This is a genomic window from Salinibacterium sp. ZJ450 (genome assembly GCF_011751885.2).
Taxonomy (GTDB): Bacteria; Actinomycetota; Actinomycetes; order Actinomycetales; family Microbacteriaceae; genus Ruicaihuangia.
Genome location: NZ_CP061771.1, coordinates 3,753,058 through 3,807,755, shown reverse-complemented (window position 1 = coordinate 3,807,755; position 54,698 = coordinate 3,753,058). Strand labels below are relative to the sequence as shown.

Genomic DNA, 54,698 nt, shown 5'->3' with positions numbered 1-54,698 from the left:
GGCCTTGACGTCGTGGCGGGTGGTGGCTTCGAGGGTTGCCAGCTGGTCGATTTCTGGCTGGCCGAAGTCGGTGACGACGGCGCGCAGCGCTGTCGCCTGCTCGGCCGACAGGCGCTCGGCGCCGAACAGCTCGTGGTCGGTCAGGTAGAGCAGCCATTCCACCTCGACCTGCACTCGTGCGCGGTTGAGGCCTGCCTCGGACAGGTGGTCGCCGAGTTCGGTGACCGCGGCGCGGTACCGGCCGTCGAGCGGGCTGATGGGCTGGGCTGGCATTGGGCTCATGGTGCTCCCTGTCGGATTCCTGGTTCGATCTGGCGAAAGAGCGCGAGACTGGCGCGCTCGATCATGCCGAGCACGGTGTCAAACAGCGCCGCGTCGGAGTAATAGGGGTCTGGCACGTCGACGGTGGCGGCCTGTTCTTTGTCGAAGCTGAGCAGCAGGTGCACCTTCGACAGGTCGGCCTCGGTGCGCGCCCAGCCCTTCAGGATTCGCTCCTGGCTGCGGTCGAACGCGACGACGAGGTCAAGACTATTGAACCAGTTGGGATCGAACTGCTTCGCCCGGTGCAGCGATCCGTCGTAGCCGCGGTCGGCCAGTGCGGTGACCGTGCGCTCGTCGGATCGCTCGCCGACATGCCAGTCGCCGGTCGCCGCGGACATTACCGCGATGGCGCCCTCGTACCCGCGTTTGCGTGCCAGGTCACGGAACACGGTCTCTGCCATGGGTGAGCGGCAAATGTTCCCGGTGCAGACGAAGCAGATTCGGAAGAGCGCAGACTCGTCGAAAGCGCGCCCAAAGCTCATGGATTCATTGTGTCGCACATCCGTCTGGCTCCGCACCGCCAAACCGGGGACTTCTCGTCAACACATCTCGTCAACACAGCCGCGCGGCGGGGCTCCTGCACCGTTTGGCCAATCCGGCCGGATGTCATGGCCGCTTGCGCGAAGAATTCCAGCTGTGATGCCCATAGCGATCGCGAGCCCAGACACGCTGGCCAGGCTGGAGAGCCAGCTCACCGCGCTGCGCCGAGCCATCGCGGAGCTGGACCGCTGCATGCTGGCGCATCTGCCCGGCGAGCCGGCGACCGGGTGGCGCGGTCCCGCCCGAGATGCGTACGCCATCGTGCTCGACCGGCTGCGCCGCAACCTGATCGAGGTGCGCGCCTGCCTGGTGCAGGCGCAGGCGCTCACCGCCGCAGCGCTGGCCGCCGGGGAAGAGTCGTGACCGAGACAACCCATCCCGACGAGCTAACCGTCCAGGTCGGTTACCGGGTGTCGACCGAGCAACAGGCGGTGCAGGCGGCCCTGCTGCGCGAGCTGGAGGCAGAGATCGCCGCGTTCGTCGGCCGGCTGAGCCTGGTGGACCGGGGAGCTACATTCCTCACGCCGTTTCAGGCGGGCCCTGCGCTGCTCACCCTGCGAGCCGACGGCGCGATCGAGGAGGCCAGGGCCCGGCTGCTGCTCGCCCTCGCCGGCGCCCGCTCCGCCGGGTCCGCGCTGAGTGCCGCGGCGCTGGCGTACGACGAGGCGGAACGCCGCACGCATGAGCTGGCGCGCGGGCTCGGTTCCCTGCTCGGCTATGGCCTCGGACTGTTCGGTCCGCTCGCGCTGTTCTGGGTGCTGTCTCCGCTGATCGCGGCGGTCACCGGAATCGGCGTCGCCGCCGCGTTGCATCCCCATGGCGCCGAACTCCTGCAGGCCGGGGCGGCCGCCTGGTGGGCGGAGCACCGCGACATCCTGAGCGATCCGCTCACCGTAGAGCTGCTGCGCGCGGCGATCATGGGCTCTGACGACGTGCTCGGCGGGGCGCTGCACCTGCCGCCGGCGCTGGTGCTGCTACTCGGCGACCAGGGGCTCGGGGTCACCGGGGTGAGCACGACGGCGGCGCTGGTGGTCGCCCTCGCCAATGGAGCCGGGACGCTGAAGGAGGCACCGGTGACCGTCACCCGTACGGCCACCTCCGCGGTAACCGCGCCGACCGGGTTGCGGGATCGCCTGGCTCGCGTGCCGCACGGCGTGCCGCATCAGGTGCGGGTCGAGCGCTACCCGATGCCGGGCAAGGCCGACAGGGTGGAGGTGTTCATCGGGGGCACAGTCAACGGCTCCCTGTTCACCGGCGACCAGCCGTGGGACATGACCAGCAACGCCCACGGCGTGGCCGCGCTGCACCCGGCCTCACTGCGGGCGGTGCGTGAGGCCCTGGCCGATGCTGGCGTCGCCCCCGGCGACCGGATCGGGATCACCGGATACTCCCAAGGTGCACTGGTCGGCGCCCTGATTGCGGCATCCGGTGACTACGACGTGGACTTCCTCCTCGAGGCAGGCGGCCCGAGCGGGCAGGTTGCGGTGCCGGAGTCGGTGACCCACGTGCGCCTGGACCACACGGCAGACCTGGTCACCGCGCTCGGCGGCGACGTGCGCGGCGAACATACCGTGCAGGTGCGCCGCGACGGGGTGCCAGCGGACACCGGGCTTGCGCTGCCCGCGCACCAGTATGCGTTCTACCTGCAGACCGCCGAATTCGCCGACCGGTCGGCGCACCCGCAGATCCGGAGTGTGATCGAGGCGGCCGACGCTCCATTGCACGGCGCTGGCCGCGGTGTCGCCGGCGACTGGCTGGCGGTGCGGCAGGTCAGCGACGCTCGCGAGTGACGGGCCGCACGACCAGGCCGATCAGCCAGCTGATCAGCGCGAGCACCAGAGCGCCCAGCACGCCCCACCAGAAGCTATCCACCGCGAGCCCGAAGCCCATCCAGTCGGAGATCCACGCCACGATCACCAACAGCAGCCCGTTCACGAGCAGCGAGATCAGGCCGAGCGTCAGGATGTACAGCGGGAAGGCGACGATCCGGATCGCGGTTCCCACGATTCCGTTCACGACTCCGAAGATCAGCCCGATTAGCAGATACGTCACCACGGTCTCGGTGGTGCCCCCCGGCGCAAACGGCACGACGTGCACGCCGGCGACGATCAGGGTGGTCAGCCAGAGGGCCAGAGCATTGATCAGTACCCGCACAATGAAACGCATGTCATCACTATGCCGCTCGCGGAATGTAGTCGCAATTAGGGTTGTCGGGTGACCAGAGTTCGCTTGCGCCCGGAGATCGAGACGCTTCCCCCCTACCGGCAGGGGAAACCGGCTGCGGCCGACAGCTTCAAGCTGTCGTCGAACGAGAACCCGTTCGACCCGCTGCCCTCGGTCGTGGCGGCGATCAGCCAGTCCGGATTCAACCGGTACCCGGATGCCTTGGCGACCCGCCTGCGGGAACGCCTGGCCGCCCGACACGGCGTCACCGTCGATCAGCTGCACGTCGGCGCCGGGTCGGTGTCGATCATCGCCCAGCTCATTGCCGCGGCCGCGACCGTCGGCGACGAGGTTCTGTATTCCTGGCGCAGCTTTGAGGCATACCCGCTGCTCACCACCGTCGCCGGCGCCACCAGCGTGCAGATTCCGAACACGCCAGAGCACGGCCACGACCTGCCGGCGATGGCCGCCGCAATCACCGAGCGCACCCGCCTGGTGCTGGTCTGCAACCCGAACAACCCCACCAGCACCGCGATCACTCTGCCGGAATTCCGGGCCTTCATGGCCGAGGTGCCGGAGACCGTTCTGGTAGTGCTCGACGAGGCGTACATCGAATTTGCCGCACCGAGCGTTGAAAGCGGAATCCCGCTGCTCGGCGAGTACCCCAACCTGGTGGTGCTCCGCACCTTCTCCAAGGCGTACGGCCTGGCCGGTCTCCGCGTCGGCTACGGCATCGGACCGGAGTACGTGATGGACGCGGTGCGCAGCACCGCCATCCCGCTCTCCGTCACCTCACAGTCGGTCGACGCCGCGCTCGCGTCACTGGACCACGAAGCGGAACTGCTGGAACGGGTGCACCGGATCACCGTGCTGCGCGACAGCGTCTGGCAGGCGCTCATCGACCAGGGCTGGAACGTGCCCCGCCCGTTCGCGAACTTCATCTGGCTACCCACCGGCGAGGACACCGCCCGGGTCGCCGAACTGCTGGGCGAGCACCACATCATCGCGCGGGCGTTCGCGCCGGACGGCATCCGCATCACAATCGGCGAACCCGCCTCCATCGACAAGCTCCTCACCGCCACAGCGCTAGCCCGGTAGCACCCCCATCCGGGCGCACAGCGTGCCCGCATTAGATTGGACGCCATGTCTTACACCGCAGCGACGGTCCAGTTGCTCTCCCAGGAGGGTGAACTCGTCCACAGTGATGCGACCGCAGAGTACCTGCCGTATCTGGATGCGCTGACCGACGAGCAGCTGAAGGACTTCCACCGTCAGATGGTGGTGATCCGCCGGTTCGACACCGAAGCGGCCAACCTGCAGCGACAGGGTCAGATGGCCATGTGGATCCCCAGCCACGGTCAGGAAGCAGCCCAGGTCGGCTCGGCGTTCGCCGCGAGGCCGCAGGACCACATCTTCCCGTCCTACCGCGAGCACGTGGTCGGACGCATCCGCGGCCTCGACGTGGTGAAGATCATCGAACTGGTGCGCGGCCTGAACAACGGCGGCTGGGTGCCGGAGCAGAACGGCAACTTCCACCTGTACACGCTCGTGATCGGCTCGCAGGCGCTGCACGCCACTGGGTACGCGATGGGCATCGCCCTCGACGGCGCCTCCGCCACCGGCGACCTGGAGACGGATGCCGCGGTGCTGGTGTACTTCGGAGATGGCGCCACCTCGCAGGGCGACGTGAGCGAGGCCTTCGTGTTCTCGGCCAGCTACCAGACCCCGCAGGTGTTCTTCGTGCAGAACAACCACTGGGCGATCTCGGTGCCGGTGACCACCCAGTCGCGCACACCGATCTATTTGCGGCCGGCAGGATTCGGCATCCCGAGCGTGCAGATCGACGGCAACGACGTTCTCGCCAGCTACGCGGTGACCGCGAAGAACCTGGACGACGCGCGCTCCGGCCGAGGGCCCCGCTTCATCGAGGCGCTCACCTACCGCATCGGCGCCCACACCACGTCGGATGACCCGACCAAGTACCGCACCGCCGAAGAGCTGCAGCTCTGGGTGGACCGCGACCCGATCATCCGCTTCGAGGCGTACCTGCGCTCCCGCGGCGAGGGCGACGCGTTCTTCGACACGGTGGCGACCGAGGCCGAGGACTTCGCCGCCGACGTGCGCCGCCGCACCCTCGAGCTCGGAGTGCCGGAGCGGGCCATCATCTTCCAGAACGTGTACAGCGACCCGCATCCTGCGCTCGACGCGCAGCGGGCTTGGCTCGACCAGTACGAACAGCAGTTCACGAGCGGAGCCAACGCGTGAGCCTTCAAAAACTCTCCCTCTCCAAGGCCATCAACCTGGGGCTTCGTCAGGCCCTCGCCGATGACGACAAGGTCATCCTGATGGGCGAGGACATCGGTCCGCTCGGCGGGGTCTTCCGGGTCACCGAAGGGCTGCAGGCCGAGTTCGGGCCGAAACGCGTGATGGACACCCCGTTGGCGGAGTCCGGCATCGTCGGCACCGCGATCGGCCTCGCCATGCGCGGCTACCGCCCGGTCTGCGAGATCCAGTTCGACGGCTTCATCTTCCCCGGATTCGACCAGATCACCTCGCAGCTGGCGAAGCTCACCGCCCGGCACGGCGGAACCCAGAGCTTCCCCGTCGTGATCCGGGTGCCTTACGGCGGCCACATCGGCGCGGTGGAACACCACCAGGAGAGCCCGGAAGCGTACTTCGCGCACACCCCCGGCCTGCGCGTGGTGAGCCCGTCGACGCCGAACGAGGCGTACTGGATGATCCAGGACGCGATCACCTCGAACGACCCCGTGCTGTTCTTCGAACCCAAGAGCCGGTACTGGCCCAAGGGCGACGTGGACATGGAGAACCGGCCGGCGCCGATGCACACCAGCCAGGTCATCCGCACCGGCACCGAGGTCACCCTCGTCGGGCACGGCGCCATGGTCTCCATGCTGCTGCAGGCGGCCGACATCGCCGCGGAGGAGGGCACCAGCCTCGAGGTGATCGACCTTCGATCGCTCTCCCCCATCGACTACGAGCCGATCCTCACGTCGGTGCGCAAGACCGGCCGCCTGATTGTGGCGCAAGAGGCGCCCGGCAACGTGAGCGTCGGATCCGAGATCGCGGCCACTGTCGCCGAGAAGGCCTTCTACTCGCTTGAGGCGCCCGTGCTGCGGGTGTCGGCGTTCGACACCCCCTTCCCGCCTGCCAAGCTCGAATCGTTCTACCTGCCCGACGCCGACCGCATCCTTGAGGCCGTCGACCGTTCGCTCGCTTACTAAGGGGAGAAACCCATGACCACGTCGAACTTTCCCTTGCCGGATGTCGGAGAGGGCCTGACCGAAGCGGAAATCGTGTCGTGGAGGGTCGCGCCCGGCGATGTGATCACCGTGAACCAGGTGATCGTCGAGATCGAGACCGCGAAATCCCTGGTGGAGCTGCCCTCGCCGTTCGCCGGGACCGTCTCCGCCCTGCTGGTCGAAGAGGGCCAGACCGTCGAGGTCGGCGCCCCGATCATCACGGTTGAAACGGGCGCTGCGGCACCGAGCGCCGCGCCCGGCCCGGCTGCCCCCGGCTCCGCCGCAGCTACCTCGGCCGCTTCCAGCGTCGCGCCGTCCACGCCAGAGGTCGACGACCCATCCGTGGCCGACACCGCGTCGACCATCAGCCCCGCCGAACCCGCGAACCTGGTGGGCTACGGGGCACAGGGCCACGCCGCATCCCGGCGCCGCCGCTCCGACGGGCCACCGGCGACCGCTGGCGCGGCAACCCCCGCCCCGGCCGTTGCTCGGCCCCGCCCCACGTCGGTGCCGGCCGCATCCGCCGCCAACATCATTGCCAAGCCGCCGATCCGCAAGCTGGCCAAAGACCTCGAGGTCGACCTCGCCTCGGTCAACGCCACCGGGCTGGCCGGTGAGATCACTCGCGATGACGTGATCCGCCAGGCGAAGCAGGCGAGTGTCTTCCGCAACATCCAAACGCCGGAATGGCCGGGCGACCGCGAGGAACGCATCCCGGTGAAGGGCGTGCGCAAGGCCATCGCCACCGCCATGGTGCAGAGCGCCTTCACCGCGCCGCACGTGGGCCTCTTCGTCGATGTCGACGCCACCCGCACCATGGAGTTCGTGAAGCGCCTGAAGGCCTCACCCGACTTCGCCGGCATCAAGGTGTCGCCGCTGCTGATCATGGCGAAGGCGATGATCTGGGCGGTTCGCCGCAACCCCACGGTGAACTCCACCTGGACCGACGAAGAGATCATCGTGCACCACTACGTGAACTTCGGCTTCGCGGCGGCCACGCCGCGCGGGCTCGTGGTGCCGAACATCAAGGAAGCACAAGACCTGTCGCTGCGCGAACTGGCGCAGGCGATCGAGCAGATGACGCTCACCGCGCGCGACGGCAAGCTGCAGCCCGCCGACATGGCGAACGGAACCATCACCGTCACCAACATCGGGGTGTTTGGCATGGACACCGGCACGCCGATCCTCAACCCCGGCGAGGTCGCGATCGTGGCGATGGGCACCATCAAGCAGAAGCCCTGGGTGGTGGACGGCGAGGTACGACCGCGCTTTGTCACCACCATCGGTGCCTCCTTCGACCACCGCGTGGTCGACGGAGACGTGGCCAGCCGCTTCATCGCGGATGTCGCCTCCATCATCGAGGAGCCGGCGCTGCTGCTGGAGTAGCGCGGCGGGGACATGAGCGCAGCGCTCGCTGACAGGTGGGGCGCGCTTTTGACAATGATTATCAATAGCGTTTAGGCTGAGCGGGTGAATTCCCGTGCTCTCCCACTCGTCGGCCTTGTCGCCGCGGCCGTAACCGTCTTGGCCGGGTGTGCCGGGTCCGACGGCTCCGCGGGTGACGCGAGCACGACCGGCATCTCCATCGTGGCGACCACCACCCAGATGGCCGACTTCACCCGTCAGGTGGCGGGGGATGCCGCGACGGTGACCCAGCTGCTGCAGCCGAACACCAGCGCGCACAGCTTCGATCCCGCCCCGGTGAACCTGCTGGAGCTCGCCGAGGCCGACGCGCTCGTGATGAACGGTGCCGCCCTGGAGGGCTGGCTCGGTGGCGCCGTGCTGGCCTCCGGCTTCGACGGGGTCACCATCGACGCCAGCCGCGGCATCGAGCTGCTCGGCGGCACCCACGACGACGCGGAGCATGCCGACGACACCGCCGACGAGCACGCCGAGCATGCCGACGAGGCTGCCGAGGAGCACACCGCAGACGACGGCCACGACCACGCCGAGGAACCCACCGGGGACCCGCATATCTGGACCAGCATCCGCAACGCGATCGTGATCGTCGACGACATCGCGCACCAGTTGGCAGAACTCGACCCGGCCAACGCCGACAGCTACACCGCCAACGCCGCCGCGTACACCGAACGCCTCGCGGCGCTCGACACCTGGGCCACCGCGCAGATCGACCGGGTGCCCGCCGCACAACGCCTGCTGGTGACCAACCACGAGTCGGTCAGCTACCTCGTCGCGGACTACGACATCACCTACGTCGGCGCGGTGCTGCCGAGCTTCGACGACAACGCCGAGCTGTCGGCATCCGATATCGCCGACCTCGCCGCCAAGATCAAGGCCACCGGGGCCACCGCCGTGTACTCCGAAGCCTCGCTCTCGCCGAAAAGCGCCGAGGCGATCGCGCGGGAGGCCGGCGTGCGGGTGTTCACCGGAGAAGAAGCGCTCTACGTCGACTCGCTCGGTCCCGCGGGCTCGCCGGCGAGCACCTACCTCGGCGCGCAGTTGCACAACATCAGCCAGATCCTGCTCGGCTGGGGCGTCACCCCCGACCCGGCTCCGACGAGCGTCACGGAGTAACAGATGTCGCAACCCGCGCTGCTCCTCGATGACCTGAGCCTCTCCTACGCCAAGGGCGTGGCGGCAGTCTCCGGCGTGACCGTCACGGTTCAACCGGGCGAGGCGGTCGCCCTGATCGGGCCGAACGGCGCAGGCAAGTCAACGATCCTGCGCGGCATCCTCGGGCTGGTTCCGGTGACGCACGGCACCATGCGGGTGCTGGGGACGGATGCCGCCGCGGCCAGAGCGCACACCGGTTACGTGCCGCAGAGCGACAGCATCGACGCCGATTTTCCGGTGTCGGTGCGCCAGGTGGTCACCATGGGGCTGTACCGCGCGATCGGCCCGCTGCGCTGGCCGGGGCGCCGCCACCGGCAGGCGGTAGACCGGGCGCTCGACCTGGTTGGTCTCAGCGACCAGGCGGGCAAGCGCTTCGGTGAGCTGAGCGGCGGGCAGCGCCAGCGTGCCCTGTTCGCCCGGGCGGTGGTTGCCCGGCCCAGGCTGATGCTGCTCGACGAACCGTTCAACGGCCTCGACGCCGACAGCCGCGCCGGCCTGATCGCCACCGTGAACCGGTTGAAGGCGGACGGCGTCGCCTTCGTGATGTCCACCCACGACATCACCCTCGCCCAGCAGGCCGCCGAGATGGTGCTGATGATCAATCACCAGCAGATCGCCTGCGGCCGAACCGACGAGACGCTCACCCTGGAGGCCATCGCGCGCACCCATCCGCTGGCCAACGTCGAGGCCGACAAGCACTCGGTGACCATCCCCGGTCACGAAGGCCACTGATCATCGTGATCGATCTCGGCGACCTGCTGATCGCACCGTTCCAGCTGCCGTTCATGGCCGGCGCGCTTACCCTGATGCTCATCCTGGCCGTCGTGGCCGGGGTGCTCGGGGTGTTCGTCACCCTGCGCGGCCTGGAGTTTCTCAGCGACGGTCTGGTGCACGCGGTCTTCCCCGGTGTGGTGATCGGCTTCGCGATCGCCGGACAGGACGGACTGTTCATCGGCGGGCTGGTGGCCGCGGTCGTGGCGGCCGTGGTGCTCACGCTGGTATCGCAGCGCAGGGTACCGAGCGACTCCGCGGTGGCGGTGGTACTCACCAGCATGTTCAGCATCGGCGTGATCATCGTGTCGCTCGAGTCCGACTACGTCGGACAGCTCTCCCAGCTGCTGTTCGGGCACATTCTCACCGTCACCGCGGCGGAGATCGTGGCCACCGCCATCGTCGCCGTGATCGCGCTGGCGATCGTCGCGGTGACCGCGAAGGAGCAGCTGTTGCGGGCGTTCGATCCGCAGGCGGCGGAGGCGATGGGCTACAACCGGCTCGGCTACGACCTGGCCCTGAACGTGGCCATCGCGCTGATCGTCGTCGCCGCGTCGCAGGCGCTCGGCGTGCTGCTGGTGCTCGCGCTGCTCATCGTTCCGGCCGGCATCGCCCGCCTGCTGACGCAGCGGCTGTGGCTGCTCGCGCCGATCTCGGTGCTGGCGATCGCCCTCGCCGGCTGGCTCGGGCTGTCGATCAGTTTCGCCGCGTCGGTGTACGGCGGGGTGTCGCTGCCGGGCGGCGCAACGGTGGTGCTCACGCTGCTCATGCTGTTCCTGCTGGCGCTGGCGTTCTGGGGCATCCGCTCCCTCGCCAACCAGCGCGGCTCAGCCGGCGCATGCGGCACACGGCCCTCGCCCGCACGAGTCGGACGGGCGGTGCGCTGATGGGATTCCTCAGCCTGGCCCTGATCGAGGCGGTGCTGGTCGGCGCGCTGTCCGGGCTGGTCGGCGTGCTCGTCGTGGTGCGGCGGCGTGCCTTCTTCGCCACCGCGCTCACCCACTCCACCTTCCCCGGCGCCGTCGCGGCGGTCGTGCTGGGCGTCGCCCCCGCGCTCGGCGCCGCCGTGTTCAGCCTCGCGCTGGTCGGGGTGATGACCGCGCTCGCGTCCATTCGCCGGCTCGGCGGACAGGTGGCGTCCGGGCTGGTGCTGACCTCCGGGTTCGCGCTCGGCGCGCTGCTGCAGGCGCTGAACCCCAACCTGCCGATCCAGATTGAGTCGTTCCTGGTCGGGTCGATCCTCACCGTCAACCCGGCCGACATCTGGCTCACCGCCGCGATGCTGGCGATCGCCGTGATCGTGATCGCCGCCTTCGGCAAGGAGCTGCTGTTCTCCAGCTTCGACGGCGCCGCCTACCGCGCGGCGGGCTACCGGATGTGGCTGCCCGAGCTGCTCAGCCTGGTGCTCATCGCGGGCACGGTGGTGGTCGCGATGCCGGCCGTCGGCAGCATCCTCGCCATTGCGCTGATCGTCGGCCCCGCGGCATCCGCTCGGCTGTGGGCGCCGTCGATCGCCAGCATGACCGTCGCCGCCCCGCTGATCGGTGCCGCCACGGCCGTCGCCGGAGTGCTGGCGTCCACGGCGCTCGGCATCAGCGCCGGCGGTACCATCAGCTTGATCGCGGCCATCGTCTTCGTCATCACCCTCGGCGCGCGGGAACTGGGCGCGCGCACCCGCCTCGGCACCGCTCGACGCACCCAACCGGCAAGGAGCGCAGCATGAAACGCAACACCTGGCAGCGCGAGGCCGTGCGCGAGGCGCTGGAAACCTCGGAGGGTTTCGTCAGCGCGCAGGCCCTGCACTCGCGGATGCGTGAATCCGACTCCCCGATCGGGCTGGCCACCGTGTACCGGGCGCTGGCCTCGCTCGCCAGCGAGGGTGAGGCCGACTCGCTGCAGCAGGACGGCGAGAGCCTGTACCGCGCCTGCACCACCGGCCACCACCATCACCTGATTTGCCGCAACTGCGGCCTGACCATCGAAATCGAAGCGGATGCCGTGGAAGCCTGGGCCCGCACGGTCGCCGCCGAGCACGGCTTCACCCAGCCGAGTCACGTGGTCGACGTGTTCGGCCTGTGCGAGGCGTGCTCACGCGCGCAGGACTGACCGCCGCCGTCCAGGCGTTTGAGCCACTTTGTCGCTGGTGAGCCTCCGCGCCGTGGGCAGATTCATATGGTCGTTGCAACGCTGCGGAAGGGTGTTGCGATGAAGCCGAAGTTCGGGCCGGCGGAGCGAGAACGGTTCTTCGAGTTGATGGCCGCAGGGTCGTCGATGAATGCCGCGAGTGCTGCGGTGGGCGCGTCGCGGGGCGCCGTGAGACGGTGGTGGGCGCAATCTGGGCCGATGACACCTTTGCGGATGGGCCCGCACGGTGGGATGGCCGAACCGGTGCCGCCGCCGCGGGAGAAGTCCGGGCGCTCTCTGAGCTCGGAGGATCGCGCCGTGATCCAGGCGGGGCTGGGTCAGCGGTTGCCCCTGTCGCAGATCGGGGCGCTGATCGACCGGGACAAGTCCGTGGTCTCCCGTGAGATCAGCCGCAACCGCGGCCCGGACGGGGTCTATCGGGCGCGGATCGCCGACCGGCTCGCGGGATCTCGGCGAGCTCGTCCGAAACCGTTCAAGCTCGCGGTGAACGAGCTGCTGTGTCGCCGGATTGCGGCCTGGATGGACCAGGGCTGGAGCCCGCGACTGATCGCGGACATGCTCCGCCGCACGGCCGGGAGGGATCAGACTAGCCGGGTGAGTCACGAGACGATCTACCAGGCGCTATATGTGCAGACGCGTGGGAATCTGCGGGCGGATCTGAACCAGCAGCTCAGCCTGAAACGGCGATCCCGGGTCTCCCGGTCGAGCCGGGCTAACCCGAAGAACCCGTATCGGGAGGCGTTCACCATCAGTCAGCGGCCGGCCGAGGCCGCCGACCGCGCCGTCCCGGGGCACTGGGAGGGCGACCTGATCATAGGTGGAGGGAACCGGTCGGCGATCGGCACCCTGGTGGAACGCGCCAGCCGGTTCGTGATCCTGCTGCACCTGCCCGGTCGACACACCGCCCCGGAGGTCGCCGACGCGATGATCGAACAGATGCGGCACCTGCCCGAGCATCTGCGCCGGTCGGTCACCTGGGACCGGGGAACCGAGCTGGCCGACTACGAACGCATCCAACTCGAGCTGAACACCCGGTTGTACTTCTGCGACCCGCACTCGCCCTGGCAGCGGGGCAGCAACGAGAACACCAACCGGCTGCTCCGGTTCTGGTTCGAGAAGGGCAGCGACCTCTCGACTCACACGGCGGCCGACCTGCGCAAGGTTCAGGACACCCTGAACAAGCGGCCCCGGCCGACCCTGGACTACCGCACCCCCGCGCAGGCCCTCGCCCAGTTCCTCCAGGCAGCCTGATCGACACAGTTGCAACCACCACTTGACATTGCCGTGGCTCAACCACGACAAAGTGGCTCAAACACGTCAGACGCACACCGAGCTAGCCGAGCAGCTCCGCGATCAGCCGCAGCGCTGCGGCATCGCCCTGCACCAGCATGGTGGTGACCACCGACTCCTCCCACGCGGCGAGGTCGTCGCGGATCTTCTCGGGCGGCCCGATCAGCGCGATCTCCTCAATCAGCCGCGTCGGCACCGCGGCCACCGCCTCGGCCTTCTTGCCGGCCAGGAACAGCTCCTGGATGCGGTCGCACTGCTCGGAGTAGCCCAGCCGATCGAGCACGTTGCGGTGGAAGTTCGCCCCCTTGGCCCCCATCCCGCCCACGTACAGCGCGATCATCGGCCGCACCGCATCCGCCGCCGTCTCCACATCGGCATGCGGCACGACCGGGATCTGCACCGCCACTTCGAATTCGGATGTCGCGGACAGTGCCGGTGATCGCCGCTCGAAGCCCTCGGCGAGGTACCCGGCGTACTCGGCGTTGGCACGCGGCGAGATGAGGAACGGCAGCCAGCCGTCGGCGATCTCCGCCGCCAGGGCCACGTTCTTCGGGCCCTCCGCCGCCAGGTAGATCGGCAGGTTCGCGCGCAGCGGGTGCACGGTGGACTGCAGCGGTTTACCTAGGCCCGCGGCATCCGTCCCCTGATATGGCAGCGGGTAGTGCGGTCCGGCGGCGGTCACCGCACCATTGCGGGCGAGGATGTCGCGGACGATGGCGAAGTACTCGCGGGTGCGGGCCAGCGGCTTGGGGTACGGCTGGCCGTACCAGCCCTCGACCACCTGCGGCCCGGATGCCCCGAGTCCGAGCACCATCCGACCACCGGACAGGTGGTCAAGCGTCAGTGCGGCCATCGCGGTGGCGGCCGGAGTGCGCGCCGACAGTTGCGCGATGGCGGTGCCGAGCTTCACCCGTGAGGTGCGCGACCCCCACCAGGCGAGCGGGCTGAACGCGTCGGAGCCGTACGCCTCCGCGGTCCAGACCGACTCGAAGCCGAGCCGCTCCGCCTCGAGAATGGCCTCCAGCGCGCCGGCCGGGGGTCCCTGCTGCCAGTAGCCGACGCTGTATCCGAGCCGCACGTCAGGCGCGCTTCGCGGTCATCGACTTCTCCGGCACCGGAGTGGTTCCGGCTGCCGCCTGCCGGGCGATATAGGCCCTGGCCTCGTCCTGACGCTCCGCCTCGGCGCCAGACGCGATCGCCGCCCGCAGGTGCGCCGGCTCGTAGCCGAAGGCGTCGACCAGGTCTTGCGCGTGCGGACGCAGCCGGGTCACCAGCCGGTCGATGTAGGCGGAGACGGCCTGCGCGCGCTGCGGCGACAACCGGCCGTGAATCAGGTACCAGGACAGGTGCTTCTCGATCAGGCCAAGCCCGAACAGGTCGTGCAGCCACGACACCACCTGCCTGGTGCCAGGGTCGGTGATCCGGTCGACGGCGCGGGTGAACGACTCCCACTGCAGCAGCTCGCCGTGCGCCCTGGCCGCCTCGATCATCTCGTTCTGCTGCGAGTTGAACAACGCGGCCGCCTCCACCTTGCTCAGCTTGCGCGCGTTGCGGAGCGCGTTGGCGATGCCGCTGACCATGGTCTCCACCCGGTCGGTGAGCAACTGCCGCTGAATGTTGGTCTCGCGCAGCTGGCCGACCGAGCGGGCGGTTGACCCGAAGTCGGCGATGGTCTGCGACAGCCTGCGCAGCCCGGTGCCGTGGTAGGCACGGTCTGCGGCCTGCTCCACCACGTAGCGGGCCAGAGCGCCGGCATCCGCCTTCGCGAACCGGCTGCTGTAGTCGGTGAGCAGGCGTTTCGCGACCAGTTGGAGCAGCACGTTGTTGTCGCCCTCGAAGGTGACGAAGACGTCCAGGTCCTGGCGGAGGCCGGTGATGCGGTTCTCGGCGAGGTAGCCGGCGCCGCCGCAGGCCTCGCGGGCCTCCTGCAGGGTGTCCAGGGCGTGCCAGGTCGACAGCGGCTTGAGCGCGGCGGCCAGGGTTTCCAGGTCCTGCCGGTCCTCGTCGGTGTCGGTCTTGCCACTGAACACCGCGTCGAACTTCACCAGGAAGTCATCGTGCGCGAAGGTCTGCGCGTAGGTGGTGGCAAGCCGGGGGATCAGGCGGCGCTGATGCCGCTGGTAGTCGAGCAGCACCTCTTCGTCGGTGTCGCTCGACGCGGTGAACTGGCGACGCTGGTTGCCGTAGGTGATCGCGATCGTCAGACCCATGGCGGATGCCGCGGTGGCCGACCCATCGAGCGAGACCCGGCCCTGCACCAGAGTGCCGAGCATGGTGAAGAACCGCCGGCCGGGGCTGGAGATCGGCGACGTGTAGGTGCCGTCCTCATCGACGTCGCCGTAGCGGTTCAGCAGCATCTGGCGCGGCACGCGCACGTCGGTGAAGTGCAGCCGGCCGTTGTCGATGCCGTTCAGGCCCCCCTTCAGGCCGTCATCCTCTCCCCCGACACCCGGCAGGAACTCGCCGTCGGCCGATCGGATCGGCACGTAGAACGCGTGCACGCCGTGGTTCACGCCCTGAGTGATCAGTTGCGCGAACACCACGGCGGCGGTGCCGTGTACCGCCGCGTTACCGAGGTAGTCCTTCCAGGCGCCGCGGAATGGCGTGTTCAGCACGAACTCCCCCGCCGCCTGGTCCCAGGTGGCGGTCGTGGCGATGGACGCGACATCCGACCCGTGCCCGGTCTCGGTCATCGCGAACGCGCCGGGTACGGCCAGGCTCATGATGTCTGGCAGCAAGGTGGTGTGGTGGTGCTCGGTGCCGAGGTGCAGCACCGCTGCGCCGAAGAGGCCCCACTGCACGCCCGCCTTGATCTGCAGGGAGGGGTCGGCGATGATCAGCTCCTCGAAGCCGGCGATGTTACCACCGTGGTCGTCGGCGCCGCCGATCGCTGACGGGAAGGCCCGGTTCACCTGGCCGTTCGCGGCGAGGGTGCGCATCTGCTGGAACGTGCGTTCCCGATGCTCGGCCATCGACAGGCCTTCGATCCGGTGCATGGCCGGGTCGGCGGCCAGCTTGCGGGCCCTCAGCCGCGCGTCGGCCCAGGTTCCGAGCAGGGCGCGCCCCAGGCTGGCCACGTCGATGTGGGCGGTCGGCAGCGGGATCGGGCCGGTGGTCGCCGCCGGCTCGGCGATATGGGGCCGGGGAGCGGTGTCAACCATTGAACTGTCCTTTGTTCAGAGTGAAGTTGCTTCCACGTTAGGAGTCAGAACCGCTGCGCCACACATTCCCGTTTGTGAGCTACAAACAACAAACCGGTGGTCTCGGTGTGGATTGTGGCAAAGCGCACAACAGTGGGGCGCACGCTGTTAGCCTCGTCCGGTTTGGTTTGCGGATGCCGCGCGCGTCGCGTAATGTTTAACGCTGGCTGAGTGGTATCTCCACTCAGATGTACACCAATCCACCTCTCTCATATCAGAGCGTGGATGAACTGTGCCGACAAGTGACCTTGGGCAGGGTGAATTTCACCCTGCGGTAGCAATGGAGGAAGAGCATGGCAGCAGTCTGCCAAGTGACCGGAGCCGTTCCCGGCTTTGGGCACAACATTTCACACTCGCACCGCCGGACGAAGCGCCGCTTCGACCCGAACGTGCAGAAGAAGACGTACTACGTGCCGTCGCTTCGTCGTAAGGTGACCCTGACGCTCAGCGTCAAGGGCATCAAGATGATCGACGCTCGTGGCATCGAGTCGGTCGTCAAGGACCTTCTCGCCCGTGGGGAGAAGATCTAATGGCCAAGCAGCAGGACGTTCGTCCGATCATCAAGCTCCGCTCCACCGCCGGTACTGGGTACACGTACGTGACCAAGAAGAACCGTCGCAACAACCCAGACCGCCTCGTGCTGAAGAAGTACGACCCCGTGGTTCGTAAGCACGTCGAATTCCGCGAGGAGCGCTAAGACATGGCTAAGAAAAGCAAGATTGCCCGTAACAAGCAGCGCGAGGTCATCGTCGAGCGGTACGCCGCGAAGCGTCTCGAGCTGAAGAAGGCTCTCGTCGACCCGAACGGAACCGACGAGTCCCGTGAGGCCGCACGCATCGGCCTGCAGAAGCTTCCCCGCAACGCCTCGCCGGTGCGCCTGCGCAACCGCGACTCGATCGACGGCCGCCCGCGCGGTGTGCTCTCGAAGTACGGTGTGTCCCGTGTTCGCTTCCGCGATATGGCGCACCGCGGCGAATTGCCCGGAATTACTAAGTCAAGCTGGTAAGTTCAAGGCGGTTCTGCTGGGCCTCGGGCGCGCAGGACAACTTCTAATTGCAAAAACGTCCGAGGAGGACACCACATGGCTGACAAGTCACTGAACCGTACCGAGCTCGTTGCAGCAGTTGCCGCTGAGTCTGGCCAGAGCCAGGCCGCCGTCAACGGCGTCTTCGACGCACTCTTCGCCACGCTGGCGAAGGCTGTCGGCGAGGGCACCAAGGTCACCATTCCGGGCTGGGTCTCGGTCGAGCGCACCCACCGTGCCGCCCGCACCGGCCGCAACCCGCAGACCGGTGAGGCTCTGCAGATTGCAGCCAGCAATGGTGTCAAGCTGAGCGCAGGCTCGAAGCTCAAGGCAGCTGCCAAGTAGCCACCAGCATCATCACAAGGGGATGCCGCCACTCACGTGGCGGTGTCCCCTTTGTGCATTCCTGAGGCGGTGACCAGGCCGCTCCCGGTCGCTTAGGCTGAATAGGTGCCTCGTTATGCCCGGATCGTCGCGCCCGCGGCGCTCCTGTTCGCGGCGGTCCTCTCGCTCTTGGCCGGCCTCGCCTTCGGTGGCGGCGCCGCGCCGCTGCCCATCGCCGATCCCGGCGCCGTGGTGCGCTGGGGACTGCCGATCAGCGCCCTGATCGTCAATCTGTCCGCCGCCCTGGCGATCGGGCCGATCGTGCTCGCCTGCTTCGCGCTCACGGCCGGTACCCCGGAGTACAACCGGGCGCTCGACATCGCGGCCGGCTCCGCCGCGGTCTGGACCGTGGCGTCCGCGACATCCGGTTTCATGATCTTCCTGACCATCTATCTGGAGCCGGTCACCCTCGACGACCGGTTCGGGCAGCTGCTCGCGCGCTTCCTCACCGACACGGAACTCGGCAAGTCGTGGTTGACCGTGATGCTGATCGCGGCGGCCGTCACGGTGCTGTGCTTCGCCGTGCGCAACCAGACCGTGCTGCTGTTCGTCGCCGCGTTGACCATCGCCGGCTTCGTGCAGCTGGCGTCGCAGGGGCACACCGGAGGCACCGCCGACCACGACGACGCGGTCTCGGCGCTCTGGCTGCACGTGACCGCCGCTGCGGTGTGGCTGGGTGGCCTGACCGCGCTGGCTCTGGTGCAATCCACGCTCACCGGCTCGAAACTGCGCGACGTGGTGTCGCGCTACTCGTCGCTGGCCCTCATCTGCTTCGTCGTCGTCGCCGCATCCGGCTACATCAGCGCCGAGATTCGCGTCGGCACGCTCGAGAACCTCGCCAGCCCGTACGGCGTGCTGCTGCTGGTGAAGGTCGCGGCTCTGGTCGTGCTCGGCGCGTTCGGCGCGCTGCAGCGCCGCTTCCTGATCTCGCGGATGTCGCGCAACGACACCGGCGCGCGCCGGTACTTCTGGTGGCTGGCCGCCGCGGAGCTCGCCTTCATGGGGGTGGCCTCCGGTGTCGCCGCAGCGCTCGCCCGCACCGCCACGCCGCGGCCCGAGGTGGCGATCGCCGACCAGGTGAACCCGAGCCCGGCCGAGATCCTCACCGGCAGCCCGCTGCCGCCGGTGCCGACCGTCTCCACCTGGCTCAGCAGCTGGAACCCCGACCTGCTGTGGACCCTGGTCAGCGCATTCCTGGCGTTCTTCTATCTCGCCGGGGTGTGGCGACTGCGCCGACGCGGCGACCGGTGGCCGCTGCACCGCACCGTGCTGTGGCTGGCCGGTGTCGCCCTGCTGTTCTACGTGACAAACGGCCCGATGAACGTGTACCAGGACTACCTGTTCAGCATCCACATGCTCGCGCACATGCTGCTGGCGATGGTGATCCCGGTGCTGCTGGTGCCGGGAGCGCCGATCACGCTCATCATGCGGGCGGTACGCAAGCGAACCGACGGCAGCCGCGGCGTGCGGGAGTGGACGATGCTCACCGTGCATTCGCGCTACATGCGGGTGCTCACGAACCCCATCGTTGCCGCGGCGATCTTCGCCGGATCGCTCTGGGCGTTCTACTACACGCCGCTGTTCAGCTGGGCGGTGAGCGACCACGTCGGGCACTACTGGATGATCGTGCACTTCCTCGCCAGCGGCTACCTGTTCGTGATGGTGCTGATCGGCGTCGACCCGTTGCCATACCGCGCGCCATACCCGATGCGGCTGCTGATCCTGCTGGCAACCATGGCGTTCCACGCCTTCTTCGGCCTGGGCATCATGAGCAGCACCGGGCTGCTGCTCGCGGACTGGTACGGCGCGATGGGCTGGGGCACCAGCGCCCTCGCCGACCAGCAGGTGGCCGGCGGCATCACCTGGAGCATCGGCGAGATCCCGACCGTGACGATGGCCATCATCGTGGCGATCATGTGGAGTCACAGCGACGCCAAGGAGAGCAGGCGCACCGACCGGCAGGCCGACCGCGACGGGGACGCCGAGCTGACCGCGTACAACGACATGCTGGCCGCGCAGGCCGAGCGCGACGGCAAGTAACGCACGACCCGGCTACTGCGCGGTGCCTTCTACTGCGCGGTGATCAGCAGCGAGCCATCCGGCTGGAACGTGATCAGGTACTGCACGGTGAAGGGCACGTCTTCATCGAAGGTGGAGCGGGTGCCGTCGAAGATCGACCGCACGTCGACGGTGAGGTGGGCGACTCCCCCGGTCGGCGGCATCTGCCAGGTGCCGCGCTCGGCGCCCGGCATGATGGTCACCTGCGGATGCGCGGTCAGTGACCATACCGGTTCGCTCTCGATGCGGTTGTCGATCTGCTGGCCGAACGGGCATCCGCTCGGCATCAACACGCGCTGGGTGGCGCAGTCCTCGAGGTAGCTGGTGAGCTCCTCCTGCACCTGCTCCACGAATGTGGTGTCCGCCTGCACGTCGATGGTGGTGGCCAGGTGCTCGCCCGGGGTGGTCGCGGCGACGGCGGTTGCCTCGGCCGCGAGGAACGCCGATTCGTGGTCGAACACGTACCAGCCGGGGGTGAACACGGCGACCGGCAGCGCAGAATCGGTGCGCAACGGCACACCATTCGCGCTGAAGCGGTTCTCGTGCAGCACGGTCGGCTCGATCGTGGCGAGGGGGGATTCGGTGAACCGCCACCCGGAGAACAGCCCGAACACCGAGCCGGCGTCCTGCACCAGGAACGTGCTTCGGCCGGTGCTCGGCCCCACGGCGTACTCCACGGTGACTTGGTGGGTGCCGTCCCCCAGGTCGACATCGTCAATCTGGCGGATGTCGCTGAGTTCAGCGAGGGCGTCAGGGTCGAGCAGCTCGTCGCTCACGCCCTCCGGAACCTCCACGCCCGGCAGTGCGAGGGCCCCCTGGACATCACCGCGGGCCACGGAATCAAGGTAGACGCGCACGAACCCGCCGGCGCTGAAGAGCGTGGCGTTGAAGGCGATCACCGTGCCGATGAATGCCGCGACGAACACACCGAAGATGACCGACCAGATAATGAGTGATCGGCGCATTCCCACATCCTAAGGCGCTCACCGCTGACGCCCCGGTAGCGCGGGTAAGGTGGGTTGCCGTGACAGCGCTCGCCCTCTCGCCCGAACAGGCCGCCGTCTTCGAGGCCATCGAGAAGACGCGTGAGCACATCTTCGTGACGGGTCGAGCCGGCACCGGCAAGTCCACGTTGCTGAACCATCTGGCCTGGCACACGTCGAAGCAGGTGGTGATCGCCGCCCCCACCGGGGTTGCCGCGCTGAACGTCGGCGGGCAGACCATCCACTCGCTGTTCCGGCTGCCGATCGGCGTCATCGCGAGCCAGGACATCGAGCAGTCCGCCGTGCTGCGCAAGCTGCTGAACACCATCGACACGCTCGTGATCGACGAGGTGTCGATGGTCAACGCCGACCTGCTCGACGCGATCGACCGCAGCCTGCGGCAGGCCAGGCAGCGCAAGAACGAGGCATTCGGCGGCGTGCAGGTGGTGCTGTTCGGTGACCCGTACCAGCTGGCCCCGGTGCCCGGCGACAACGATGAGCGCGCATACTTCCTCGACCAGTACGCGTCGATGTGGTTCTTCGACGCCAAGGTGTGGAACGAAGCCGAGCTGCGCATCTACGAACTCACCACCATCCACCGGCAGCACGAGGCCGAGTTCAAGTTCATGCTGAACGCGGTGCGGCACGGCCAGGTGACCGCGGAGATCGCGCATCGGCTGAACGAGACCGGTGCCCGCACACCGCCGACGGATGGCGCGATCACCCTCGCCACCACCAACGCCACGGTCAATCGCATCAACGGGCAGGCGCTGGCGCGCCTCACCGGGCAGGTGAAGACCGCCCGCGCGGAGGTGAACGGCGAGTTCGGCGGCCGGGCGTTCCCGGCCGACGACAAGCTCGAGCTGAAGGTGGGGGCGCAGGTGATGTTCCTGCGCAACGACCCGGACCAGCGGTGGGTCAACGGCAGCATCGGCACGGTGACCCGGATCGGCAGCACCGTGTTCGTCGAGGTCGACGGTGACGTGCACGAGGTGCAGCCGGCGGTTTGGGAGAAGTACAAGTACACGTACAACGCCGGCACCCGGCAGCTGTCCAAGGATGTCGTGGGCGAGTTCACCCAGTTCCCGTTGCGGCTCGCCTGGGCGGTGACCATCCACAAGTCCCAGGGCAAGACCTACGAGCGCGCCATCGTCGACCTCGGAGCGCGCTCCTTCGCGCCCGGACAGACCTACGTGGCGCTCAGCCGCATCACCGCGCTAGATGGCCTGTTCCTCACCAGGGCGCTGCGCCCGAGCGACATCATTGTCGACGCCAACGTGCGTCGCTTCATGACGCAGGCGACCGCGGTGCCCGCACTGGAGGCGGCCCGCCCGTGACCGACGACCGACTGCAGGCCGGGAGCCCGACCCATCCGGCGGTCGAACGAGTGGCGGCCGCCCTGGCCGCGCACACCGAGGAACCGCGCATCCGATGGTTTGACGAGCACGCCACGACCGCGGTCGAGGCGGCGCGACTGCTCGGCATCGACGTGGGTGCGATCGCCAACTCCCTCGTCTTCGAGTTGGACGGCGAACCCTTGCTGGTGATGACCTCGGGGGCTCACCGGGTCGACACCGTCTGGCTCGGCGAACAGTTGGGCGGCGTCATCCGGCGGGCAAAGCCCGAGGTGGTGGCCGCGGCCACCGGTCAGGTCATCGGAGGGGTGGCGCCGGTCGGGCATCCCGCACCGCTTCGCACGGTCGTCGACGCCGACCTCGCCGCCTACCCCGAGATCTGGGCGGCCGCCGGGCACGCGCGCACGGTGTTTCCGCTGACCTTCGACCAACTGGTCGCGATCACGCACGGCCAGGTGCTGCCGGTTCAGCCGCCGGCCTAACGCTGCTTCTGCTGCTCGACGCCCAGTCCCACCGCCAACAGCAGCACGGCCGCAGCGAAGTGCAGCAGGTTGCCGAGGGGACTGACCGCCACGAAGTTCGCCGGCGATCCGACCAGGAACAGTCCTGTCAGCCCAAGCAGCAGGCTGAGCGCACCGCCGACCGCGTTCGTCGTGCGCGCCGCGGCGATGCTCGTCGCGGCCGCCGTGATGAGCGCGGCGCCGCCGAGTAGGTGCAGCAGGTTCTGCGCGGGGTTCACTTCCAGCTGCCCGAACAGCAGGGCTCCCGGCGTGCCGAAGATCGGAACATCCCAGGTGACGGCGAAACCGAGGATCCCGATCAGCAGGAGCAGCGCGCCGACGATGGCTCCCATCATCCGGTTCGGCGATGGGCGCCGCCCGTCCGCGGCGAAATCTGGCATGAAATCTACGGTACCGGTCGGCGGGATGGGCGACGATGTGGAGCATGCCGATTACGCCTGACGCGAAGAACTGGACCTGGGTGCTGGACCGTGCGTGCCCCGAATGCGGATTCGACGCGCAAACGATCCAGGGCCCGGATGTCGCCGACCTGCTGCGCCGCGAGGCGGCCGTCTGGCCGGTCGTGCTCGACCGGGAATCCGTGGCCGAGCGCCCCGATGAGAACACCTGGTCGGCGTTGGAGTACGCGGCGCACGTGCGCGACGTGGTGCGGCTCGGCGACTACCGCACGGGCCTGATGCTGACCGAAGACGACCCGGAGTTCGCGAACTGGGATCAGGACGCGACCGCCGTCGCTGAGCGGTACAACGAGCAGGATCCCCGGGTGGTTGCCGCAGAGCTCGTGGCAGCCGCGGAGTCGCTCGCCGCCAGGCTCGACAGTGTGCACGGGCATCAGTGGCAGCGCCCCGGCCGCCGCGGCGACGGCGCCTCGTTCACGGTAGACAGCTTCGCGCGATACACCCTGCACGATGTGGTGCATCACGGCTGGGATGTGCGCGCCGGCTGATCAGCGGCTCGCCGTGCGCCGGTACTGCCAGCTGGCGAGCGGGATGAAGATCACGAGAATGGCCACCGTCCAGATCAGGGTGTACAACTCCGGGTTCTGCAGCGCCCAGGAGGTCGCTTCGGTCGCCTGCGGGTTCGGATCGGGATTGCCGAACCGGTCGCGGGCCGCCTGGGTGACCGCCGACACCGGATTCCACTCCGCGAAGGTCTGCAGCGGCCCCGGCAGGGTCTCGATCGGCACGAACGTGTTCGCGATGAAGGTCAGCGGAAAGATCACGATGAACGCCGCGTTGTTGACCACTTCCGGGCTCGGCACCAGCATGCCGATCCAGGCCATGATCCATGACACGCCATAGGCGAAGACGAGCAGCAGCAGAAAGCCGATCATGGCGTCGAAGAACGAGGTGCGGATGCGCCAGCCGACGAGCAGCCCGGTGAGCGCCATCACGATCAGCACCAGCACGTTGTTCACGACATCCGAGAAGGTGCGTCCAATCAGTACGGCGGACGGCGCCATCGGCAGCGACCGGAACCGGTCGATGATGCCCTTCCGCACGTCCTCGGCAAGCCCGGCGCCGGTGATGGTGGCCCCGAACACCACGGTTTGGGCGAAGATCCCGGCGATCAGGAACTCGCGGTAGGCCTGGCCGTCGCCGCTCTGGTCGATCGCCCCGCCGAAGACATAGGCGAACAGCAGCACGAACATGATCGGCTGCAGCGTGGTGAACACCAGCAGGTCGGGCACGCGCTTGATCTTGATCAGGTTGCGCTTCGCGACGATCGCGCTGTCTGCGATCACGGTGGCAACGCTCATCGGGCACGCTCCGACGTGGCATCCGCTGTTTCTTCTGCGGCGTGGCCGGTGATGGTGAGGAAGACGTCATCAAGGGTCGGGCGGCGTAACCCCACATCGTCGATGTGGATGCCGGCGTCATCGAGGTCGCGCAACGCCGCGGTGAGCACAGCCGCTCCGCCCTGAACGGGGAGTACCACGGATCGGCGCTGCTCCTCGAGCATCGGCTCCCCCACCCCGCGCGGCGTGAGCAGGGCCACCGCGTCGTGGAACCGGGCAGGGTCGGACACCGTCAGCTCGAGCCGCTCACCGCCGACCTGCGACTTCAGCTGGTCGGCGGTGCCCTGCGCGATCACCTTGCCGTGGTCGATCACCACGATCGTGTCCGCCAGCAGGTCGGCCTCCTCGAGGTACTGGGTCGTGAGCAGCAGCGTGGTGCCCGCCGAGACCAGGGTCTGGATCGTGTGCCACATGTCGGTGCGGCTGCGCGGGTCGAGTCCGGTGGTCGGCTCGTCGAGAAACAGCACCGGAGGGTCCGCGACCAGCGCGCCGGCGAGGTCGAGTCGTCGCTTCATGCCGCCGGAGTAGGTTCTGGCCGGGCGGTCCGCCGCGTCGATGAGGTCGAACTGCGCGAGCAGCTCGCGGGCACGGTCCCGTGATGCGCGACGACCCAGGTGGTAGAGCCGGCCGATCATGTCCAGGTTCTCGAAGCCGGTGAGGTATTCATCGACGGCGGAGTACTGGCCAGACAGTCCGATGCGCATGCGGACCTCGTGCGGACGGGTGCATACGTCGATGCCGGCCACGGTGGCCGTGCCGGAATCCGGCTGCAGCAGGGTGCTGAGGATGCGCACCACGGTGGTCTTGCCGGCGCCGTTCGGCCCAAGGAGGCCAAGCACGGAACCCGCGGGTACCATCAGATCGACACTGTCCAGCGCGATCACGTCGTTGTAGCGCTTAACAAGCCCCGTCGCGTGGATCGCGTTCGCCATGGCGATCAGCCGTTGTGGTGTCCGTTACCGACGACGTCTTCGTCGAGTTCGCTCAGGACAACGAGGCCATGCGCACTGTTCGCGCTCATCGCGAGCTTCTCGATCCATTCCCGGTTAATGGTGGGGGGTCGGCTACCGAAGAACTTGAAGTACAGCGGGATCGCGGGGTCGAGCCAGATGGCGCTGCGACCGTCTCCGACTTCTGCTGAGTCGCGCCACGACATGAAGAAACACTCTCGTCGGCGTAGCTTCTGCCCGATGACCACTTGCAGATGCGCGAGCACCCGATCCTCGAATTGAATCTCGATGCCGTCGTAAATCAGAACACCCATAAACCTCTCGCCTTCGATGAAGGTGGTGCAGTGCACAGACGGCTGAAGCACTGAACCCGATTGTCCTCTTTGAATGTCGTTGTGGGAAGAAGCTGCGCGGAATTGTCAATCCCTATTCGAGCCGGACATGGGGTGCTTAGCATCACATGCGAGGCATCGCACGAACCCGGGAGGCTGCCGTGACGAGCTTGGACATTGGACGATTGCGCGCGGTGCTGCGCGACATGGACTTTCCCGCAACGCGCGACGACCTGCTGCGCGAGGCGCGGCGTTCAGCCGGTGATGACGCCACGGTGCGCACGCTGCACGACCTCCCAGACCGGTCCTTCAACGGGTCCAGCGCGGTGATCGCCGCTTTGTCGGGCAACCGACAGAGCTTTCCCGTGGTTTAGACATATCGGCCTACCCACATCACTTTCAGTGCGCGCGGCGCGCATGTTTCCCCGACAGGTACCCAATGAAGAAAATCGTGTACGGCGCGGCGGGAGTCGTGACCAGTGACGCCATCGCCGATGCGGTGATGCAGTACGCCAGGGCACTGGCCTTAGGGGTGAAAGCGGATCTGGTGGAGATTCCGGTGCGGCTGGAATCCGGCGCGCAGGATCACGCCCAGATCCTGCTCGGGCCGGCGAGTCAGATCGTGTCGATTCCGACCGAGACAGGCGACGGCGAACTGGATGACGACGCCGTGCTGGCGGACTTGACCGCCAAGACCCGGCGGTTGGGAGGGTCGCGGCCCGTAGCGTATTCGCCAAACGACTTCGACGACACTGACTATTTGCAGCACTGACTACTCGAAACATTGACTACTCGACACACTGAATGGATGCTCGAACCAAGGCCTTGGTTACAAAGTCACGAGGGGCGTTATGGGAATTCTTCGGTACGGGAGCCCTCCGCTTGAGGTCACACTGGACGATCGAGTGCTCGCCCATTTGCAGTTCGTCATCACAACGAAGCTTCGCCGCAAGGAGTCGTTCGTCTTCTCCTGGAGAGACGATCCCGACGTCAGCGAGGGTCGCAGCAGCATCTGGATCGAGCCATCCATTCCGCTGCACTTCAAGTACACCGACCCTGAGGTTCCGGTGATGAACAGGGCCTGGATCGACGTGCTGATGCGCTCCGCCTACAGCGCCGACGGCCTGAAGGTCGTCGAGGAACCTCGCGCAGAGAAGGGCTGACCGGCGCCGGACTGAGTCGTGCCTAGGACTGTCGGCGCTCTGATTCCTGCGCGCCGACGGTGGCTTCGGCGTAGCCGTCCAGCAGCGCTTCCGTGAACTCGCGAGGTCGCACGATGCTCACCAGGTGGGAGGCGCCGGCCACGGTCACCAACCGTCCCCGCGGTGTCGCCGCCAGGTAACTGGCCGCCTGCAGTCGAAAGTGGTCGAGCCTGCCGTTCACGAACAGCACCGGCACGTCAACCTCAGGCAGGCTGCGCATCGGGTGCACGTGACGCAGCTCCCGCAGCACGTCATCCATCACCTCGAGGGCGACACCGCCGGCGAGCACGTCATCCACCGGGACGGAGCGCACCATCAGCCGCAGCATGAAGTCGTTGAGCGCGCGCCCCCGGTCGGGCAGCGCATGGATGCCTCGGGCCAGCACGCGCCATCCGTCGAGGATCGCCCGATGCGGCGTGGTTCCGCAGCTGGCAGCCAGCACACCGCAGACCCGGTCGGGGTTCTGCGCTACCCAGTCGATCGCGAGATAGCCGCCGAGTGACAGCCCGGCCAGGTACGGACGATGACCGGATGTCGCAGCCTCGGCGACCGCATCCGCAATAGTGACGCGCGCCGCATCCAGACTGAACCGCTCGCTCATCCGGTGGCCGTGCCCGGGCAGGTCGATCGCCACGGCGGGAATCCCCGCCGCCTCAAGCTCGGCGACCTGTCGCCGCCACATGGTGGACGACGTCCGCAGGCCGTGCAGCAAAACGACGCTGGCTGGCATAACCCGATGCTAGACGGCTCCTCCGCCGCTGACCACATGCCCACTGACCGCGTGCCCACTCACTACAGTGGCGTCCAGCCGCGTCGAGCGGCTCACTGTCGGCAATAGTCCGGCCCGCGAGAACAGTTCCGCGGTCGACGACGCCTGCTGCCGGCTGGTCTCGACGAGAAGCTGACCCCCTGGCGCCAGCCAGTCGGTCGCCTCGGCGACCACCCGCCGCTGGATGTCGAGACCGTCGCCGCCGCCATCCAGGGCCGTGCGCGGTTCGTGAAGGCGTGCCTCCGGCGGCATCAGCCCGAGCGACCCGGTCGGCACATAGGGCGCGTTCGCCACCACGACATCGACACGACCGCGCAGATCGGCGGGCAATGCGTCGTACAGGTCGCCCTGGTGCACCACGCCACCGAAGGGTTCCAGATTGAGCCGGGCGCACTGCACCGAGCGCGGGTCGATATCGACCGCGTGCACGGCCCGCGGACGCGATGCCGATGCCAGGGCCGCGCCGACCGCCCCGGAGCCGCAGCACAGGTCGACAAGCACGGCGCCGGGAGCGGTGACCGCAGCAGCCTGCATCACCAGCCACTCTGTGCGGCGGCGCGGAACGAACACGCCGGGTCGCACGGCGATCCGGAGGCCGGAGAACTCTGCCCAGCCGAGGACGTGCTCGAGCGGCTGGCCGAGGAGGCGTCGCTCGACGAGCTGGTCGAGTTCTGCCGGGGATGACGCTCCCGCGAGCAGCAGCGCGGCCTCGGCCTCCGCGAACACGCAGCCGGCCGCCCGGAGCCGTGCGGCAAGGGCGGTGAGAGTTCCTGCGGATTCGAGACCAGACGTGGGGCCATGCTAGCTGCCCGACATCCGTCCGTTAGTCTTGCGCCGTGAACGGGAATGAGGCAATCGGGCTGCTGCTCGAACTGTTCACGTGGATCGGGCTGTCGCTTGCCGCGCTGACGCTGTTCCTCATCATGATCGTTCGCGCCGTCGACGGCTCCTGGGTGCCGACCGATGCCGTGCTGCTGACCGACGGCGACGCCGTGGAAGCGCGTTGGATGACCAGCGAGAGCAGCCAATCGCGGCGGCTTGACGCGCACGAGATCGCCGAAACCGGCAGCGCTGACAGCGCAACCGTGTATTACTCGCTGCGGGCACCGGAACGGATGCGGCTGCACCGTCTGTCCACGGGCGAGCGGATTCTGCGGCTGCTGTTCATCATCATGGCGAGCATCGGCGTCGCGGCATCCGTTGTTTCATTGGTGATGCTGGCTATCCACAGCTGACCCGCCCCTGTCCGTGAGGGCCTCCGCGGCGTAGGTTAAGAGCGGCTGATCCACTCCGTAGCCACCTATCGACCGATCGGTGATGCCATGTCTGAGCCCGTCCTGCCCCAGCCGCCCACATCGCAGCCCGCCGCGCCCCCGCCCCCACCCGGCAGCGGAAGCGGCATGGCCTGGTACATCGTTGCCCTCGTCGTCGGGGTGCTGCTGACCATGCTCGGCGGATCGGTGCTGGCCGGCGGCATCGCCGCGGCCGCCGTCGCCGCCCGCCAAAACGCCGGGGACGGCTACTTCAGCACGCGGACGGCGGAGCTATCCTCCTCGTCATACGCGCTGACGTCGCCCCGCATCGGCGGCTTCACCGCAAACGACGCGCCCAGCGTGCCATTTGATGTGGCGCGAGTGCGCATCGCGGCGGAGTCGACCACCGGCGATGACGTGTTCATCGGGCTCGCTCCGCGCCAGGCGGTGGACGACTACCTGCGGGGCGTCGCGCACACCGAGGTGACCCGAATCGACACCGAGCCGTTCCGGGTGCTCTACCGCGAGCTGGGGGGAACCGCGACTCCCGAAGAACCGGGTGATCAGACCTTCTGGACCCAATCGGTATCGGGCGCCGGGGAGCAGGAGCTCAGTTGGTCGGTGCAGCCGGGCGACTGGAGCATCGTCATCATGAACGCGGACGCCTCCCAGGGTGTCTCGGTCGACGTGCAGGCTGGCATCCGCAGCAACCTGCTGGCCCCCATCGCGGCGAGCCTGGTGATCACCGGCCTGGTGATGCTGCTCATCGGCATCCCGCTGATCGTGCTGGGCGCGATGGGCATCGGCCGACGCATCGGCGGCACGCCCCCGCGGCAGGGGATGTCCGCGGCATCCGCTGGTCAACCGCCGGTCGGCGGTATGGCGGCTGCCGGCGTCATGCCAGCCGCACCCGACGAGGACCGGCCGTATCCGGCGCAGCTGACCGGGTACCTCGGCCCGCTGTCGCGCTGGCTGTGGCTGGTGAAGTGGCTGCTCGCCATCCCGCACTACATCCTGCTGTTCGGCCTGTGGATTGCGTTCGTGGTGACCACCGTGATCGCGGGGTTCGCGATCCTGTTCAGCGGCCGGTACCCGCGCGCCCTGTTCAATTTCAACGTCGGGGTGCTGCGCTGGAACTGGCGAGTGGGGTTCTACGCGTACTCGGCGCTCGCGACCGACCGGTATCCGCCGTTCACCCTCCGGCAGACTGACTACCCGGCCGACTTCGTCGTCGAGTACCCCGAGCGGTTGTCGAACGGGCTGGTGCTGGTGAAGTGGTGGCTGTTGGCCATCCCGCATTACCTGGTGCTGTCGGCGGTCCTCGGCGCGAACGGCTGGTGGTGGGGCTGGGGCTGGCGGGGCTCCGGGCAATGGGACGATGGGGGCGCCAGAGTGGTCGGCGCCGGGATCTCGTTGCTCACCGCCCTGGTGCTGATCGCGGCGGTGATCCTGCTCTTCAGCGGGCGTTACCGGGTGCGGCTGTTCGAGTTCATCATGGGCCTGAACCGCTGGATATACCGGGTGGCGGCGTACGCGGCGTTGATGCGCGACGAGTACCCACCGTTCCGCCTGGACCAGGGCGGAATGGAGCCGCAGCGGGTGGGCACGCTGCCCGCCGAGGCAACGGGACCTTCGGCCCGCGCGACCGGGCAGGGCATGTGAAACTCGGATCATGAGCGACAACGCGGACGACCGCCCCCCGACGCGCGAGCTGTCGGCCGAGGAATGCTGGCAACGAATCGCCGAGGCACCCTACGGCCGGATCGCCGCAACCGCGGCTGGCGAGATCGACATCTTCCCCGTAAACCACGCCGTCGACGGTCAGTCGATCGTCTTCCGAACCTCACCCGGCACGAAACTGCTCGAACTAACCATTCGACATAACGTGGCGTTCGAGGTCGACGGCTACACCGACGTGGACGCGTTCAGCGTGGTGGTGAAGGGCAACGCGGAACAGATCGAGCGCGGCGCCGACATCGAGGCCGCCGAACGGCTCGGCATCACGCCGTGGGCCCCCGAGGAGAAGGATCGCTGGGTCAGGATCACGCCGACCGCGGTGCACGGACGGACGTTCCTACGGCCGCGCCCGGAGTCGATCGCGTAGCCACGCTGCGATCTGCTCGCGCAGTGGATTATCGAGCAGCGCGAGGGCATGGTCGGTGCCGGTGACCGGCACGTAGGTCACGTCGACGGATGCCGCGTCGAGCGCGTCGACGAACGCTTCAGCCTGCTCGATCGGGATGAGTTCATCCGAGGAATGCGCGATGAAGAACGGCGGATCACTGGAGTCGATCTGGTACAGCGGTGACGCGGACTCGGCATTCGGGCACTCGTCGTAGGACGCGCACCCCAGATAGTCCAGCTGGATTCGCTGGAATCCGGGTTCCAGGCCGCCCAGCTCAATCCCCGCCGCGGTCAGGTCGATTGGGGCGCTCAGCGCGACGACGGCGGACACCCGCGAGTCGATTGTGGTGTCGCCGTCACCCTGGGTGGCGAGCAGGGCGGCCAGATTGCCGCCAGCGGAGTCGCCGAACGCACCGAGGCGTGCGGGATCCAGGCCGAATCGGGCCAGCTGCGGCGCGGCGCGGATCCACCTGGCTGCAGCCTGAACGTCGTCGAGCGCGGCGGGGTACGGGTGCTCCGGGGCAAGCCGGTAGTTCGTCTGGAACACGACGAACCCCTCCGAGGCGAGCCATCCGCACACGTCCCGCCAGAGTGCCGCCTGCTTGTCACCGCGCCGCCACCCGCCGCCGTGCACGGAGAGAATCGCCGGCAGGGCCTGGGCCCCGGGGTTCTCGGGCCGGGCGGCCTGGGCCGCCCGGTGCTCCTCGGGCAGGCAGACGTCGAGGCGGGTGCCGTCGGGCGCCCCGAAGTCGAGGTCGTCGAGGAAGGCTACGCCGGCGTACGAGGTGGCCGGGCCCGCCGCTTGCGGGGCCGCCGGTGCCGGATCCGCCCCGAGCACCCCGCACCCGGTCATCAGCGCGACGGTGACCCCGGCAGCGAGGGCGACCTTGCCGAGCCGGCCTAAGCGAACCGTCATCCGTTGGTCTCCCCCTCGACGGCGCGCTCACTGCCCGACCAATCCACGAAACTCAGTCTCGCCAGCTCCGCTTGCACGGCAGGCCCCAGCGTCTTGCTCCAGGTTGCGGTGAGATGGTGCTCGTCCGAATACACGAGCGTTGAGCCGATCACCGCCGGGCAGAGTGAGTCGTCACAGAACCAGTCGCTGAAGTCGAGGAAGGATGCCCCGGACTCGTCGGCCACGATGCGCTGCGCGGCCGCCACCGGGTCGTTGAACGCCTGCGCGCGGGCGACGGCGCACTCGAGAGCGCTGTCGAGGTTGGCTGACAGGCAGAGAACGGGGGAACTGGCGAATTCCGGCGTGTCGGCGAGCATCACGATGTGCGATTCGGCGGGAAGCCGATCGATCGTGCTCTGAACCGCTTGCTCCCAGTCCTGCTGTTCCTCCACCGGATTGCGGTCTGCCCGCGGGCCGATGTGGTTGGTGACGATGATCACGTCGGGTGGCGCGGCATTGAGCGCGGCGACCGCGTCGGCCCGCCACTGGGTGCAGGAGTTATTGGTGGAGGCGTCCCACGCGGCATCTGTCTCCTGGGATCGGCAGCCGGACTTTGTGTAGGTGTCGAGGCGGAAGCCCAGCCCGTCAGCGGCCTCCCGGACGGCGGGGAACCAGCGACCGGCGTGGCTGTCTCCGAACAACGCCACGACGGTCGGCGACGAGAGGTCGCCGAAGGAGCAGGTCAGCACTTCCGAGGCGCTGAGTCCTTGCTGGCATCCGTTCGCGTAGATCTCACCGGTGTCGGCCCGGGACTCGGCGAGTGTCGGCGACAGCCCTGCGGGCACGAAGGCGGTGCCGACCGGCAGCTGTTGCGGTGCGACGGCTGCCGCGGTGCGGCCGGAGTCCAGCGGCATTAGCGCCGACGCGGCCTCGGCGCCGACGAGCGCGCCCGACAGCACCAGGGATCCGGCGATGCTGGCGGCGATCGTCTTGCGGTGGCTGAGCAGCGAGCGCGCGCTGCCGCGCCGAAACGGGGTCTCGACCAGCCGGTACATCGCCCAGGCGACCGGCACGGAGAGCACAGCCAGAGCGAGCGTGACAGCCAGCGGCAGTGGGGCGCCCGGGCCCAGCCGTTCCTGCGCGAGCACGAGCATCGGCCAGTGCACCAGGTACAGCGAATAGGAGATGGCGCCCAGGAACTGGAACGGCCTCGACCGGAGCGCGAGGACTGCGCCGCGCTCGTCGCGACCGCCGAAGCCGATGACCAGGGCTGCGCCGAGAACGGGGATCACCGTGGCGATCCCCGGGTAAGCGGTGGCTTCGGTGAGCAGGACCGAGCTGCACAGGATGACGCCGAGGCCGAGCCAGGTCAGAATCCGCGCGACCCCGGGGACGACCCGCGCCAACTGGGGGGCGCCGGCGGCCAGGAGCGCTCCCGCCGCCAACTCCCATGCCCTGGTGGGCAGTGAGAAGAACGCCCATGGTTGGGACACGTCCGCCACGATCAAGCAGGCCGCGAACGATGCCACGGCAACGATCGCGATACCGACAGCGAGCCGGCGCGGTGACCGCCGTCCGATGAAGAACAGCGCGATCAGGATCACCGGCCAGAACAGGTAGAACTGCTCCTCAACGCCGAGCGACCAGAAATGCTGGAAGGGGGAGGGCGCGCTGCCGGCCAGGTAGTCGGTGCCTTGAACCGCGAAACTGATGTTCGGTACGTAGAGCGCGGATACCACGGCGTCGCGCAGGATGTCGGCGATTCGCAGCGGCGAGACGAGAACGAATGCGGCGGCCGAGGTCAGCGCGATGACGGCGAGTGAGGCGGGCAGGATGCGCCGGGCTCGTGCGGCGTAGAACGCATGCAGGTTCACCCGCCCGTGCTCGCGCAACGAGGTGATCAGGTGACCGGTGATGAGGAAGCCCGAGATCACGAAGAAGACGTCGACGCCAACGTAGCCGCCACCGAGCACGGTCACGCCCGCGTGGTTGAGCACCACCAGCACCACGGCGATCGCACGGAGGCCCTGAATGTCATAGCGGAACACGCGCGGCGCCGCCCGATCGGCGCGCGGCGCGACCTGCACCGGCGACGAGGTCAGAGCGCCCATGTCGTGTCCCCCAGACTGGCGCGCGAGCTATCCGGCACCGCGCCGTTCGGCGAACACTAACAGCCCAATGAGAACGCCTCGCTATGGCCTCACGGTCCGGTGCGACAACCTAGTCGGCGGGCCGTCGCTCCGTGGTGCCGAGCGGCTGGCGCTGCCCGGCTGAAGCACGTGAAGAGCGCATGATCCACCAACCGAGCGCCGCCATGGCCAACCCGATCGGGATCCCGTACGGGGGCAGGCCCGCGTTGTAACCAAGCAGGCCCGCGATCACGAACACCACAGCGGCCCAGCCCGGGAGCATCCGCGCTCGCCAGCCGGCGATCCCGAAGACTATCCAGCCCAGCGCGAACAGCACATAGCTGGAAAACCCACCGATCGCCAGCACGCCCGACCCTCCCGCGAGGATGGCCTCCGGTGCGGTTGCGGCGATCCAAGGTGCGGCGAACCCGTCAAACCACATGTTGCCTGCCATGTCCATGGTGCCGATGAGGGCGGCGCAGAACGCAACGACTCCGAGGGCACCCGCGCTCTCGGCGTACCGCATGTAGACGGCGACCAGCGCGAGCACGAGTCCGATGAACACGACAAAGTACAGCGCATTGGCCACGATAAACGGGGTCTGCTGCATCCTGGCAAGCCTGTCGACGCTCCAATCCGTGGCAAGTAAGCGGGCCACGTCCATGGCGGCGAAGGTCAGGCCGGCAACCAGTGCAATCGGTCCGGCAGCGCGGGCGAGTGGTGAGGACATGATTCCTCCTAGCCAGTGGTCGTGGGCAGGGCGCTTATCGCGGACGCGGGCGCTGTGCGCCAGGCGTTCCGGTCAAACACGAGGGTGGCCGCGACCGCGAGGACCACGACCACGAAGTAGATCAGCTCGGCGCGTGCCGCTTCTGACCCCACAAAGCCGAACGACCCGACCGTGAAGGTGCCTTGGCTGTTGTGGAAGAGCAGTGTGAGCAGCACGCTTCCGCCGGTGCGGTTAAAGAGCCACACGTACAGGAAGGTGATCACAAAGGTGGTGGGCAGCCCGATCAGGCTCAGACCGTTGAAGAGGACCAGCGGCAGATGCCACAGCGCCACCAGGATCCCCAGCACCGCGGCCGCCTGCAGTGGCGACCGCCGGCTCTGCAGCAGCGGCAGGGCATACCCGCGCCAGCCCGGCTCCTCGCCCAGCGGGCCGTCCATCGGATTTACCAGCCGCACCGCAAAGGCGGCCAACAGCCCGGACCACGCCACGTCTCCCAAGCCGTCTGCCTCGGCGCCGAGTGCGATATTCGTGAATCCGGTCACCAGCGCCATCAGGGCGGGAAGCAGCAGCGCGATTGCGTACCAGATCCAGCCCACCCTCCACCGGATCAGCCGTCTGCCCCAGACGGTGAATCCCGCCCTGCCTTCGGCCAGCGCGATCACCAGAACTGCCGCCACCAGCGGGCCGATCGGCAGGAACTCCATCCGCGGCATCAGCCCGACGGCATACAGCGGCCACGACGACCAGGAAATCGCGTAGGCCAGAATGAAGAACGCCAGAAGGCGGTGCTGCTGAATCCAACTGATGCGTGGCATGACGGCTCCCGAGGAACAGGGCGTACACGCCCCATTGTGCGCGCGCTGTCAGTGCGGGTGAAGGGGTGGAATCGTGATGACGATCTTTCCGCGCGCGTGTTCTTCGGCGAAGTAGCGGATGGCCTCTGGGGTCTCGCGCAGCGAGTAGCTTCGGTCGATGGCCGGCGTGACCGTGCCAGATTCGATGAATTCGCGTAGCTCGTCCAGGACCTCGGTACCCAACTTCGGCGAGAAGATGCGCAGGTTCTGACTGACGAATGGGGACAGCGCCAGCGCCCGCATGATGCGGCCCATCGGACCGAATACCGCGCTGCCGGTGCCGCTCGACAGCACGAGTGTGCCGGTGTGGGTGAGGGCGCGCCGGAGCTTGCTCAGCGAGTGGTTGCCGATCAGGTCAAGGATCACGTCGTAGCGCCGCCCGCCGGTGGTGAAGTCTTCGGTGCAGTAGTCGATGACGTTGTCGGCTCCGAGCGATCGAATCAGTTCTGCGTTCCGTGCGCTGGCCACGCCGGTGACTTCCGCTCCGAGCGCCTTGGCGATCTGCACCGCATAGCTGCCGACGCCGCCAGAGGCTCCGTTGATCAGTACCGTCTGCCCGGCTTGAAGGTGTCCTCCATCACGAAGCGCTTGCAACGCGGTGCGGGCCGCCAGAGGCACCGTGGCCGCCTGCCCGAACGTGAGGTTCGCCGGCTTCAACGCCAGCAGCTTTGCTGGCACGATTGCGTATTCGGCGAAAGCACCGGCCTCGACTTCGGCGTACACCTCGTCACCCGGGTGGAACTGGGTGACATTCTTACCGACCTCGTGAACCTCGCCCGCCAGGTCCTTGCCTCGAATGATGCGCTTAGGTGCCCGCACTCCGAACGCTAAGCGTGCGATCAGTGGGCGACCGGAGGTGTAAACCCAGTCGGCGTGATTGACGCCGGCAGCGCGCACGCGAACGAGCACCTCGTCGTCTCCGATCACCGGTGTGGCGACATCCGCCAGCGTGAGCACGTCGGCCGTGCCATACGAGCGTTGAACAACCGCCTTCATGCTTGCCGCCTGTGTTGGTGACAGGTGGCTGAACGCGGAACCCGCTGTCTCATTCATGATCGGGGTGCCCTTCGGTCCGAATCTCGGAATGACCATACGATGTAAGGTCGATACCCGAAAACGTACCATACGACGTAAGGTGCGTCTAGCCCTCGAGTTCGTCGGCGATCGACGACGACCACGCGTCGATCACGTTCCACTCGCGGAAGTCCCCCTGGGGCATGAGGTCGCGAATCGCTGGCATCCACACGATGATCCGGTCGCCCCCACGGATCTTCTCGTGGTTGTACGCGCCGCGGAACACCTGCTTGCCGTGCGGGTGGATGAGATCCTCGTACACCCTGAATTGCTTGGGCTCGGCACCCTTCAGCACGTCGTTGCCGTCCTTGTCGACCTTTTCCGTGCCGAGCGGTCCGCTGCTGAACAGCCACACCGGATGAGCGCCGATCTCTCCGGCGTTATCCTCGACGAAAGTCCTGGCGTCCTTGCGCCAGTTGCCCTCGTACGCGGCCGAACCGACGACGAAGGCGTCGTACCCGGACGGCTCGCGGATGTCCTTGCATCTGGCGACGTCCACCTCCAGTCCGCGTTCGCGAAGCTTGTTTCCAATGCGCTGCGCGATGCCCTCCGTTGCTCTGTACTTGCTCGCGTATGCGACCAGCACCTTCATCGTGAACCCCTTCGTCTTCGGTGCAGCACGGGCTGTGCCGAGCGGCCTCAGGCTACGCCGCGGCGGTCGCGGTCTCGGGGGACGAAGGTCCCTCGGCTGCTGGCCGCCGGGGTGCATCGTGGTGCGTATGGGTGCAGTGGTGAAGACCGTCCACGGGGAACTGCGGGGCAGCTTGGTCGATGGAGTGCATGTGTTCCGGGGGGTTTCATATGCCGCACCGCCCTTCGGTGCGAATCGGCTCCGCCCGCCCCAGCCTGTCGAGCCGTGGAGCGGCGTGCGCGACGCCACCGAGCTGGGCCCGGAGCCGCCACAGGTGGCACCTCCGTCGACCGGGGGCGCCGACTCGGCCGCGCCAGAAGACTGGGGAGACATCGACGAAGCCTTCGCCAAGGTCGAGCGCGCCGCGCCCGCCGAAGACTGCCTCAACCTCAATCTGTGGACTCCGGAGCCGGGGGCCACGGGGTTGCCGGTGATGGTGTGGATTCAGGGCGGAATGTTCGAGCTCAGCTCGACGGCGGCCTACGACGGGAGTCGGTTTGCCCGGGACGGCTGCGTCTGTGTCGTCACCAACTGGCGCCCGGGTGCCGAGGGGTTCCTCTATCTCGACGATGGCATCGCCAATGTCGGACTGCTCGACCAGGTCGCGGCCCTCGAGTGGGTGCGCGAGAACATCGCCGCATTCGGCGGGGACCCCCGCAACGTTACGGTTTTCGGCGAGTCCGCCGGAGCGATGAGCATCGGCATGCTGCTCTCCATGCCCCGCGCCGAGGGGCTGTTCAGGCGGGCGATCCTGCAGAGTGGGGCAGCGCATCTGGTGACGCCGGCCGTGGACGCGCGGAAGATCGCCGAGTACCTGGCCGAGCAACTGGGCGTGCCGGCGACCCGAGCGGCGATCGCGGCCGTCGGGGTCGACCGGCTGCTGGTCGCGCAAAGACGAAGGGGATTTCGAGGGCGTGGACCGCGCCGAGCCCCGGGGAGGGCCAGGCGAACTCGTACATGTAGGTGCCCGCGGGGGCGCTGGCGTGCTCGGAGACAACCCGCCGAAAGAACTCGCGGCCGCAATGCATGGCGCTTGGGTCGCCTTCGCCACCGACGGTGACCCGGGTTGGCAAAAGTACGACCTCGAGCGCAGGTCGACGATGCGGTTCGACACCACCTCGCGGGTAGTCGAGGATCCTCAGCCCTGGGAGCGGAACCTCTGGGATGGTGTCCGCTGACCGCGCCTAAAGGACTCCGCGCACGCGATGGCCGATGGCGATCGACTCCCCCGACAGCGCAGACAATGGCGAGATGAGAAAAGCCACGAGGTTCGCGATCTGAGTCGGGGACGATTCGCCGCCGCGAGCAAGTCCGACCTCAGGCCTCGGGTCTTCCGTGACGGAACCGGGGTTGACCGTATTGACCGTGATTCCGGAGCCAGCGAGTTCATCGGCGAGGTTCTTGGCGATGACATTCATCGCCGCGTTGCGCACGGCCCCGGCGATATTGCCCGTCAGGAACGCGTTCTGGCCACTGAGGCCGACGATCCGACCGTAGCCCGCGGATCGCATGCCAGGGATCGCCGCGTTCGCGATCCTCAGGAAGGAGAGGGCCTTCGCATCGACCGCCTCGGCGACCTGGGACGGATGATGGCTGAGCGACGGGTCCAGGGTCTGCGCGGCCGGCGCAGCCGTGACGACAACGGCGTCGAGGCGACCGTGCTCCTCGATGACGCGATCGATTCCCGCCGCAACGGAGTGCTCATCGCGGGCGTCCAGCGCAATGCCTTCGCGGGCATGACGGGATGCCACGACAACAGTCGCTCCTTCATCCGTCGCCCGCCGGACAATCGCGGAGCCAATGAATCCTGCTCCGCCGACAACCAACACCACACGCCCAGTCAGGCCAAGATCCATGTCTCGACGCTAGCGCACGTCGAATCACGAGCGCATGCTCGCTCAGCGCCGCGCGTAGCGGGTCGACCTCGTCAGGCTTACGCTGGAGAGCGGCGGTCGCGAGGCTCCCAACCGCCGGTCTCGCGGTTGGGCGACGGACGTTTCCCCGGGTCGAAGGCGGTCGAGTTCGCAAGGGAGCGACTCATGCTTTCCGATACCTCACGTCCCGTCATCCAGAGCACCCTCGCGGTGGTGGGCGACAATATCCAGGAGATCGCCCGGCGGTTCTACGAGCACATGTTCGCTGAGAACCCGGGCCTGCTCGACGGACTGTTCAACCGGGGCAATCAGGCCGACGGGCGGCAGCAGCAGGCGCTCGCTGGATCGGTTGCCGCTTTCGCGAACGTCCTGGTGACAAGCCCTGACCAGCTCCCTGATCACCTGTTGTCCCGCATCTCCCACAAGCACGTCTCCCTCGGCCTGCACTCAGACCAGTACCAGATCGTGCACGACAACCTGATGTGGGCGATCGTTGACGTGCTCGGCGATGCCGTCACTCCCGAGGTGGCAGCCGCGTGGGACGAGGTGTACTGGCTCATGGCCAATCTGCTCATCACCAACGAGCGCGGTCTCTACGACGCCGTGAGGTTGGCGCCGGAAACCGTGTGGCGCACCTGGCGCGTCGCCCAGCGCATCCAGGAAACCGAGGATGTCGTGACCTTCGTGGTGGAGAGAACCGATGAGCGGGAGGTGAAGCCGTCGCTGCCCGGACAGTACGTCACCATCCAGATGCTGATGCCCGACGAGGTGCACCAGCCTCGCCAGTACAGCCTGACTCGGGCCGACGACGGCGAGCACCGGCAGTTCTCCGTCAAGAGGGTTCACGGGCTGGACACCCCAGACGGTGAAGTCTCCAACCTGCTGCACAACAGCGTCCAGGTGGGCGATGACGTGGTGCTCAGCGCACCATTCGGTGACGTGGTCCTCGAGTTCACCGACCGCCCGATCGTCCTCGCCAGCGCCGGCATCGGTGTGACCCCGATGGCAGGCATGTTGTCACACCTGGTCAAGACCGGCAGCCAGCGCAAAGTGGCTCTCCTCCACGCCGACAACTCCGTCGACACGTTTGCACTCCGCAACCAGATACAAGAGGACCTGGCAGCAATGCCGGATGCAACCCTGACCACGTGGTTCATGGAACCGTCCAAACCCACGCAGATGGTTGACGGAGAACTCGCCGGCTTCATGGATGTGAGCGGCATCGACCTGCCCGCTGACGCCGAGTTTTACCTGTGTGGCCCGTTGCCCTTCATGCAATCGGTGCGCAGCGCCCTCATCGCCCGCGGCGTGCCGGCGAAAGACATCCAGTATGAGGTGTTCGGCCCAGACCTCTGGCTGGCGGATTTCGCCTGATAGCGGCGGCTGCGCTAGTGCCGATCGGGCCTCGACTAGGGTGCCGGTTCCTCCTTGCGCGCCTGAGCCAGGGTGAGGGTTCGGTAGGACGGTTCGAGCGGATCGTTGCGCTCCACGACGACGCCGTGCCCGTCGGGTGCGTAGAAGTCTTCATCGAACGGGCGCAGGCCGAATCGGGACGTCATTTCGACCAGGTGATCGTGGGTGAATCGTTCAGGTATCCGTTTCGCGTCCGGGTTCCAGACGTTCCCGACGGGAAACGCGATCCGGTTCGATCCCTGCCCATTTCCGCGTGTTCATCGCCCGTACTCCGAGAGCGTGCCCGATCTCGGTGCCGTCGCTGTCGATCTCGAACATCCCGATTTTTCGTTCGCCATAGGCGCCGCGGTCTGTTGCGGGATCGTAGGTGTGAGGACTGTCGGTGACGTTCAGAGACTGGATGCCCGCCTGCAAGAACCACATGATCGGCGACGATGGGTCCATTCCCCGCGCGCGACAGTCGAAGTACGCGGTCCACTCGGGGTTACTTGTCGGCAGGAGCAGAATACGCGGGGGATTGCCAACTTCGAGTGGAAGCAGCTCCTCGAGGAGGGCGGTGAGCGATCGCCCCTTCACGGGACGTGCCCGTAAAGGACTTCCGTAGTGCTCGCGCACGAACGATCCGCGCACACCGTTGACCAGGGCGTCGACGGCTCGGTCCAGTTGGGCGTTCACGAACAAGACAGTAGAAGTCACCGGAATCCACGCGCCGCCTAGAAGCAAGCGGTCTTGGTGCGCCTCGGACGCGCGCGGACTCATGCTAGAAATCCTTGCATAACGTCTAGCCTTCGCATCTGCCAACGATTTTGAGAATGACCTGCGCCGTCACATCAATTCCGTTGTCGTTGTTAAGGATTCGCTGCCTGTGCGCGTCGCCTCGGCGGGTAGTGAATGGATCCCCGCAGATGGGGCGGTCGAACTCGATGTAGTACCGCTTCCCGTTCAGCGTGTACTGCAGGTCGGGCCCCCTAAGCTTTCGTCGAGCTCATACAGGGAGCAGATCCAGGCGTCCGGCGAGTACGGGCGACTGGGTTTCATTTGGGCGGCGCGTTTCTCAGGCACCTACTAGTCCAATCGGCCAAACGCCAACTTACGAAAAGTGTTCTTGCGATCGCCACTGGAGTCTCAGTTGGCTTGACAAAAGTCTCACCTAGCCTGGCGAACGACATCGGTTTACCCCGACACCGCAGCTTCGGCAGTCGCCCGACCCACGCTCGCGCGCTGACGGCGGGCGCACAGCGCGCCGAGCCAGCCGCCGATCAGCCGGTAGGCGTACCAGGCGGCGACGCCAACGATCAATGACAACACGGTCCCGAGCCACGGCGCGGTCGCTTCCCACGGTGGGTACACGACCCAATGGGTGAGATAGACGAAGAGGGATGCGCCCGCCAGCAGCCGCACGATCGGCATGAGCGGCCGCGGTATGCGCAATCGTGGCGCCCAGGTCAGCAGCAGCAGGCCCACGATCACCACCGCTTCCCGCCCCGGGTGGCCGAAGAACCCGATGGTCGCGGCGACCACCGCTGCTGACACCGCTGCCCGCTTCCAGGTCGTGTCGGCGCGGGCGATCACCCAGCCGAGTGCGAGGCACCAGAGCACCAGGACGGCGGTGTACCGCTCGACCCGATCGGCTTCGATCCCGGTCAGCGCGAGACGGGCGGTGAGTGTAGCGCCGAGGAGCACCACCGCGAAGGCCCATGGGTACCGCCTCTCAAGACGGTCAATGGGTCGCACCGCGAACAGCAGCGCGAGGCCGAGCATTGCCCAGACCGCGGCTTCCAGGAACCAGAACTGCCATTGCTCGTTCCACGCGCCGTCGCCGGGAACCAAGTTATTCACCAGCAGAGCCGTAGTCCAGGTGTAATTGCCACTGATCAGCGCGACCGCGCCGATCCACAGGATGGCGGGAACCGCAATCTGGAGAGCGCTTCGCACGAGTCGACGGACCCGGGTGGCGCCCGGGGCGTCAGCGAGTTGGAAACGCGCGAGGTTGTACCCGGCCACAGCCAACAGCAAGTGGGCGCCGCCTTTCGCACCGATCAGGTCGGCATGGGTGGCGACGATCAGCACGATCGCGATGGCGCGAAGTACGGCGGGCGTTTCTACGCGGGGGAAGTACGTTCGGCGGGAACGTGCTGGCTTCCGCCCACGCTTCGCGGGGTCGTCGACGGCAGCCGTGTCGACGGTGGCGTCAGCGGTCGCCGTCGCCGCCAGTGCCGTATCCGCCAGTTGGCGGGCAGACTGGGACGGCCAATCCCGCGGCAGCCGTCCGAGCAGGTCCTCGAGGCGCAGCGCTACCTCGACATAGCTCAACGAGTCGCCGCCGAGCCCGGCGAAGCTGTCGTCAAGCGTGGCGTCGGAGCAGCCGAGCAGTTCGACGAACAGGTCCCGGATGGCCGCCGCGGTCACCGAGTCGAGGGCCGCGACATCCGGTGCCACCGTGCGGGCATCGAGCAGCTTCGCGTACCGCACGAGCGCCACGAAGTCGGGTTTCCCGCTGGTGGTGCAGGGGAACTCGGCGATCGGGTAGGCGCGCACCGCGTGCGTCGGGATGCCGAGCAGCGCAGCGGCCCGGGTGCGCGCCGCGTCGACCTGCCGTTCGGCGCGCACGAACACGAGTAGCCGTTCCCCCGCACTGGCGGTGCGGGCCGCGATCCCTTCCTCGGCGAGCAACCGCTCGACCGCGTCCAGGTCGACCCGCAACCCGTACACCTTCACGAACCGGTTCATCCGGCCGACGACCTCGAACAGGCCGTCGCTGCGTTGCTTGGCGAGGTCGCCGGTGCGCAACTCGTGCACGGTGCGGCCGAGCGCGAAATCGGCAGGCGCCTCGGCGTAACCGAGCATGACGTTCGGGCCTTCGTAGACCAGCTCGCCGATCTCGGCACCTGGTTCCGCATCGATGCGCAGCCGGCCTCCGGGGATCGGCCGGCCAATGGCGCCAGCCGCCTGCTCGGCGAGCTCCGCCGGGACGTACGCCATGCGTGCGGTCGCCTCGGTCTGGCCGTACATGACGAAGAACTCGAATCCGCGGCGGTGGCCGAGCCGGGCGACGCGGCGCACGGCTTCCGGAGCGAGACGGCCACCAGCCTGGGTGAGGTACCGGATGCTGCTTGGCAGCCGGTCGATGAACCCACCGGCCTCGAGCAGTTCGAAGGTGTACGGGACACCGGCGAAGGAGGTGATCTGGATGGCGGCCGCGCCATCCCAGAATGCCGGGTCGGTCACTGACCGGCTGGTGAGCGCGACGCTGGCGCCGGCGATCAGGTGACTGTTGATCACCGACAGCCCGTAGCAGTAGTGCATGGGCAGTGTGGTCGCTGCCCGGTCTTTCGGAGTGAGCCGCAGATATTCGGCGATCGCGCGCGCGTTGCTCAGCAGGTTCTGCCGCGACAGCCGCACGAGTTTCGGTGACCCGGTCGAGCCCGAAGTGCTGACGAGCAATGCGAGGTCTGGGCTGAACTCGTGGGCGGTGCCGACGCGCACCTCGTGCAGGATCGGGCCGTTGCCAGCCCCGTCCGCGATGACGTCGGGGTCAAACCGTTCGGCCAGCGATGCTCGGTGACGCACCGAGGCTTCGTCCTCTCCCGGTGCGACCAACAGCACGGGGTGCCCGGCCTCGAGTGCGGCCAGGTAGGTGACCAGCGGCTCGACGGCGTTGGAGGCCTGGAGCATGACCAGTCGGCGGATGTCGCCGAGTTCGGCGCGCCGCTCGACGACTTTGCCGGCGAGTTCGGCGTAGGTCAGAGCGCCTGCCTCGGTGACGAGTGCGATGTTGTCGTCGGCACCACCGAGCAACGTCGGTGGTGCAGGCAGGGTCTTGAGCACGTCGAACGCTTCCGGGAGAGAGGTGAGCAGAGTGAGGGTAGCCTACCCTAAGCCTTGCAGTACTCAGTGAGCCGTGATGAGGAGGCAACGTGCAGTGCGTGTTGCGCTTCGACGGGGTTCCGTGGGCAGAGGGTTCGGCTTCGTGGTGGCGGGAACCCGCTAGCCGCATCCGGAGGTACGTGATGCCGCTATTATCGCCGGTCGGCATGTTACCTAGAAGGGGCGTACATGAAGCGCAGGGTCATCACTAAGCGTGATCGGATTTGACACGTGGTGGACTCCGGCGCGCCCTGGTGACAGCGCGCGGCGTGATTGCGCAATCATGCTGGATAGCATCCCCGCGCGCTGTCAAAGGAGAAGAGAACTGAAAGCAGTCATTTACACGAGGTTTGGCGGACCTGATGTACTTCGTTACGAAGATGTGCCAGATCCCGTCTGCGGCGCCGATGAAGTGCGGATCCAGGTCGCTAGCGCCGGAATCAACAGGAAGGACATCAACCAGCGGCGCGGCGTCTACGCAAACCACACCAGTGCGTTTGACCGGTTGGGACTGGAAGTTGCCGGAATCGTGGCTGAAGTCGGGTCGGAGGTCGATGGGTTCAGCGTCGGCGACGAAGTCATCGCATTACTTGATGGAGGCGGGTACGCCGAGCAGGTATGTGTTCCAGCAGGTCAGGTGACCCTCGCTCCCCACGGGATTCGGCTGGTGGACGCAGCAAGTTTGCCCGAAGCGGCAGCGACCGTCTACTTCATGCTGATGCGTCACGCTCAATTTGAAGCAGGACGAACGCTTCTTGTGCACGGGGGAGCTGGGGGTATCTCCAGTTTCGCAATTCAGGTTGCCCACCATGCGGGCATGCGGGTCATCGCCACCGCCGGGTCGCCTGCGAAGCTCGCGATCGCGGAGCGGCTTGGTGCCCACACGCTGATTGATTATCGGCAGCAGGACTTCGTTTCTGTCGTCGATGCCGTGAGCAGCGGCAGGGGTGCCGACCTTATCTTTGACACGGTTGGCGGGCCATACCTGAGCCGCAACATCGAAGCGCTGGCCATCGGCGGCCTAATCGCCGTGGTCGGTGTTCAGGGCGGTTCACAGGGTTCCGTCGACCTCCGACAACTGATGAGCCGGCAGGGAACAATCACATCGAGTGCATTGAAAGATCAGTCGGTACTCCAGAAGAAGACGATCATGAAGGCCGTCTCGGACGAGATCTGGCCGCTGGTTGCCTCAGGAAGAGTCAGCCCGTTACTTGACCCGCAACGCTTCGAGTTGGCAGACATTATCGATGCACATCGATATTTCGAGTCGGGAAGCCACGTCGGAAAAGTGCTGCTGACGGTTAGTGGCTAGGCGTCCCTCTGGTGCTCCCAACATCAGCAAGATCACAGAGTTCTGTGACGCGCGCCCTGATCACGCGCAGTTACTTTAGGCGGAACTCGTCTGCATACCTGCGGATCGCTTGACATGATCGGAGCCCGTCTTGTCCCACCTAGTTGCCATAAACGCTGAAACTCGCCTGGCCATTTCTGATCTCGTGGCGGAGGTGAATCGAAAGCTTGACACCAGCGCACCGCAGGATTTCGCGGCCCTGTTCACCGACGATGGATCTTTCAAGGCGGCAGGAAAGGAGCATCGCGGGAGAAGCGCGCTGCAAGAGTTCGCAGATGTTCGGACCGCGCAGGACAAGATTTCGCGCACTTTCCTTGGGTCTCATCACTTGCAGCGGGTGTCAGACGAGGAAATCCATGGGGTTCTTCCGTACATCTTGTTTATGGCGTCAACCGCAGGCCCGACGACGCCCGACGTCTTTGCTGTGGGCGAATACGTCGACGTATACCGCCTAGAGGACGGCCGCTGGAGGCTTGCCTCTCGCGAGTCGAAGCAAGTTTTCAGCCGCCCTAAGCCGTAGCTGGCTCTTTGGAGCGCGTCAGCAACTTCATGCGAAGCGCATACGCGGTTGCATCCGCACGACCCCGCGCCCCGATTTTCCGGTAAAGGTTCGTGATGTGCCTGCCGACCGTGTCGATACTGATGACCAGCTCGCTAGCGATTGCCCGGCTGGTCATGCCGTGTCCGATTAAGGCGAGAACCTCGGCCTCGCGGGCAGTGAGTCCGTCCGGTAGTGGATCGCCGGTCGTAGGCGGTAAGTGGCTCGACTGAGCGATCTCGGCGAGCACCTGTGGTACGCGATCGAGAACCACCCGCGGAGGCCAGATCGTTCCTTCGGTCACGACCATTCGCATCGCGAAAGAAACGCCGGCGGGTCGTTGTGTCCGTCGTGGTGACGCGAACTCCACCCAGTCGCGAAGGTCGAGTTGCTCGCGAATCGCATGGGCGCTTGCGGATGCCGCGGTCGATGCGGCCGTGGCACCAAGAAGCGTGAGCGAATCCGACAACTCCTCCAGGCACCAAACGGCTCTACCCTTCAACCCGAGGTTGACGGCGATATGGAGGCTGTCCAGGAATCTCCCTGCGGCTGTCCCAAACCGGCCAAGACCGATCTCACAGAGTCCGAGGAGGTTGAGGTACGAGGACTCTTGGAACTGGTCGCCGACTGATCGAATTTCGTGAAGCCCGCGTTCCAGCACCAAGCGGGCCTGCTCGTGTTCTCCGTCGTCAAGCAGGAGCTTGCCGAGATGCTGAAGTGGAAGGGTTGCAGCACCCGTGTCGCCGAGAGACTGCAAGGCGGCGGCGGAGGACTCCAGACAGGTTCGGGCGAATTCGCTCTGGCCTGGAACGTGAGCCGCGAAGGAACCTAATTGTGCCGTGGCCCGCGCCGTGGACCAATCGTCCCCCAAGTCGCGGAAAATATTGATCGCCTCTGTGACCGCCCTTTGGGCAGAATTCCAACCGTCTACTTCCAGGGCGGCGGTGGAGAACGCTAGAAGCGCCGTTGCGAGGCGCCTTCGATCTTCCATCTCCCGCCAGAGCGCCACCGCCTGGGCGAACTCGCGATAAGCGCTGGTATACGAGGAAGACCGGGCCCGAAGTGCTGCAAGAGCGCCAACAGCACGAGCCCGGGCGAGTGGATCGAGTTTCGCGTGGCCATTGATGATTTCCGCAAAGGCCAGTCCATCTTCAAGCGGGCCGCTGTGTATCCAGTATCGGCAGGTCAAATCCAGAAGTTCAGCTGCCTCGCTGAGACGAGATTGAGACTCCGCCTGGGAGAGGAAATGCACGATATTGGCGTACTCCGCGGCAAAGAGCCGCGCTGCAGCATCCCAAGCTGGGCCGCGCGACTCCGCCGCCGTTGCACATTGGTCAACGATGAACTGCTTTATTGCGTCCGAGGTTTCGGCAACTGGGCCGAGCGCCCGAAGTTCGAGGAAGTAGTCCGCGTGAAACGGCGGAAGAACGAATCGTGTCCCGTTGGACGAGGCCTCCGTCATGACGACGCCCGTCCGTACTAAGTCGGAAAGAATCGCGAGCGGATCTCGCCTACTCAGCCCTGTACTAGCGAATCCCACCGCCCGGAGTGCCGTTATGGAGCAACCCCCGGGGAAACGCGCGAGCACGGCCAGAACATTGATGTGTTCGGCAGCGAGTCCGTGCAGTCCTGCTTGGATGCTTGCCTTCAAGGATTCATTTCGAAGTGAAGACTCGCGGAAACCCACTCGGAGAAAGCGGAGTGGTTTGTCCAGCTCCTTCAGTATCGCGTCAACCGAGAACAGCTGGTACTGAAGTGCAGCGATGTGAATCGCAAGCGGGAGTCCGCCGAGTCGCCGACAGATGGCTGACACGGCCCCAAACGTTTCCCTGTTGAGCGTGAGTGTTGGTGAGATGGCGTTTGCTCGGTCCAGGAACATCACTGCGGCCGGGGCTAGAGCTAACCATTCATCGTCCGGAATACCGTCGGACGAGAGGCTGGGGGTGGGTAGAGGACGAACGACGACCAAGCGTTCGCGGGGGACTCCGAGGGCGCCTCGTGCCGTGGCGACCACTCTCAGCGTGGGGTGGTTGTCCATGAGTTGGGAGACCAACTCCGCAGCACTTGGCTCGGTGGCCGGAGACGTGTCGAGGAAGATCACGGGGGAGTCTTCGCGGCCTGACCAGCCACCCACGAATTCTGCGACGGCGGCGGGGATGGCGATGCCGCCGTCGTCGTCAAGGTCGAACCAACCCTTTCCCTGAGAACGGACGTGATCAGAGACCAGGCGAGCGAGCTGGGTCTTGCCAACGCCCGCGGATCCGATAAGCGTTACCAGACGGGATCCTTCGCCGAGGGCTTGTAGAACGTTGGCGCTTTCCTCTGCGCGGCCACGGATCGGCCAGTCCATGACGGTCCTCCTTACAGCTCGCGAGACGACGCAGTCACCGCGATACGTACCAACCTTCCCATGGCGCGATGACCCCGTTCTCCAGTGGCGGGAAAGATCCCCAGTTCCAGTGATGCCCGTCACCGACGCACTTCTGCAACATGAATCAACACATCTGATCTAGGGAGCCCTGATGAAAACGGTCACTCTGCCGATAACCTCCGAATGGCCATCTGGCCGCGAAGAGCGCAGGTCGTTCGCGCTCGCTCAAGTTGACGCAATCCGGGGTCGACTTGAGGCTGGGGTGCAAGAGGCCCAAACCGCAGGCAGACTCAGCGATGACAGTGTCGCCGCGTTGCGGGAAGCGGGCATCCTCGGAATCATGACGCCCGACGACCTCGGCGGGAATGAAGTCGACCCCGTAACCGCATTCGAGATCATTGAGGCCGTCGGCCGCATCGATCCGAGCACGGCATGGACCGCCACGATCCTTCTGGAGGGGGCAGGTCAACTCGCCACTCAGCTCACTGCCGAGCAGGCTGACAGTGTCTTTTCGACCGGCCTGCCCCTGAAGGCCGGCTCGCTTCGGCCCGGACACGCCGAAAAGGTGGACGGTGGCTACCGCGTAAGCGGCCAGTGGGACTTTGTAAGCGGTGTCCATCACGCGGATTTCGTGTCCGCTTCCTTCCTCGTGGACGGCCAAGATGGGAAGACTGAGCGCCGAATGGCCCTCATCCCAGTCACCCAGGTGCAGGTTCTAGACACGTGGCACGTGCTCGGGATGAAAGGAACCGGCTCGACAACGTTCAAGGTGGATTCGGTCTTTGTGCCCGAAGAGATGGTGTTCAACCCGATGGGAGCGCCGAAGCGCACTGACACGCCTCTCGCCAAGCTGACGATGGTGCCATACGTGTTGCAGATGCATCCCGGAATGGTCCTCGGCGCTGCTCGACGCGCCCTAGACGAGATCACCCGGATGGCGCCGAATAAGCGCCGCGGTAGTCGAATCAACACCGCCGCGTCGAAGAGTCTCGCCGAGTCCTCTTGGTTCCAGCGGGAACTGGGACAGCTAGATGCCCGAGTCCGTGCCGCCCGCGCCCTCGCGATCGATGCCAACGAGCGCGCCTACGCGCGCATAGAATCTGGAAACGCTGTCGATCTGGAACTCCAGGACTACATGCAGACCGCTGCCGCTCATGCCGCAGAGACGGCGCATCATGTCATCACGCGCGCTTTCCGCCACGCAGGCGCCGAAGCGATTGAGGAGAGTGGGGTACTGCCCCGACTTCTACGTGACATCAACACGGTCCTTGCCCATGGGGTGCTGGGCGAAATTGGGTTCGAATTGCACGGCGAGTTCATTCTCGGCCTGCAAACCGCCGAGAACCGGCGAATGGTCTAGGTGGGAACTCGCTTATGAACACGGAACAGGGGCGGCTACCGTCTGCCCCAGAATCTACTCAGGTCGTTGAGTCCCAGTACTTTCGACGCGTCCTCGGCCATTACCCCACGGGCGTGTGCATTGTCACATCGATGGACCCGGAGTTCGGCCCCATAGGAATGACGGTTGGTTCCTTCGCATCGGTTTCCCTTAGCCCGGCTTTGGTGTCATTCATGCCAACCCGCGACTCAGCAACGTTTGAGCAGATCCGAGCATCAGGAAAGTTCTGCGTGAACGTGCTGTCCTATCAGCAGGAAGACGTCTGCCGGCTATTCGCCGAACGGCGGCGTCCCGACAAGTTCGCGAACCTCGGCTGGCATCATTCACCCTCGGGAAGCCCCGTCATCGACGGGTCCGTTGCATGGATCGACTGCGAGCTTGATGACGTGCACGTCGCTGGCGACCACTTGATCGTCGTGGGTGCCGTCGTGGATCTGCACACCACTGAGGAGGCCGGTCCCCCGTTGCTGTTCTTTCAGGGCGGCTACGGCCGGTTTAGCACACTGACGTTGACCGCACGCGCAGATCGAGACCTGTCCGATAACCTGATCCTTGCTGATGCAGCCCGTCCCTACATCGAGCGCCTTTCCGCTCGCTTCGGGGTCGAATGCCATGCAACAGGCGTGATCGGCGGCGACCTGATTCAGCTCGCCTACTCGGGACCCTCGGGGGGTTCAGGCGACACCACCAAAGTCGGATTGAGGCTGCCGTTTCTTCCTCCCATGGGTGCCCTTTTCGTCGCGTGGGAAGCACCGTCTGCGATCGCGGACTGGAAGAAGCGCTTGGGATCCGAGCTCGCTGAGGATTCGGCGCTGGCGCTTGAGCGGATGCTGGAAGGTGTCCGAGAACGTGGATGGATTGCTCCCCCTGCGGACTCCCGGTTGGTGGCAGTTGAGGACGTTGTCACTGAGATGGCGCGGGAGGGTGAAGACGATGCTCGGCACGGGCAGCTCAGAACCCTCCTCCAAGACATTGCTCAAAGGCCGATCGAATACGGAAAGCTGCCGTACGGGCCCATGCATTCCATATCGGCGCCGGTGTTCGACCGTGACGGTCGCGTCGTCCTCATGCTCACGTTGAACTCGATCGACCACGCGGACGCGTCGCTCCGGCGGGACCTCCTCGCAGAGCTGCTTGACGCCGCGGACGAAATAACGCGCTCGATAAGCGGTGTCTCTTCCATCTCGCTCGCTTCACAAATCTGATTGATCCGCACTCCGATCCCGCTCCATCCCCACGCCCAACGAGAACAGTAAGGACCAGTTCAATGAAGAATGTTCCCAAGCTAGTCAGCATCGGCCTCTTGACCGTCGGCCTCGCGGCGGTGACAGGCTGCGCTACGTCACCCTCAGCCGAGCCGGCTCAAGCGCAGTCGGAAGTTACCAAAGTCGCCGTCATCGTTTCGTCCCTCGTGGACACATCGCCGGTGTATATCGCCCAAGAACAAGGCCTTTTCGAAGAGCGTGGACTAGAGGTAACGATCAACGTCGCGCCTACTCCTGGCGCCCGCATCCCTGCACTGGTGTCCGGAGCGGCCCAGTTCGGGCTCGTCGGCACTGCAGACGTGTTGCAGGCGTTCTCGGCCGGCGTTGACATCCGCGCAGTGGGAACCACGACCGTGACGACGGACGATGAACAAGAGGACACGGGCAAGGTCTACGTCCCCGCCGACAGTGGCGTCAAGAAGCCCGCGGACCTGATCGGCCGAACCATCGCGGTGGGAGGACTTGGCGGCGGTGGCGAACTGTCCCTCCGCGCCGCGCTTGATATGGCGGGCGCAGACAGTCAGCAAGTCAAATTTCTGGAAGTGCCGTTCGACAGCATGTTGAACGCACTTGAAACGGGCCAGGTGGACGCCATCAGCTCTGTCGCGCCATTCACCGGCGCAGCCGAGGCTTCAGGTGCCCGATTCCTCATGTCCCCCGGGGCTATCGCCCTGCCCGGCGCGGCCCAGCAGCTCGTCGTCACGACCGGAAAGTTCATCTCCGAGAACCAGGACGCTGTTAAAAAGTTCCGGGACGCGGTGGCAGAAGCGACTGAATTCGCTGCCAAGAATCCAGATGCGGTGCGAAAGATCCTCCCTACGTTCAGCAAGACGCCCAAGGAGCTCGCAGACACGATGCAGCTGCCGGTGTTCGACCCCAACCTCACGCCGGAGATCGTAAAGACGTGGTCTGATCTGATGTTCGAATACAAGTTCATCGACACCGAACTTGATGTGGCAACCCTGGTAGAAGAGGCGTTGTAGACATGGCGACCACCGTGAGCACACCTCTGACGCCCAGTGAACCTCGGCCGGTTCGAACGCGCGCGTCCAAGCCCGCATCAGGCCGCCGCTTCCGGGTGAGATGGTCGAGTGTCCTCGCGGTGGTCGTCGCCCTCGTCGCTTGGGAGCTGGGAAGTGTCTTAGGAGCGCTCCCAGCCAGCGTATTCCCGTCGATGTCGGAGACAGGGGGCCGACTGTTCGGGCTCTTCGTCGACCCTGAGTTTTGGAACTCGTTCCGCGAGACACTGATCAGCTGGATCATCGGTGTGGTTGCAGCCGCCGTCCTCGGGTTGCCGGTCGGCATCCTTCTCGGAAGAGTCGCGTTCCTCTACAAATCCTCCCGCCTCCTAATCGACTTTTTGCGAACTATTCCGTCCGTCGCAGTGATCCCCCTGCTCACCCTGATTCTCGGCGCCACGATGGAAATGAAGGTCGTCCTCGTAATCTATGGGGCCTTCTGGCCCATCGCCCTGCAAACCATCTATGGGGTGCGTGATGTCGACAAGGTGCTCATGGACACCGTTCGCAGCTATGGCATCCCAAGGCTGCGATCCGCGCTGGCCGTTCTCCTGCCGGCAGCACTCCCGTACCTCGTCACCGGGCTGAGAATCTCGGTCGTCGTGGGCCTACTTCTTGCAATCTCCGGGGAGATCCTCGGGTCCGCTCCAGGAATCGGACTCGACATGGCCCTCGCTCAGACGGGAGGTGACGTGAGCCTCACATATGCGTACATCGTCTTCATCGGCCTGCTGGGCGTCACCGTCGATCTGCTCCTAAACGTCATGTCACGAAAGGTGCTGTTCTGGCACGCCTCAGTTCGGGAGGAGAAAGAGTGAAACGCGCAATGAGCCGACCCCAAACGCTCCTGATTGAAATCTGGTTGCCAATTCTTCTGTTCACTGTCTGGTGGTTCGCAAGTGCGGGAAGCACATCCATATACTTTCCGCCTTTGGAACGGATCATTGGTGGCCTCGGAGACCTTCTCACAACCCGCTTCGCGTCCGACATCGTACCGAGCTTGCGGAACTTCGGTCAGGGCCTTGCGATCGCCGTGGTGCTCGGCCTCCTCATCGGCACGGTCCTTGGGATGGTTCCAAGGCTCTACCGCGCGCTGCAGCCGCTCTTGGAGTTCATGCGAGCGATCCCAGGCGTCGCAATCCTGCCAATCGCGCTCTTCATGTTCGGTATCGGTCCCTCAATGAAAGTCGCTGTCATTGCGTTCGGCGCGTTCTGGCCAATCCTCCTCAACACCATCGACGGGGTGCGGAGTGTTGACGGGCTCGTCAGGGAGGTCTCGCGCAGCTACAGAATCCGCCTGGTCGACTACATCTGGCGGGTCGTTCTCCCGGCTGCGTCACCGCAGATCATCTCCGGCCTTCGCATCAGCGTCTCCCTCGGAGTGATCCTGATCGTCGCCAGCGAGTACATCGCCTCTACGGAGGGGATCGGTTATATCGAATTGCAATCCGCCCGAATGTTTCAGATGGACGTGATGTGGGCTGCGTTACTGCTCTTGGGAGTCCTTGGGTATGTCGCGAACGTCCTCTTCCGGCTAATTGAACATGTGGTACTTCGCTGGCACCGAGGTGCGCGAGGAAACGTACTAGGAGGAAACTCGTGACTGAAATTACCTACGCTCAGAGGCGGACTACGAAGCCGGCTCTGGCAGTTCGAGAACTTTCAATGACATATGGGTTTGGCTTGGATTCCCGCCAGATCCTTGGAGGCGTGAGCTTCGACGCTTTCGACGATGAGACTGTTTGTATTGTTGGGCCATCGGGGGCGGGAAAGACGACTCTCCTTCGCTGCCTATCCGGGCTTCTCGCACCGACCTCCGGCACAGTCCACCTTCGCGACGAGCAAGTCATAGCACCGCCAAAACGGCTAGCGGTGGTCTTCCAGGACTACAGTCGATCCTTGCTGCCTTGGATGACGGTCATGTCCAACGTCGAACTCCCCCTGCGGGGCCGTGAAGGTTTCAGCCGAGCCCAACGTCGAGAAAAGGCCGCGGCTGCGCTCGCAAGCGTTGGACTCGAATCCAGTGGACGCCTCTACCCGTGGCAGTTGTCGGGGGGCATGCAGCAGCGAGTCGCCATCGCGCGCGCGCTCGCGTACGAGCCCGAAGTGCTCGTCATGGACGAACCCTTCGCGTCGGTGGACGCCCAAACTCGCGCTGACCTCGAAGACTTGACCCACCGAATCAAGGAACGCTACCGAATGACGATCCTCCTCGTGACTCACGACATCGAGGAATCGGTCTATCTCGCTGATCGAGTAGTAGTTCTCTCG

The 54,698-nt window shown here is 66.4% G+C and carries 58 protein-coding genes and 1 pseudogene (2 of these 59 only partly in view); 36 read left to right on the top strand and 23 right to left on the bottom strand.

Annotated elements, in window-relative coordinates:
• Positions 1-282: the beginning of an adenylosuccinate lyase gene (gene purB / locus HCT51_RS18490; RefSeq protein ID WP_166876811.1), read on the bottom strand. Its footprint begins 1,104 nt before the window's first position; 282 of the gene's 1,386 nt are visible here — the first part of the coding sequence; its start codon is at positions 280-282; the stop codon falls past the left edge of the window.
• On the bottom strand, positions 279-722 hold the full coding sequence (locus HCT51_RS18485; RefSeq protein WP_370626871.1) for a low molecular weight protein-tyrosine-phosphatase: 444 nt from the start codon (positions 720-722) through the stop codon (positions 279-281). The genes purB and HCT51_RS18485 overlap by 4 nt, the downstream gene beginning before the upstream one ends.
• Positions 723-957: 235 nt before the next feature.
• Here HCT51_RS18485 and HCT51_RS18480 point away from each other — a divergent pair, with 235 nt between their 5' ends.
• Both HCT51_RS18480 and HCT51_RS18475 read left to right on the top strand, forming a co-directional pair.
• The gene (locus HCT51_RS18480; RefSeq protein ID WP_166876817.1) at positions 958-1,224 is read left to right on the top strand and encodes a hypothetical protein; all 267 of its coding nucleotides are present in this window, start codon (positions 958-960) and stop codon (positions 1,222-1,224) included.
• Positions 1,221-2,651, top strand: a complete 1,431-nt coding sequence (locus tag HCT51_RS18475) for a hypothetical protein (protein ID WP_166876820.1) — start codon at positions 1,221-1,223, stop codon at positions 2,649-2,651. The genes HCT51_RS18480 and HCT51_RS18475 overlap by 4 nt, the downstream gene beginning before the upstream one ends.
• Here HCT51_RS18475 and HCT51_RS18470 read toward each other — a convergent pair.
• Positions 2,632-3,027: a phage holin family protein gene (locus HCT51_RS18470; RefSeq protein ID WP_166876823.1), complete on the bottom strand. Its 396-nt coding sequence runs from the start codon at positions 3,025-3,027 to the stop codon at positions 2,632-2,634. The genes HCT51_RS18475 and HCT51_RS18470 overlap by 20 nt on opposite strands.
• A 48-nt stretch (positions 3,028-3,075) precedes the next feature.
• Here HCT51_RS18470 and HCT51_RS18465 point away from each other — a divergent pair, with 48 nt between their 5' ends.
• The 10 genes from HCT51_RS18465 to HCT51_RS18420 all read left to right on the top strand — a co-directional run bounded on the left by HCT51_RS18465 (position 3,076) and on the right by HCT51_RS18420 (position 13,025).
• Complete coding sequence (locus tag HCT51_RS18465; protein WP_166876826.1) at positions 3,076-4,122, top strand: histidinol-phosphate transaminase; 1,047 nt, start codon at positions 3,076-3,078, stop codon at positions 4,120-4,122.
• 45 nt (positions 4,123-4,167) lie between these two features.
• Positions 4,168-5,289, top strand: a complete 1,122-nt coding sequence (locus HCT51_RS18460; protein WP_166876830.1) for a thiamine pyrophosphate-dependent dehydrogenase E1 component subunit alpha — start codon at positions 4,168-4,170, stop codon at positions 5,287-5,289.
• Complete coding sequence (locus HCT51_RS18455; protein WP_166876835.1) at positions 5,286-6,266, top strand: alpha-ketoacid dehydrogenase subunit beta; 981 nt, start codon at positions 5,286-5,288, stop codon at positions 6,264-6,266. The genes HCT51_RS18460 and HCT51_RS18455 overlap by 4 nt, the downstream gene beginning before the upstream one ends.
• 12 nt (positions 6,267-6,278) lie before the next feature.
• Positions 6,279-7,670: a dihydrolipoamide acetyltransferase family protein gene (locus HCT51_RS18450; protein WP_166876838.1), complete on the top strand. Its 1,392-nt coding sequence runs from the start codon at positions 6,279-6,281 to the stop codon at positions 7,668-7,670.
• An 84-nt stretch (positions 7,671-7,754) separates the two neighbouring features.
• The gene (locus HCT51_RS18445; protein ID WP_166876841.1) at positions 7,755-8,819 is read left to right on the top strand and encodes a metal ABC transporter substrate-binding protein; all 1,065 of its coding nucleotides are present in this window, start codon (positions 7,755-7,757) and stop codon (positions 8,817-8,819) included.
• Positions 8,820-8,822: 3 nt separating this feature from the next.
• Positions 8,823-9,590: a metal ABC transporter ATP-binding protein gene (locus HCT51_RS18440; RefSeq protein WP_166876844.1), complete on the top strand. Its 768-nt coding sequence runs from the start codon at positions 8,823-8,825 to the stop codon at positions 9,588-9,590.
• A gap of 5 nt (positions 9,591-9,595) precedes the next feature.
• A complete protein-coding gene (locus HCT51_RS18435) occupies positions 9,596-10,516 on the top strand; it encodes a metal ABC transporter permease (RefSeq protein WP_224760584.1) in 921 nt (306 codons plus the stop codon).
• On the top strand, positions 10,516-11,352 hold the full coding sequence (locus tag HCT51_RS18430; RefSeq protein ID WP_166876847.1) for a metal ABC transporter permease: 837 nt from the start codon (positions 10,516-10,518) through the stop codon (positions 11,350-11,352). The genes HCT51_RS18435 and HCT51_RS18430 overlap by 1 nt, the downstream gene beginning before the upstream one ends.
• Positions 11,349-11,735 carry a Fur family transcriptional regulator gene (locus HCT51_RS18425; RefSeq protein ID WP_166876850.1) on the top strand — a complete coding sequence of 129 codons (387 nt, stop codon included), beginning with the start codon at positions 11,349-11,351 and terminating at the stop codon, positions 11,733-11,735. Before HCT51_RS18430 ends, HCT51_RS18425 begins: the two co-directional genes overlap by 4 nt.
• Before the next feature lie 99 nt (positions 11,736-11,834).
• Complete coding sequence (locus HCT51_RS18420) at positions 11,835-13,025, top strand: IS30 family transposase (protein WP_224760422.1); 1,191 nt, start codon at positions 11,835-11,837, stop codon at positions 13,023-13,025.
• An 82-nt stretch (positions 13,026-13,107) separates the two neighbouring features.
• Here the strand turns inward: HCT51_RS18420 and HCT51_RS18415 are convergent, their stop codons facing one another.
• Both HCT51_RS18415 and HCT51_RS18410 read right to left on the bottom strand, forming a co-directional pair.
• A complete protein-coding gene (locus tag HCT51_RS18415; protein WP_166879887.1) occupies positions 13,108-14,142 on the bottom strand; it encodes an LLM class F420-dependent oxidoreductase in 1,035 nt (344 codons plus the stop codon).
• Position 14,143: 1 nt separating this feature from the next.
• A complete protein-coding gene (locus HCT51_RS18410; protein WP_166879890.1) occupies positions 14,144-16,225 on the bottom strand; it encodes an acyl-CoA dehydrogenase family protein in 2,082 nt (693 codons plus the stop codon).
• Between the two features lie 332 nt (positions 16,226-16,557).
• Between HCT51_RS18410 and rpmB the strand changes: the two genes are divergently transcribed.
• The 5 genes from rpmB to HCT51_RS18385 all read left to right on the top strand — a co-directional run bounded on the left by rpmB (position 16,558) and on the right by HCT51_RS18385 (position 19,712).
• On the top strand, positions 16,558-16,794 hold the full coding sequence (gene rpmB, locus HCT51_RS18405) for a 50S ribosomal protein L28 (protein WP_166879893.1): 237 nt from the start codon (positions 16,558-16,560) through the stop codon (positions 16,792-16,794).
• Positions 16,794-16,961: a 50S ribosomal protein L33 gene (gene rpmG, locus HCT51_RS18400; protein WP_056010525.1), complete on the top strand. Its 168-nt coding sequence runs from the start codon at positions 16,794-16,796 to the stop codon at positions 16,959-16,961. The genes rpmB and rpmG overlap by 1 nt, the downstream gene beginning before the upstream one ends.
• Before the next feature lie 3 nt (positions 16,962-16,964).
• A complete protein-coding gene (gene rpsN / locus HCT51_RS18395) occupies positions 16,965-17,270 on the top strand; it encodes a 30S ribosomal protein S14 (RefSeq protein WP_166879896.1) in 306 nt (101 codons plus the stop codon).
• 75 nt (positions 17,271-17,345) lie between these two features.
• On the top strand, positions 17,346-17,633 hold the full coding sequence (locus HCT51_RS18390) for an HU family DNA-binding protein (RefSeq protein WP_166879898.1): 288 nt from the start codon (positions 17,346-17,348) through the stop codon (positions 17,631-17,633).
• A 105-nt stretch (positions 17,634-17,738) separates the two neighbouring features.
• The gene (locus HCT51_RS18385; RefSeq protein ID WP_224760583.1) at positions 17,739-19,712 is read left to right on the top strand and encodes a bifunctional copper resistance protein CopD/cytochrome c oxidase assembly protein; all 1,974 of its coding nucleotides are present in this window, start codon (positions 17,739-17,741) and stop codon (positions 19,710-19,712) included.
• Between the two features lie 29 nt (positions 19,713-19,741).
• Here the strand turns inward: HCT51_RS18385 and HCT51_RS18380 are convergent, their stop codons facing one another.
• Positions 19,742-20,695 carry a hypothetical protein gene (locus tag HCT51_RS18380; protein ID WP_166879901.1) on the bottom strand — a complete coding sequence of 318 codons (954 nt, stop codon included), beginning with the start codon at positions 20,693-20,695 and terminating at the stop codon, positions 19,742-19,744.
• Positions 20,696-20,754: 59 nt separating this feature from the next.
• On the opposite strand from HCT51_RS18380, the gene HCT51_RS18375 reads away from it, so the two are divergent.
• Positions 20,755-22,050 (top strand): ATP-dependent DNA helicase, encoded by a 1,296-nt coding sequence (locus tag HCT51_RS18375; protein WP_166879903.1) that lies wholly within the window; start codon positions 20,755-20,757, stop codon positions 22,048-22,050.
• 50 nt (positions 22,051-22,100) lie between these two features.
• Complete coding sequence (locus HCT51_RS18370; RefSeq protein WP_224760792.1) at positions 22,101-22,550, top strand: YbaK/EbsC family protein; 450 nt, start codon at positions 22,101-22,103, stop codon at positions 22,548-22,550.
• Here HCT51_RS18370 and HCT51_RS18365 read toward each other — a convergent pair.
• The gene (locus HCT51_RS18365) at positions 22,547-22,969 is read right to left on the bottom strand and encodes a DUF4383 domain-containing protein (protein WP_166879908.1); all 423 of its coding nucleotides are present in this window, start codon (positions 22,967-22,969) and stop codon (positions 22,547-22,549) included. The genes HCT51_RS18370 and HCT51_RS18365 overlap by 4 nt on opposite strands.
• A gap of 44 nt (positions 22,970-23,013) precedes the next feature.
• Here HCT51_RS18365 and HCT51_RS18360 point away from each other — a divergent pair, with 44 nt between their 5' ends.
• The gene (locus HCT51_RS18360; protein WP_166879910.1) at positions 23,014-23,535 is read left to right on the top strand and encodes a DinB family protein; all 522 of its coding nucleotides are present in this window, start codon (positions 23,014-23,016) and stop codon (positions 23,533-23,535) included.
• On the opposite strand, the gene HCT51_RS18355 is transcribed toward HCT51_RS18360, so the two are convergent.
• Genes HCT51_RS18355 through HCT51_RS18345 form a run of 3 tightly spaced genes read right to left on the bottom strand, consistent with a single transcriptional unit; the run spans position 23,536 to position 25,651 of the window.
• Complete coding sequence (locus HCT51_RS18355) at positions 23,536-24,348, bottom strand: ABC transporter permease (protein WP_166879913.1); 813 nt, start codon at positions 24,346-24,348, stop codon at positions 23,536-23,538.
• A complete protein-coding gene (locus tag HCT51_RS18350) occupies positions 24,345-25,319 on the bottom strand; it encodes an ATP-binding cassette domain-containing protein (protein ID WP_166879916.1) in 975 nt (324 codons plus the stop codon). The genes HCT51_RS18355 and HCT51_RS18350 overlap by 4 nt, the downstream gene beginning before the upstream one ends.
• 5 nt (positions 25,320-25,324) lie before the next feature.
• Entirely contained in the window at positions 25,325-25,651 is a 327-nt protein-coding gene (locus HCT51_RS18345; protein ID WP_166879919.1) for a DUF7882 family protein, read from the bottom strand.
• 179 nt (positions 25,652-25,830) lie between these two features.
• On the opposite strand from HCT51_RS18345, the gene HCT51_RS18340 reads away from it, so the two are divergent.
• From HCT51_RS18340 to HCT51_RS18330, 3 genes are all read left to right on the top strand, one after another.
• Positions 25,831-26,043 carry a DUF2795 domain-containing protein gene (locus HCT51_RS18340; protein ID WP_166879922.1) on the top strand — a complete coding sequence of 71 codons (213 nt, stop codon included), beginning with the start codon at positions 25,831-25,833 and terminating at the stop codon, positions 26,041-26,043.
• Positions 26,044-26,108: 65 nt separating this feature from the next.
• The gene (locus tag HCT51_RS18335; RefSeq protein ID WP_166879924.1) at positions 26,109-26,441 is read left to right on the top strand and encodes a hypothetical protein; all 333 of its coding nucleotides are present in this window, start codon (positions 26,109-26,111) and stop codon (positions 26,439-26,441) included.
• A 79-nt stretch (positions 26,442-26,520) separates the two neighbouring features.
• Positions 26,521-26,832: a DUF7882 family protein gene (locus HCT51_RS18330; protein ID WP_166879927.1), complete on the top strand. Its 312-nt coding sequence runs from the start codon at positions 26,521-26,523 to the stop codon at positions 26,830-26,832.
• Positions 26,833-26,854: 22 nt separating this feature from the next.
• Here the strand turns inward: HCT51_RS18330 and HCT51_RS18325 are convergent, their stop codons facing one another.
• Together HCT51_RS18325 and HCT51_RS18320 are read right to left on the bottom strand one after the other, a co-directional pair.
• Positions 26,855-27,601 (bottom strand): alpha/beta fold hydrolase, encoded by a 747-nt coding sequence (locus HCT51_RS18325; RefSeq protein WP_166879929.1) that lies wholly within the window; start codon positions 27,599-27,601, stop codon positions 26,855-26,857.
• 9 nt (positions 27,602-27,610) lie between these two features.
• Positions 27,611-28,396, bottom strand: a pseudogene (locus HCT51_RS18320) (putative protein N(5)-glutamine methyltransferase); the annotation flags it as partial.
• Between the two features lie 80 nt (positions 28,397-28,476).
• Between HCT51_RS18320 and HCT51_RS18315 the strand changes: the two are divergent.
• The 3 genes from HCT51_RS18315 to HCT51_RS18305 all read left to right on the top strand — a co-directional run bounded on the left by HCT51_RS18315 (position 28,477) and on the right by HCT51_RS18305 (position 30,997).
• Positions 28,477-28,875 (top strand): hypothetical protein, encoded by a 399-nt coding sequence (locus HCT51_RS18315; protein ID WP_166879933.1) that lies wholly within the window; start codon positions 28,477-28,479, stop codon positions 28,873-28,875.
• An 87-nt stretch (positions 28,876-28,962) separates the two neighbouring features.
• Complete coding sequence (locus HCT51_RS18310; protein ID WP_224760582.1) at positions 28,963-30,555, top strand: DUF4389 domain-containing protein; 1,593 nt, start codon at positions 28,963-28,965, stop codon at positions 30,553-30,555.
• Between the two features lie 10 nt (positions 30,556-30,565).
• Positions 30,566-30,997 carry a pyridoxamine 5'-phosphate oxidase family protein gene (locus tag HCT51_RS18305; RefSeq protein ID WP_166879938.1) on the top strand — a complete coding sequence of 144 codons (432 nt, stop codon included), beginning with the start codon at positions 30,566-30,568 and terminating at the stop codon, positions 30,995-30,997.
• Here the strand turns inward: HCT51_RS18305 and HCT51_RS18300 are convergent.
• From HCT51_RS18300 to HCT51_RS18275, 6 genes are all read right to left on the bottom strand, one after another.
• The gene (locus HCT51_RS18300; protein WP_166879940.1) at positions 30,968-31,933 is read right to left on the bottom strand and encodes an alpha/beta hydrolase; all 966 of its coding nucleotides are present in this window, start codon (positions 31,931-31,933) and stop codon (positions 30,968-30,970) included. The two genes, HCT51_RS18305 and HCT51_RS18300, sit on opposite strands and share 30 nt — an antisense overlap.
• Entirely contained in the window at positions 31,930-34,023 is a 2,094-nt protein-coding gene (locus HCT51_RS18295; protein WP_166879943.1) for an acyltransferase family protein, read from the bottom strand. Before HCT51_RS18295 ends, HCT51_RS18300 begins: the two co-directional genes overlap by 4 nt.
• Positions 34,024-34,132: 109 nt before the next feature.
• The gene (locus HCT51_RS18290) at positions 34,133-34,771 is read right to left on the bottom strand and encodes a hypothetical protein (protein ID WP_166879946.1); all 639 of its coding nucleotides are present in this window, start codon (positions 34,769-34,771) and stop codon (positions 34,133-34,135) included.
• 8 nt (positions 34,772-34,779) lie between these two features.
• Entirely contained in the window at positions 34,780-35,586 is an 807-nt protein-coding gene (locus HCT51_RS18285; protein WP_166879949.1) for a type II CAAX endopeptidase family protein, read from the bottom strand.
• A 48-nt stretch (positions 35,587-35,634) separates the two neighbouring features.
• Positions 35,635-36,621 (bottom strand): NAD(P)-dependent alcohol dehydrogenase, encoded by a 987-nt coding sequence (locus HCT51_RS18280; RefSeq protein WP_166879951.1) that lies wholly within the window; start codon positions 36,619-36,621, stop codon positions 35,635-35,637.
• A gap of 145 nt (positions 36,622-36,766) precedes the next feature.
• Positions 36,767-37,291, bottom strand: coding sequence for a flavodoxin domain-containing protein (locus HCT51_RS18275; RefSeq protein WP_166879953.1), 525 nt, complete (start codon positions 37,289-37,291; stop codon positions 36,767-36,769).
• On the opposite strand from HCT51_RS18275, the gene HCT51_RS18270 reads away from it, so the two are divergent.
• Positions 37,173-38,390 carry a carboxylesterase family protein gene (locus HCT51_RS18270; protein WP_370626868.1) on the top strand — a complete coding sequence of 406 codons (1,218 nt, stop codon included), beginning with the start codon at positions 37,173-37,175 and terminating at the stop codon, positions 38,388-38,390. The two genes, HCT51_RS18275 and HCT51_RS18270, sit on opposite strands and share 119 nt — an antisense overlap.
• Positions 38,391-38,514: 124 nt before the next feature.
• On the opposite strand, the gene HCT51_RS18265 is transcribed toward HCT51_RS18270, so the two are convergent.
• Positions 38,515-39,186: an SDR family NAD(P)-dependent oxidoreductase gene (locus HCT51_RS18265; protein ID WP_166879956.1), complete on the bottom strand. Its 672-nt coding sequence runs from the start codon at positions 39,184-39,186 to the stop codon at positions 38,515-38,517.
• Between the two features lie 183 nt (positions 39,187-39,369).
• Between HCT51_RS18265 and HCT51_RS18260 the strand changes: the two genes are divergently transcribed.
• The gene (locus HCT51_RS18260) at positions 39,370-40,578 is read left to right on the top strand and encodes a globin domain-containing protein (protein WP_166879958.1); all 1,209 of its coding nucleotides are present in this window, start codon (positions 39,370-39,372) and stop codon (positions 40,576-40,578) included.
• A gap of 35 nt (positions 40,579-40,613) precedes the next feature.
• Here the strand turns inward: HCT51_RS18260 and HCT51_RS18255 are convergent, their stop codons facing one another.
• The 3 genes from HCT51_RS18255 to HCT51_RS18245 form a co-directional block, all read right to left on the bottom strand.
• The gene (locus tag HCT51_RS18255; RefSeq protein WP_166879960.1) at positions 40,614-40,763 is read right to left on the bottom strand and encodes a hypothetical protein; all 150 of its coding nucleotides are present in this window, start codon (positions 40,761-40,763) and stop codon (positions 40,614-40,616) included.
• A gap of 28 nt (positions 40,764-40,791) precedes the next feature.
• Entirely contained in the window at positions 40,792-41,376 is a 585-nt protein-coding gene (locus HCT51_RS18250; RefSeq protein WP_166879962.1) for a hypothetical protein, read from the bottom strand.
• A gap of 414 nt (positions 41,377-41,790) precedes the next feature.
• A complete protein-coding gene (locus tag HCT51_RS18245; protein ID WP_166879964.1) occupies positions 41,791-44,445 on the bottom strand; it encodes an AMP-binding protein in 2,655 nt (884 codons plus the stop codon).
• A 322-nt stretch (positions 44,446-44,767) separates the two neighbouring features.
• Between HCT51_RS18245 and HCT51_RS18240 the strand changes: the two genes are divergently transcribed.
• Together HCT51_RS18240 and HCT51_RS18235 are read left to right on the top strand one after the other, a co-directional pair.
• Positions 44,768-45,796, top strand: coding sequence for an NAD(P)H-quinone oxidoreductase (locus tag HCT51_RS18240; RefSeq protein WP_224760580.1), 1,029 nt, complete (start codon positions 44,768-44,770; stop codon positions 45,794-45,796).
• A 130-nt stretch (positions 45,797-45,926) separates the two neighbouring features.
• Complete coding sequence (locus HCT51_RS18235) at positions 45,927-46,355, top strand: nuclear transport factor 2 family protein (protein WP_166879966.1); 429 nt, start codon at positions 45,927-45,929, stop codon at positions 46,353-46,355.
• On the opposite strand, the gene HCT51_RS18230 is transcribed toward HCT51_RS18235, so the two are convergent.
• Positions 46,345-48,723, bottom strand: a complete 2,379-nt coding sequence (locus tag HCT51_RS18230; RefSeq protein WP_166879968.1) for a helix-turn-helix transcriptional regulator — start codon at positions 48,721-48,723, stop codon at positions 46,345-46,347. The genes HCT51_RS18235 and HCT51_RS18230 overlap by 11 nt on opposite strands.
• A gap of 172 nt (positions 48,724-48,895) precedes the next feature.
• Between HCT51_RS18230 and HCT51_RS18225 the strand changes: the two genes are divergently transcribed.
• The 6 genes from HCT51_RS18225 to HCT51_RS18200 form a co-directional block, all read left to right on the top strand.
• Positions 48,896-50,104: an acyl-CoA dehydrogenase family protein gene (locus HCT51_RS18225; RefSeq protein WP_166879971.1), complete on the top strand. Its 1,209-nt coding sequence runs from the start codon at positions 48,896-48,898 to the stop codon at positions 50,102-50,104.
• Positions 50,105-50,118: 14 nt separating this feature from the next.
• Positions 50,119-51,348 (top strand): flavin reductase, encoded by a 1,230-nt coding sequence (locus tag HCT51_RS18220; protein ID WP_224760579.1) that lies wholly within the window; start codon positions 50,119-50,121, stop codon positions 51,346-51,348.
• A gap of 62 nt (positions 51,349-51,410) precedes the next feature.
• On the top strand, positions 51,411-52,391 hold the full coding sequence (locus HCT51_RS18215) for an ABC transporter substrate-binding protein (protein ID WP_166879975.1): 981 nt from the start codon (positions 51,411-51,413) through the stop codon (positions 52,389-52,391).
• A gap of 119 nt (positions 52,392-52,510) precedes the next feature.
• Positions 52,511-53,245 carry an ABC transporter permease gene (locus HCT51_RS18210; protein WP_166879977.1) on the top strand — a complete coding sequence of 245 codons (735 nt, stop codon included), beginning with the start codon at positions 52,511-52,513 and terminating at the stop codon, positions 53,243-53,245.
• Positions 53,242-54,030 carry an ABC transporter permease gene (locus HCT51_RS18205; RefSeq protein WP_166879989.1) on the top strand — a complete coding sequence of 263 codons (789 nt, stop codon included), beginning with the start codon at positions 53,242-53,244 and terminating at the stop codon, positions 54,028-54,030. Before HCT51_RS18210 ends, HCT51_RS18205 begins: the two co-directional genes overlap by 4 nt.
• A gap of 62 nt (positions 54,031-54,092) precedes the next feature.
• On the top strand, positions 54,093-54,698 hold the 5' portion of the coding sequence (locus tag HCT51_RS18200) for an ABC transporter ATP-binding protein (RefSeq protein ID WP_166880190.1). Its footprint extends 141 nt past the window's final position; the window shows 606 of its 747 coding nt (coding positions 1-606); it begins with the start codon at positions 54,093-54,095; the stop codon falls past the right edge of the window.

What these genes read in the sequence shown, in the direction of transcription:
- HCT51_RS18240 (WP_224760580.1), top strand. Translation starts at nt 44,768, where the DNA reads ATGCTGGATAGCATCCCCGCGCGCTGTCAAAGGAGAAGAGAACTGAAA.
- HCT51_RS18460 (WP_166876830.1), top strand. Translation starts at nt 4,168, where the DNA reads ATGTCTTACACCGCAGCGACGGTCCAGTTGCTCTCCCAGGAGGGTGAA.
- HCT51_RS18250 (WP_166879962.1), bottom strand. Translation starts at nt 41,376, where the DNA reads ATGAGTCCGCGCGCGTCCGAGGCGCACCAAGACCGCTTGCTTCTAGGC.
- HCT51_RS18255 (WP_166879960.1), bottom strand. Translation starts at nt 40,763, where the DNA reads ATGACGTCCCGATTCGGCCTGCGCCCGTTCGATGAAGACTTCTACGCA.
- HCT51_RS18365 (WP_166879908.1), bottom strand. Translation starts at nt 22,969, where the DNA reads ATGCCAGATTTCGCCGCGGACGGGCGGCGCCCATCGCCGAACCGGATG.
- HCT51_RS18300 (WP_166879940.1), bottom strand. Translation starts at nt 31,933, where the DNA reads ATGACGGTTCGCTTAGGCCGGCTCGGCAAGGTCGCCCTCGCTGCCGGG.
- HCT51_RS18275 (WP_166879953.1), bottom strand. Translation starts at nt 37,291, where the DNA reads ATGAAGGTGCTGGTCGCATACGCGAGCAAGTACAGAGCAACGGAGGGC.
- HCT51_RS18485 (WP_370626871.1), bottom strand. Translation starts at nt 722, where the DNA reads ATGGCAGAGACCGTGTTCCGTGACCTGGCACGCAAACGCGGGTACGAG.
- HCT51_RS18430 (WP_166876847.1), top strand. Translation starts at nt 10,516, where the DNA reads ATGGGATTCCTCAGCCTGGCCCTGATCGAGGCGGTGCTGGTCGGCGCG.
- HCT51_RS18330 (WP_166879927.1), top strand. Translation starts at nt 26,521, where the DNA reads ATGGGAATTCTTCGGTACGGGAGCCCTCCGCTTGAGGTCACACTGGAC.
- HCT51_RS18285 (WP_166879949.1), bottom strand. Translation starts at nt 35,586, where the DNA reads ATGCCACGCATCAGTTGGATTCAGCAGCACCGCCTTCTGGCGTTCTTC.
- HCT51_RS18230 (WP_166879968.1), bottom strand. Translation starts at nt 48,723, where the DNA reads ATGGACTGGCCGATCCGTGGCCGCGCAGAGGAAAGCGCCAACGTTCTA.
- HCT51_RS18265 (WP_166879956.1), bottom strand. Translation starts at nt 39,186, where the DNA reads ATGGATCTTGGCCTGACTGGGCGTGTGGTGTTGGTTGTCGGCGGAGCA.
- HCT51_RS18420 (WP_224760422.1), top strand. Translation starts at nt 11,835, where the DNA reads ATGAAGCCGAAGTTCGGGCCGGCGGAGCGAGAACGGTTCTTCGAGTTG.
- rpsN (WP_166879896.1), top strand. Translation starts at nt 16,965, where the DNA reads ATGGCTAAGAAAAGCAAGATTGCCCGTAACAAGCAGCGCGAGGTCATC.
- HCT51_RS18380 (WP_166879901.1), bottom strand. Translation starts at nt 20,695, where the DNA reads ATGCGCCGATCACTCATTATCTGGTCGGTCATCTTCGGTGTGTTCGTC.
- rpmG (WP_056010525.1), top strand. Translation starts at nt 16,794, where the DNA reads ATGGCCAAGCAGCAGGACGTTCGTCCGATCATCAAGCTCCGCTCCACC.
- HCT51_RS18225 (WP_166879971.1), top strand. Translation starts at nt 48,896, where the DNA reads ATGAAAACGGTCACTCTGCCGATAACCTCCGAATGGCCATCTGGCCGC.
- HCT51_RS18290 (WP_166879946.1), bottom strand. Translation starts at nt 34,771, where the DNA reads ATGTCCTCACCACTCGCCCGCGCTGCCGGACCGATTGCACTGGTTGCC.
- HCT51_RS18355 (WP_166879913.1), bottom strand. Translation starts at nt 24,348, where the DNA reads ATGAGCGTTGCCACCGTGATCGCAGACAGCGCGATCGTCGCGAAGCGC.
- HCT51_RS18325 (WP_166879929.1), bottom strand. Translation starts at nt 27,601, where the DNA reads ATGCCAGCCAGCGTCGTTTTGCTGCACGGCCTGCGGACGTCGTCCACC.
- HCT51_RS18215 (WP_166879975.1), top strand. Translation starts at nt 51,411, where the DNA reads ATGAAGAATGTTCCCAAGCTAGTCAGCATCGGCCTCTTGACCGTCGGC.
- HCT51_RS18310 (WP_224760582.1), top strand. Translation starts at nt 28,963, where the DNA reads ATGTCTGAGCCCGTCCTGCCCCAGCCGCCCACATCGCAGCCCGCCGCG.
- HCT51_RS18440 (WP_166876844.1), top strand. Translation starts at nt 8,823, where the DNA reads ATGTCGCAACCCGCGCTGCTCCTCGATGACCTGAGCCTCTCCTACGCC.
- HCT51_RS18360 (WP_166879910.1), top strand. Translation starts at nt 23,014, where the DNA reads ATGCCGATTACGCCTGACGCGAAGAACTGGACCTGGGTGCTGGACCGT.
- HCT51_RS18410 (WP_166879890.1), bottom strand. Translation starts at nt 16,225, where the DNA reads ATGGTTGACACCGCTCCCCGGCCCCATATCGCCGAGCCGGCGGCGACC.
- HCT51_RS18280 (WP_166879951.1), bottom strand. Translation starts at nt 36,621, where the DNA reads ATGAAGGCGGTTGTTCAACGCTCGTATGGCACGGCCGACGTGCTCACG.
- HCT51_RS18390 (WP_166879898.1), top strand. Translation starts at nt 17,346, where the DNA reads ATGGCTGACAAGTCACTGAACCGTACCGAGCTCGTTGCAGCAGTTGCC.
- HCT51_RS18450 (WP_166876838.1), top strand. Translation starts at nt 6,279, where the DNA reads ATGACCACGTCGAACTTTCCCTTGCCGGATGTCGGAGAGGGCCTGACC.
- rpmB (WP_166879893.1), top strand. Translation starts at nt 16,558, where the DNA reads ATGGCAGCAGTCTGCCAAGTGACCGGAGCCGTTCCCGGCTTTGGGCAC.
- HCT51_RS18270 (WP_370626868.1), top strand. Translation starts at nt 37,173, where the DNA reads ATGTCCTTGCATCTGGCGACGTCCACCTCCAGTCCGCGTTCGCGAAGC.
- HCT51_RS18345 (WP_166879919.1), bottom strand. Translation starts at nt 25,651, where the DNA reads ATGGGTGTTCTGATTTACGACGGCATCGAGATTCAATTCGAGGATCGG.
- HCT51_RS18260 (WP_166879958.1), top strand. Translation starts at nt 39,370, where the DNA reads ATGCTTTCCGATACCTCACGTCCCGTCATCCAGAGCACCCTCGCGGTG.
- HCT51_RS18295 (WP_166879943.1), bottom strand. Translation starts at nt 34,023, where the DNA reads ATGGGCGCTCTGACCTCGTCGCCGGTGCAGGTCGCGCCGCGCGCCGAT.
- HCT51_RS18470 (WP_166876823.1), bottom strand. Translation starts at nt 3,027, where the DNA reads ATGCGTTTCATTGTGCGGGTACTGATCAATGCTCTGGCCCTCTGGCTG.
- HCT51_RS18220 (WP_224760579.1), top strand. Translation starts at nt 50,119, where the DNA reads ATGAACACGGAACAGGGGCGGCTACCGTCTGCCCCAGAATCTACTCAG.
- HCT51_RS18425 (WP_166876850.1), top strand. Translation starts at nt 11,349, where the DNA reads ATGAAACGCAACACCTGGCAGCGCGAGGCCGTGCGCGAGGCGCTGGAA.
- HCT51_RS18350 (WP_166879916.1), bottom strand. Translation starts at nt 25,319, where the DNA reads ATGGCGAACGCGATCCACGCGACGGGGCTTGTTAAGCGCTACAACGAC.
- HCT51_RS18335 (WP_166879924.1), top strand. Translation starts at nt 26,109, where the DNA reads ATGAAGAAAATCGTGTACGGCGCGGCGGGAGTCGTGACCAGTGACGCC.
- HCT51_RS18305 (WP_166879938.1), top strand. Translation starts at nt 30,566, where the DNA reads ATGAGCGACAACGCGGACGACCGCCCCCCGACGCGCGAGCTGTCGGCC.